Below are 57,671 nucleotides of genomic sequence, written 5' to 3'. Positions count from 1 at the left end.
CGGTGAGTGCGTCGAAGGCCGATCAGCAATTGGAGATCACCACCTTCCGCAGCGATACCTATGACCGGGTGTCGCGCAATCCCGAGGTCACCTTCGGTGATTCGCTCGAGGGAGATCTGGTGCGACGCGATTTCACGGTCAATGCGATGGCGGTGAAGATCGGGGCCGACGGGTCGCTGGAGTTCGTCGATCCGCTGGGCGGGATGGACGCGCTGCTCGCCGGAGTGCTGGATACGCCTGCGGCGCCCGAGGATTCGTTCAACGACGATCCGTTGCGCATGCTGCGGGCGGCGCGTTTCGTCGCGCAGCTCGGCTTCGAACTGGAGCCGAGGGTGCGGGTCGCGATCGTCGCGATGGCTGGTGAGTTGGCGCGGATCACCGCGGAGCGGGTGCGCACCGAGCTGGATAAGCTCATCGCCTCCGCACATCCGATCGATGGCATCAACGTCATGTGCGAGACGGGCCTGGCCCAGCTGGTGCTGCCCGAGGTGCCCGCGATGACGCTGGAGATCGACGAGCATCACCAGCACAAGGATGTCTACTGGCATTCGCTGACCGTGTTGCAGCAGGCCATCGACCTGGAAGAGGGCGACCCGGATCTGGTGCTGCGCTGGGCCGCGCTGCTGCACGACATCGGCAAGCCCGATACCAAGCGCAATGAACCGGGCGGCGGCGTCAGCTTCCATCACCATGAGGTGGTCGGCGCGAAGATGGTGCGCAAGCGGATGCGCGCGCTCAAGTACCCCAAGCAGTTCACCGAGGACGTGGCGCGACTGGTGTTCCTGCACTTGCGTTTTCACGGCTACGGCAAGGGACAGTGGACCGATTCGGCGGTGCGCCGCTACGTCACCGACGCCGATGACCTGCTTCCTCGGCTGCACAAACTGGTCCGCGCCGACTGCACCACCCGCAACAAGCGTCGCGCCGCAGCGCTGCGCGCCACCTATGACGAGCTGGAGACGCGGATCGCCAGACTGCAGGAGCAGGAGGATCTGGATCGGGTGCGTCCGGACCTGGACGGTAACGCGATCATGGAACTGCTCGGCATTCCCGCGGGTCCGGAGGTCGGTAAGGCGTGGCGGTTCCTGAAGGAGTTGCGCCTGGATCGCGGACCGCTGAGCCGGGACGAGGCCGAGGCCGCGCTGCTGGAATGGTGGAAAGCCCAGGTCTGAGCGGGAATTCGCCGGTCGATCAGAAGATGATCAGCGTGGTGCCCGCCACGATGGCCGAGCGGATCTGTGCCAGATCGAACGATCCGGTGATCCCCGGCAGCTCCACCCGGAACCGGACCAGATCGCCCTCGCGGGTGGCGCGCACGATGCGCGCGTCGTTCGGTAGCCGATCCAGCAGGATTGCCGGCGCGGTGACCAGCTTGCGCGGGATCCGGATGCCCAGCCAATTCGCCCGGTGAATATCGACGGTCAGCAGGTTGTCGCGCACCTGTGCCTCCACCAGCGCGCTGATCCGGCGTTTTCGATGCTTCGCCCGGATCAATCCGCTCACGTCGACGTCGAGTTTCCAATCGCGCTGCTGGTTATCGAGCCAGCCGACGAGCGCCTCGGTGGTGACGGTTCCGTTCAGGTCCAGCTGCTGCACCCGCGCCTTCGTCGGCACCCCGGGCACCAGCCGGACGCCGTGCGCGATCACGGTGACCTGTTCGATCGGGTAGTCGTCCCAGCGCAGCCGGGACAGTACGGTCTTGGTCTGAAAATGCGCGCCGCGCCTGCGCACCTTCAGCACCTGCAGCGTCGCGTGCATATCGTGGCCGAGCAGGGTGGCGCTGACCTCCTGGCCGCCGAACCGGCTGAGAATGCCCTCGCTGAGCACGGTCATCAGCACGTCCGGCATGAGCGCGGTCACGGTGCCGGCGCCGAAGTCGGCCAATGGATCCACCCAGGCGGTGGTGTAGGCGAGCCATTGCTCGAGCAATGATTGATCGAACAGGCGTTTACCCATGTCGACGGCCCGCATCGGTGACCATGACGTCGGATCGAAGTACGTGGCCATGATTGCTTCGAGCGTACTTGGCGTCGGCGCACCCGACCACGTTCGCGGCTGTGACGAAGTGGGCAATTGTGCGCATTCAGATAAGGGTTCTATACCTGCTGGTCGGCGGCCAAGGCACGCAGGCCGTCCGCGCAGGATGGGTAGCGGGGCTGCCAACCGAGTGTTCCGCCTTCGCCTTGGCGTTGGACACTCGCATATCGGCCTGTGTCATGCGGTAGGCGTACGACATGGGCCGCATCATCCAGGCGGGCAGCGTGAACGGCTTTGGTGTGCCGAAGGTTTCGGCGACCAGCCGGACATGTCCGCTGAAGCTGAGCGGGGCGTCGTCCACGATGTTGTATGCGGCACCGGGCTTTCCGCCTGCGACGGCCAGGGCCACCGCCGCACCCGCATCGGTCAGATTGATCCACGGCAGCACCCGTCCGTGCTCGTTCACCACCGGCAACTGCCGCTTGCGCAGCATCTCGACTACGGCCTCCGTGCCGCCCGCGCCGTAGAACAGCCCGTAGCGCAATGAGATGCCTTCGAGCCCATCGGCATTCAGCATCAGCTCTTCCTTGACCCGTATGCCTTCGAGGTGCGGTTCCACCGCCTTGTCGCCGGTCGGCGCGAAGACGTCGTCCTCGGCCAGCAATACGTTCTCGGTGCCGTTCATGGCCATGAGACAGCTGACCTCCCTCCGCCGTGACACACTCGAACATGAGCTACCTCGCTCTGGAAACGATGCCAGGGCGCCGCGTCGAATGCGATCAGTTCCCGTACCCGCCGCCGCCAGGCGTCTCGATGACCAGCACGTCCCCGGGTTCGAGATGCGCCGAATCCGCCCCGCTCAGGTCCTGCACCGTGCCATCGGCACGCTCGATCCGATTTCGGCCGAGGGCACCGGGCGCGCCGCCCGCCATGCCGTACGGCGGCACCCGGCGGTGACTCGACAGCGTCGAGACCGTCACCGCTTCGGTGAATCGCAGCCGACGCACCGCACCGTCACCACCGTGCCATCGACCGGCGCCTCCGCTCCCCGCGCGTACCGAGAACTCCTCGAGCAGTACCGGCAGCCGCCACTCCAGCACCTCCGGATCGGTGAGCCGGGAGTTGGTCATATGAGTCTGGACCACCGGAGCGCCGTCGAAACCGTCGCCTGCGCCCGATCCGGATCCGATCGTCTCGTAGTACTGGCTGCGATCATTGCCGAAGGTGATGTTATTCATCGTGCCCGACCCCTCGGCCTGCACCCCGAGCGCCGCGTACAGCGCGCCGGTAATCGCCTGGGAGGTTTCGACATTGCCCGCGACGACCGCGGCGGGCGGTTCGGGTGCGAGCATCGAACCGGGCGGCACGATGATCCGCAGTGGTCGCAGGCAGCCGTCGTTGAGCGGGATATCGTCGGCGACCAGCGTCCGGAACACATACAGGACGGCCGCGTTCGCAACGGCATAGGGCGCGTTGAAGTTACCGTCGAGCTGCGCGGAGGTACCACTGAAATCGATGGTGGCGCTGCGGTTTTCCCGATCCACCGTGACGCGAACGCGAATGGTCGCACCCAGATCGGTCGCATAGGAGTATTCGCCGTCGTCGAGCGCATCGATGACGCGCCGCACCGACTCCTCCGCATTGTCCTGCACATGCCGCATATACGCCTCGACGACATCGAGGCCGAAGTGCTCGATCATCTTCCGGACTTCTTCGACGCCCTTGGCATTGGCGGCGATCTGGGCGCGCAGATCGGCGAGATTGGTGGCCGGATTGCGGGACGGGTACGGCGCTTCGGTGAGCAAGCGCAGCGTCTCGTCCTCGCGAAACCGGCCGTCCTCGACGAGCAGCCAGTTGTCGAAGATGACACCTTCCTCCTCGATGCGACGGCTGTTCGCGGGCATCGAACCGGGCGCGATACCACCGATTTCGGCGTGGTGGCCGCGCGAGGCGACATAGAAGAGGATCTCGGTGCCCGCGGTGTCGAATACCGGCGTGATCACCGTGACATCGGGTAGATGGGTGCCGCCGTGGTACGGATCGTTGACGGCATAGGTGTCGCCGGGGCGCATGCCCCCGGCCTGCCTGCGCCGGATGACCTCCTTGACGCTGGTGCCCATCGATCCGAGATGGACCGGAATATGCGGCGCATTGGCGACGAGATTGCCGTCGGGATCGAAGAGTGCGCACGAGAAGTCGAGGCGCTCTTTGATATTGACCGACTGCGCGGTCGACTCCAGCCGCGCGCCCATCTGCTCGGCGATGGACATGAACAGATTGTTGAAGACCTCCAGCAGCACCGGATCCGCTTCGGTGCCCGCCTCTGGTCCGGCCACCGCCGCGACCCGTTCCATGAGCAGATGCCCGAGGTCGTTCACCACGGCCTGCCAGCCGTCGTCGACGACCGTGGTGGAGTTGGCCTCGGTAATGATCGCGGGCCCGAGCACCGCCTTCTTCGGCACCAATTCCGCACGCTGATAAAGGAATACCTCACGCCGAGCGCCACCGGTGTGCAGTTGTACCGACTCCGGCTCGCTGGTGGCTACGCGCGGCCCGGCCAGGTCGGCGAGATCGGGTGGTTCGGTGAGCCCGGTCGCCTCGACCGAAAGCGCCTCGATCACGATCGGGCGGTCCAGCACGAAGGAGTAGGTGCTGCGGTGACGTTCGACGAAATCCGTTGCCATTCCGGCCGGTTCGGTGAGTTCGACGGTGAGCGTGGTGTCGGTGCCGTCGTAGCGCAGCTGGGCGCGCCGCACGATACGCACCCGGTGCACGGGTACATCCTCACCGAGTAGTTCGGCGCGAGCGGTGGCCTCCAGATCATCGGCGATCGCACCGACACGGTCCATCGAATCCTCGTGCAGCGGCAACTCCACCGAACGCTCGCGCATCGCGGTGGTATCGGCGAGACCGATACCGAGGGCCGAGAGCACACCGGCCATCGGCGGCACCACAACGGTGCGAATGCCGAGAGAATCGGCCACCTTGCAGGCGAGTTGGCCGCCCGCACCGCCGAAGGTGGTCAGCGCGTAGCGGGTCACATCGTGGCCCTTCTGCACCGAGATCCGCTTGATGGCGGCGGCGATATTGGCGACCGCGATTTCGAGATAGCCCTCGGCGACCTGCTCCGGTGTGCGATCGTCTCCGGTGCTCTGCGCGATTTCGGCGGCCAGTTCCGCGAATCGGCTGCGCACCAGCGCATCATCGAGCGGTTCGTTGCCATCCGGCCCGAAAACCCTTGGAAAATACTCGGATTGGATCCGGCCGAGCATCACATTGGCATCGGTGACCGTCAGCGGTCCGCCGCCGCGATAACAGGCCGGTCCGGGTGCCGCACCCGCGGAATCGGGCCCGACGCGGTAGCGGCTGCCGTCGAAATGCAGGATCGAACCGCCACCCGCCGCCACGGTATGGATATCGAGCATCGGCGCGCGCAACCGGACACCGGCGATCTGCGTGATGAACACCCGCTCGTACTCGCCCGCGAAATGCGATACGTCCGTGGAGGTTCCACCCATATCGAAGCCGATGACACGGTCGAAACCGGCGAGTTCGGACATCCGCACCATGCCGACGATGCCGCCCGCCGGACCGGACAGAATGGCGTCCTTACCGCGGAACTGCCCGGCCTCGGTGAGTCCGCCATTGGACTGCATGAACATCAGCCGCACACCGGTGAGCTGGTCGGCGACCTGCTGGACGTAGCGGCGCAGCACCGGTGAGAGATAGGCATCCACTACCGTGGTGTCTCCGCGCGGCACCAGCTTCATCAGCGGGCTCACCTCGCTGGACAGCGAGATCTGCGGAAATCCGATCTCGCGGGCGACCCGGCCGATCACCTTTTCGTGTTCGGGATACAGATGCGAATGCATGCAGACGACGGCGACGGCGCGGATGCCGCTGTCGTACAACGGCTTCAGTTCGGCTGCCAGTGCGTCGAGATCCGGCGCAGTCAGCACCGTCCCATCCGCCGTGACGCGCTCGTCCACCTCGATCACCTGCTCGTGCAACAACTCCGGCAGCACGATCTCGCGCGCGAAGATCTGCGGCCGATTCTGATAGGCGATGCGCAGTGCGTCGCGGAAGCCGCGGGTGATGACCAGCACGGTCCGTTCGCCCTTGCGCTCGAGCAGGGCGTTGGTCGCGACCGTTGTGCCCATTCGGACGGCATCTATATCGGCGGTGCCGCCCGCGTCGCCGAGGATTTCGCGAATGCCCGCCACCGCGGAGTCGGCATAGCGCGCCGGATTCTCCGAGAGCAGCTTGTGCGTGACGAGTTCGCCGTCGGGGCGACGGGCCACCACATCGGTGAATGTGCCGCCCCGATCGATCCAGAACTGCCAGCCCGGTGTCTCGCTCGTCACCGGAGCCGTCCGTGCGAAGTACGTATGCGCTGGTCGATCACATGCGCACCATACCGAATCACCGTCGGCGCGGATCCGAGCGCGATCAGTGCGGCGGATCGAGTTTCGCGTGCATGAGATACACGTTGTAGGTATCCCACGCCGAGATGGTGAAGTACAGATCCTCGCCGGTCGACCACGGATGGATGAAGCCGCCGTAGGCCTTCGGGTAGTCGTCGGTGGAGACCAGCTGGACACCATCGGTCCAGGCGCCCTGCGGGCTTGCCGCGGTGCGCATCACGATCGCAGCGCGCGCCGAATCCAGATAGACCATCTGCCACTGTTCGGTGTCCTTGTCGAAGCGCACCGACAGCTCGCTTGCCATACCGAGAACCAAAGGCGTGGCCTGGTTTTCGGCCGCAGGGGCCCAAGTGCCGCCCACCCAGTACTGGTAGGCCGATTTGTTCAGCACCTCGGTCTTCGGCACCCTGGCCAGGCCGATCATGCCGACCCGCCCGTTGGGCGTGCCGAACATATAGACGTAATCGCCCTGCGGCACCATGGCCGCCACCTGGAACCGGCCGAGCCCGAAGAAGTTGTCCCATCGGGCATGCTGATCCTTGACCCAGGTGCGGCCGTTGTCGTCGGAGTACGCGAGTCCGCCGTAATTGGTCGACCACAGGCCGGGAATGCGGCTCCAGTGGTTCACCGACATATAACTCATGAACTGGCGCTGCCCGAGCGCGAACCCGGAGGTCGGGATGGTGGTCGTCTCCCAGTTCTTGATCTTGCGGCTGGGCAGCAGTTCGGTGGCGTGACAGCGGCTGTCCTGGACCATGGTGTCGATGCCGAGTCCGTCGGCGAGATCGTGGTCGGTGCTGTAGCCGAGCACATTGCTGCGCCAGTCGGGCCCGCCCACCCCGCCACTGGTCCAGCCGTCGCCGAAGGTGTCGCCGAAGGCCACGGCGACCTCGCCCGGTTTGGTCTCCCACATGATGCCGAGGTCGGTGCCGTCGACCTGCCAGCGCATATCGGTGCGGTTCGCCGAACCGTGCCCGGTCACCTGACCGACCAGATCCACCGATTCCACCAGCGGCGGGGCGATGGCGGCGGTCAGCGGTCCGGGTTCGGCCGGGTGCACGATCGGCGGCGGCGCAGGTTGAGGTTCGATTCCGTCGGGGCCGGGCACCGGGACCGGAATGGGTTCGATCTCTGGACGGAACTCGATGCGCGGCAGGCGGATCGAGCCGGAACCCGAACTCGAACCGGAGCTCGAGCCGGTGCCGGAACCGGAGCTGGACCCGGTGCCGGGCGCGTTTTCCGGTGCCGGATCGGTGGCGGGATCCGAGGGCTTCGGCGTATCCCGAACATCCGGGCACGGATTGCGGCACGGGTCGGCGGGCAGCGGTTCCGGATCGATGCGGGTGTTGTCCGGCGGCGGATCAGGAACGGGAACCGGCGTGATCTCGGGAACCGGGAACGGGATATCGATCTGCGGCGGCAAAGGCGGCAGCGGCGGAGGTGGCGGTGCGTTCGGATCCGGCGCCCGGTTCAACGGGTCGAATCCGATCTCGCCACAACTGTTCACCGGCGGCGGGGACCACGGATGCTGCGCGGCCTGCGCGACGGGCGTCGGTACGGTCAGCGCTCCGGCGAGCAGCGTGCCGAGGATTGCGGGCGCACAGCTCGGCCGAAATCCCATCCGTTGTTGACTCCCTGTCGATTCGGGTCGGTGGGAGATCAACTTACCCGACCGAATCGCGCGAAGGGTGGAACCGGATGGGGCGCAGTCGCGTCCAACCAGATATGAACGAGATCGAGTACGTGTTCGGAACCGGTGACGGCACGGTGCACGTCTGGACCAGCCAGACGGATCTGGATCTATCCGGATCGGGCATCGGCGATGCGGTGGGACTCGACTTCGATGGCGACGGCCTGGTCGACGACGTGCTCTGGGATTCGCACGGCACCGGCGTTGCCGATGTGGCCGGGCTGGATCTCGACGACGACGGCGTACTCGACCATTTCTTCACCGATCCGACCGGCAACGGCACCTGGAATCACCAGATCACCGGCAGCCCGGCCGATGCGGACAGCGAACACCTGGCCTGGATCGAGCGCACCGAGCCCGAGCCGGATCATCTCGCCGCCGATCAAGTCGGCGCGGCCTTGTCGAATCACGATGAGCCGACGCGGGATTCGCGCTGGTTCGATCCGCAAGCTCCGATCGAACCAGCCGCGCTTCGGGATCACCGGACCTGGTCGGGCGATGAATCCACTTATCCGACAATGCCGTTCAGCGAGTAACCGGCACCCGTCGACTGTTGACGGCAATGGCCACTATTCCGGCGCAGTAGATTCCGGCGCCGACCAGCACCACGCCGATGGAGCGCCCATCCGCCGGTATCACCGACGCGGTGAGCACAATCGCGAGCACGAACGCGATATTGAATACGGTGTCCTGCAATGCGAAAACCTGACCGCGCCTGGTGTCATCGATATCGATCTGCATGGTCGCGTCGCCGGTCAGTTTGATGGTCTGCCCCGCGAGCCCGAACAGGAATGCCGCGACCAGCAGCAATTGATGCGCTCGATGTGCCGCGGTCCCCGCCGTCGCGATCGCGGTCGGGGTGACCAGCGCCAACTGCACCACGGTCGCGGTCAACAGCCCGAGGACCACCGTGCGCGAGCGGCCGAGCCGCGGAATCAATACCGGTGCGACGACCGCCGCCACCAACATCCCGGCCGCAGTACAGCCGATGGCGAGCCCGAATCGGGTCAGTCCGGTATTCGCGCCGCCGCCGTCGGCGGGCGCCTGCCGCAGCACCAGCACCATGATCAGCGTATTGGTGCCGAACACGATCCGATGCGTGCCGATGCCGATCATCGCGGTGGTGACCTGAACCGCTCCCCAGACCGCGGCCGCACCGTGACGCAGACCGGTCGCGATCGCTCGCACCGCGCTGTCGCGCGTCGCGGTCCCCGGCTCCGGACCGAGCACCCCGGCCCCGAATCCGGCCGCGAATATCGCACCGCAGACCGACCACACGGCACTGATCGCCACCGCGACCGCCGAAGCGAAATCACCCGCGCCGATCAACCCGATGATCGCGACCGCCGCCGCGGCGCCGACACCGGCACATCCGGACGCGACCGTGGCCAGCACCGAATTCGCGGGCACCAGCCAGTGTTGATCGAGTACTCGGGGCAACGCAGCCGACACGCCCGAGAGCACGAACCTGCTGACCCCGACCACGGCAAGCGCGAGCAACAACAACGGTGTCTCACTGCTGCCCGCCACCAGCCCGACACTCACCGCTGCGATCAGCACCGCCCGCAGCGCATTGGCGACCAGCAGCACCGCTCGCCGATCCCAGCGGTCCAGCAGCGCACCGGCATACGGCCCGATCAGTGAGTACGGCAGCAGCAATACCGCGAACGCGGCCGCGATGGCGAGCGGATCGGTCTCCCGTTCCGGGTTGAAAAGAATGGCGCCGGACAGTGCCGCCTGGAACATGCCGTCACCGAACTGACCGGTAAAGCGGATCAGCGCCAAGCGCAGCACGCCGGGACTCTCGCGCAGCGCCGTCTGTAGCGAAACCGGCCGCGCGTCCGCGGGAGTGTTGCCGTCGGTGCGACCAGTAGACACGCCCAGAGGCTACCTGCCCCGCGGCTCTCGCTCGATCAGCGAATCCCGTCCGCGATCAGTGCACTGACCGCCTCGCGCATATCCGGCGCCATCGGCAGATCCGCCAATGTCGCGGCATCGATCCAGGCGAAGGCGTCGTGTTCGCCCGGGGCCAGCGCGACCTCGCCGGGCGCCACCTCGACGATGAAGCTGTACTTGCGCACTCGGGGCTTGGTCCTGGTGGCGTAGTCGAAGTCGCCGAGGAACTCGGTGATGGCGCGCACCCGCAGCCCCGTCTCCTCGAACAGTTCCCGTACCACGCATTCGGCCAGGGTCTCCCCGGATTCGACTCCGCCACCGGGCAGTTCGTACATGCCGCCGTGGTAATCGTCGGGTACGCGGCGCACTACCAGGAGTTTGCGATCGCGGAATACCGCGACACCGACGACGAAATCGCTGATCCCGTCGCGCTCTGCCGCATCGCGGAGTTGCCGCTCGATGCGTGCGAGCACCTCGGTTCGCATCCGTTCGTCACCTCCGATTCCGTTGTGGCACATGATGTTACGAATCCGCCGTGCGCGCGTACAGACCCCCGTCGGTTGCCGACCGGCGACTCGACTAACCGGTCGGTACTGCTCGCCTGCCGTTCACCCGCAGCCGCGAGTGACTCCCTTGCACGTCACTCACGAAGATCAGCTCGCGTAAAATGCCGAGTGCAGGACAATTTACTAGGAATTCGGAGTACCACGTCGTAAGTGCTCCTACCCTGAAAGGTGATCGGTGCACGGTCCCGAGAGGAGGACCACGATGTCCACACTCACGACACCACACATCGATGTCCATCGCGGCGGCGATCGCATGAAAACGCGCGTGTCTTGGCTGGATTCGAAGCACTCGTTCTCCTTCGGGGAGCACTACGATCCTGACAACACCCATCACGGGCTGCTGCTCGTCAATAACGAAGATATTGTTTCCCCTGGTCAGGGCTTCGAAACCCATCCGCACCGGGATATGGAGATCGTGACCTGGGTGCTCGGCGGCTCGCTGGTGCACCAGGATTCGCTCGGGCACAGCGGCGTCATCTATCCAGGTCTGGCGCAGCGGATGAGCGCGGGCACCGGAATTCTGCATTCGGAGAAGAACGACTCCTGGCGTCTGGACCACGGCACCGAACACGACCAGCCGGTCCATTTCGTGCAGATGTGGGTGGTGCCGGACGAACCGGGCTCGGAGCCCGGATATCAGCAGCTCGAGATCGACGACGAATTGGCCCGCGGCGGCCTGGTGACCGTGGCCTCCGGCCTGCCGCGCTATCGCGATCGGACCGCGATCGCCATCGGTAGCAGCCATTCGGCGATGCATGTGGCGCGATTGGCGGACAGCGGGGAAACCGAGCAGGCGATCGACCTACCCGATGCGCCGTACCTGCATCTGTTCGTCGCAAAGGGCGAAGTGGAGATGGAGGGCGTCGGTCCGTTGTACGCGGGTGACGCCGTGCGCCTGACCAGATCGGGTGGGCAGCTGGTGACCGCCCACAGGCCGGCGGAGATCCTGGTCTGGGAGATGCACGCGCGGCTCGGCTCGGAATAACCCCCTCGGCATCAACATCCCAGGGAGTGCGATCAGAAGGCGACTGCAGCGCAGGCGCACCGGCTGAGAGGAAGTCCCATGGCGCAATATCCGCCGCCCGGTCAATATCCGCCACCGGGTCAGTACCCACCGCCGCCGGGTCAGGGACAGCCGAACTATTGGCAGGAATCTCCCAAGCGCAAGGGCTTGGCGATCACCACACTGGTGCTCGGCATCCTCGGCTTCCTGAGCTGCTGGACGCTGATCGGCGGTTATCTGTTCGGCTTCTTCGCGCTGATCTTCGGCATCATCGCGCTGGTCAAGATTCGTTCCGGCAGCGCGGGCGGCACGGGCATGGCGGTCACCGGCTTGATCCTGGGTGTGCTCGCGCTGGTCGCCGCGGTCGTGCTCAGCATCGTCGGCTGGAGCTTCTTCGTCGACTCGGGTGGCAAGGACTATCTGGACTGTCTGCAGAAGGCGGGCAACGATCAGACCAAACAAAACGAGTGCCGGGACAAGTGGGAGCACAGCATCGAGCAGAGCTTCAGCGTGACGCTCACTCCGCGCCCGACCCCTTGACAACACCCTCGATGCCGTTGACGACCGACGCGCCGCTGTTCGCGCACGTCCGGGTGGCGGTGATGACATCGCCGAGTTCGGGGCGGTAGTCGCCCTCGGGCGGCGCGATCCAGATCCGGTAGCCGCTGAGCTCGTCGGTCGGTGAGGGCAGCACGATCCGGCTGCCGGGCAGCGCCACCGAAGCGCAGACCCGGAACAACTCCGGGAACAGCGTCATATCCAGGTACGAGTTATCGGTCGGACCGGTCAGGAAGGACCAACGGCTGGAGCGCGGATGCGCGATGATCGGTCCGGTCCGCCCGTAGTTGGCCAGGAGGTAGGCGTGCACCCGCTTGCCGAGTACCGCGGGCATGACGACGGCGCCGACCGCGCCGACTTCCAACAGAATTCGCCCGAGTCCCGGATCGACGACCCCGTAGAGACCGTTGTCCTTGCGATAGCGGCGACATCGCGCCAGGGCGTCCTGGGCCGCGACGAAATCCTGGGCTGCCAGGTAGCTACCCGATTCCATTCGCGACGTACTCATGACGAACCTCGCCTCGACTTTGAGTGGATCGACGTAAAACCGAAGGTTGCCGCTGAAATCGACACTAGACCCGCACAAGTTCCTTGACAATAGTCACACGCCGAGTAAATTTCCGGCGTACCATCTCGAGCCATGGCGCCCGTTTCCCCGACCGTTGCTCGCTGGGAGCTGGTGCTGCGCCTGCGCGAATTGCGGGAACAGCGCGGCTTCGATTCGGCCACCTTCGCCAAGCGGGTCGGGTTCACCCCGGCGAACTGGTCGCACGTCGAGAAGGGGCGACGCGTACTCACCACGAACACCATCGGCCCGGTGCTCGAACTGCTCGAGGTGGATGCCGAGGAACGCGGGGAGTTGCTGACGCTGCTGGAGGCGAGTAAGCAGCGCGGCTGGTGGGCCAAATCGTCGGCCCTGATCGGGCCGGAACTGCAGCGGCTGTACGGCATGGAGTTCGGCGCGCAGAGCATTCGCAGTTATGACAGTTTGGTTTTCCCGGGTCTGCTGCAGTCCGAGGACTACGCGCGGGCGCTCATCAGTGCCGATGTGATGATCCGGCCGGTTCAGGTCGAGCAATTGGTAGCCATTCGGATGCGGCGGCAGGAGCGGTTGCGCGGCAAGGGCCGGGTGGAACTGACCGCGGTCATCGGTGAGGGCACCCTGTTGCAGCAGACCGGTGGGCCGGAGGTGCTGCGCGGACAGTTGGAGTATCTGGCGAAGACGATCGAGCAACTCGACAATATCGAGGTGCGCGTCATCCCGTTCGCGGCGAAGGCGGGCGCGGTGCTCGGCGGGTCCAGTTTCCACCTGATCGACTTCGCCGGTGAACAGCTGCCGACCTTCGCGTGGGCCGAGAGCGCGGTCTTCGGTGGCGCGGTCGACGATCCGGAACAGGTGCGCGATTTGAGCTTCGCTTACGTTCGCGCACTGGAACAATCGTTGAATCGTGCAGCATCATTGGCCCTGATCAGCAGGTATGCACGAGTGTAAAATCCTGCCCATGGCCACCACCGCTACCCTCCGGTCGGTTTTCACTGACTGGTTCACGTCGAGTCGATCGAACAACGGCAATCAATGCGTCGAAGTCCGGTTCGATGGTGACGCGGTGCTCATCCGTGACAGCAAATACCGCCGCAACCCGGCCAACCGCCCCGCTGAAGAGCCCATCATCACCGTCACCGCGAGCCTCTGGACCTCGTTCATCAACCTTCTCAACAGCGGCCGATCGCATAACGAGCTGATCGCACGAACTTGCGCCGATGGCAGCGCTACCCTGCGCCACGGCGATATCACCCTCTCCTACACGCCCGAAGAGTGGGATGCGTTCATCGCCGGCGCACGCGACGGCGAATTCGATCGCATCATCCTGCCCGCCTGACCGCCTACCCCGGCCGTGACGCGGCCGGGGCCAACCTCGGCGACGGCGGCCTCCGCCCCATCTCTGCATACTGGACATCGTGACTTCCGATCTGAGCAGTCCCTCCGGTATCGACCTCTCCCACCTCGACCACGCCGTGCGCGTTCAGGACGATCTGTTCGCCCATGTCAACGGCGGGTGGCTGGATACCTATGAGATACCGGCGGATCGTGCGGTCGACGGCGCCTTCCGGACGCTGTACGACCAGGCGGAGCTGGATGTGCAGACGATCATCCGGCAGGCCGCCGACTCGGCGCCGCCGCACGGCAGTGATGCGCGCAAGATCGGCGATCTGTACTCGAGCTTCATGGACACCGATACGGTGGCCTCGCTCGGGCTGGCGCCCATCGCAGGGGAACTCACCGAGATCCACGAGGTCGCCGATCGCAGCGCCTTCGCCGCGCTACTGGGTCGCCTGCAGCGCACCGGCGTCGGGGGCGCGCTCGGTTTCTATGTCGACACCGACGACAAGAACTCCAACCGGTATCTGGTGCACGCCACCCAGTCCGGGATCGGGCTGCCCGACGAGTCCTACTACCGGCAGGACGAATTCGCCGAGATCCGGGACCGATATGTCGAGCACATCGGCCGGATGTTCGCGCTGGCCGCCGCCGAACCGCAGATCGCCGCGCTGCTGCCCGCCGACCCGGCGACGGTCGGACAGCGGATCTTCGAATTGGAGCGCAAGCTCGCGGCCGGGCACTGGGATGTGGTGCGCCGCCGCGACGCCGAGTTGAGCTACAACCTCACCACCTACGACGCGCTGGTCGCCGAGCATCCGGAATTCGATTGGCACGCCTGGACTGCCGCGCTCGCCGAGGGTATTGCGAAGTCGGGTCCCGAACTGTTCGCCGAAGTGGTTGTACGCCAGCCGGATTACGTGCGCACCTTCGCGCAGACCTGGGCGGCCGAACCGCTCGCGGACTGGCAGGCGTGGGCGATCTGGCGGCTGTTGCGTTCGCGGGCCGCCTATCTCACCGATGCGATCGTCGAGGAGAACTTCGACTTCTACGGTCGCACCCTGACCGGCGCGCAGGAGAACCGGGAACGCTGGAAGCGCGGTGTTTCGCTGGTGCAGGATCTGCTCGGTGAGGCGGTCGGCAAACTGTATGTCGGCGAACACTTTCCGCCGGAGGCCAAGGCACGGATGGTCGAGCTGGTCGCCAATCTGCAGGAGGCCTACCGCCGTAATATCGCCGAGCTGGACTGGATGGGGCCGGATACCAGGGCGGCCGCGCTGGCCAAGCTGGAGAAGTTCACGCCCAAGATCGGCTATCCGGACAAGTGGCGCGACTACTCCGCCATCGTCATCGTCCCGTCCGATCTGGTCGGCAACTACCGACGCGGCTATGCCGCCGAACACGATCGCGATCTGAACAAGCTCGGCGGTCCCGTCGATCGCGGCGAATGGTTCATGACCCCGCAGACGGTGAATGCCTACTACAACCCGGGCATGAACGAAATCGTCTTCCCCGCGGCCATTCTGCAACCGCCGTTCTTCGATATGCACGCCGACGACGCCGCCAACTACGGCGGCATCGGCGCGGTGATCGGTCACGAGATCGGCCACGGTTTCGACGATCAGGGCGCCAAGTACGACGGCGACGGCAATATGATCGACTGGTGGACCGATGCCGATCGCACCGAATTCGGTAAGCGCACAAAGGCTTTGATCGACCAGTACAACGTGCTCTCACCCAAGGCGCTGGCCGACGACCACACCGTCAACGGCGAATTCACCATCGGCGAGAACATCGGTGACCTGGGCGGGCTGTCCATTGCCCTGGTCGCCTACCGTATCTCGCTCGAAGGCGAGGAGCCGCCGGTCATCGACGATCTGAGCGGTCTGCAGCGCGTCTTCTACGGTTGGGCACAGGTGTGGCGGACCAAGGCCCGCAATGAGGAGGCCATCCGCCGCCTCGCCACCGACCCGCACTCGCCGCCGGAATTCCGTTGCAATGCGGTGGTTCGCAATATCGACAGCTTCCACGAGGCTTTCGATGTGCAGCCTGGCGACGAGCTGTATCTGGAACCCGCGCAGCGCGTCAAGATCTGGTGAGCACGCGGCTGGGCCGAGGACGCCGCGCGCTCAGCGCAGGCGTTCCTCGGTTTCGCCGTCGAAGAAGAAGATCTCGTCGAGTTTCGGGCGCAGGCGCAGGCGATCACCGAGTGCCACTTGGAAGCGGCGGTCCACCCGCGCCACCACCTTGCCGGAGCGGCTGTTCCATTCATCGGTGACGCCGTGGCTGTAGATGAAGGATTCGGCGCCGAGTTCCTCGAGCAGTTCGGCGGCCACGGCGAGGCTGTTATCGGTTTCGGTGGTGGTTTCCCAGGATTCCGGACGGATGCCGACAATGACCCGCTTGCCGGTTGCGGTACGGGGCAAGGGAATTCGCAGGTCGCCAAGGACGGCGGCACCGTCGCGAACCGGGGCGTCGAGCAGATTCATGCCGGGTGAGCCGATGAACCCCGCGACGAAAGTATTGACCGGATCGTCGTAGAGCTCACGGGGTTTGGCGATCTGCTGGAGCCTCCCTTCGCGCAGCACCGCGACCCGATCGCCCATGGTCATGGCCTCGACCTGGTCGTGGGTGACGTAGACGGTGGTGGTGCCGAGACGCTTCTGCAGCGCGGCGATCTGGGAGCGGGTGCTCACCCGCAGTTTCGCATCCAGGTTGGACAGCGGTTCGTCCATGCAGAAGACCTGGGGTCGGCGCACGATGGCGCGCCCCATCGCAACGCGCTGGCGTTGCCCGCCGGAAAGTTTCGCCGGTTTGCGGTCGAGCAGATGCTCGAGTTCGAGCATCTTGGCCGCCTCCTGCACTCGAACCGCGGTGTCCGCCTTGTTCATTCCGGCATTGCGCAGGGCGAAGCCCATATTCTGCGCGACCGTCATATTCGGATAGAGCGCGTAGCTCTGGAATACCATCGCCACATCGCGGGCACGCGGCGGGAGTCCGGTGACGTCCTTACCGCCGATCAGGATGCGACCCGTCGCTACGGATTCCAATCCGGCAAGCATCCGCAGACTGGTCGATTTGCCACAACCCGATGGGCCGACGAGGACGATGAATTCCCCGTCGGCGATATCGAGCTCCAGGTTGTCGACGGCGGGCGCCTGCGCACCGGGATACAGATGCGTCACCCCGTCGAAGTGCACTGTTGCCACGGCGTCGATCTCCCTCTTGGTCGGTACTACTTGGGCAGCTTCGGCGTGATCTGCCGGTCGATAATGGTCTGCAGCTGACTGGCCACATTCGCGAAAGCCGTTGCCGGATCGGCATTCTGCAGACCGATCTGCTCCAGCCCGGTGCCGATGATCTGGTCACCGCCCGGCACGAAAACCCGCGCGTAATCCTGCGATTTGGTGACCGCGAGCTGCTCGATGGCGACCTTCGCATTCGGATTCTTCGCCAGGAAGTCGACCTCGCTCGGATCGGTCACCGCGGACTTGCGCACCGGCATGTAACCGGTGCCCTGCGAGAAGTACGCGGTATTCGCGGCATTGGTGATGAACTCGATGAACTTCAGCGCGTTCACCTTCCGCTGATCCGAGATCCGCGACGGTATCGCCAGCCCGGCACCGCCGGTGGTGACGCCGGGGCCGTTGGGATGCGGCAGGAATGCGGTGCCGAATTGCAGTTTGCCCTCGGCATTCTTCTGGATGCCCCGCAGATCGCCGGTGGAGGCGATGGTGGAGGCGATGACGCCGGTGCCGAAGTCGACGGCGATCTGCGGTTTGATGCCCGCGTACTTCTTGGTGTGGATCATATCGCGCAGGAATTGGCCCGCCGCAATGGTTTTGGGGTCGGTGAACTTCAGCGTCCACTGGTCGGAGTAGGCGCCGCCGAAGGTCCAGTTCGGGCCCTGGAACGTCCAGGCCAGGTAGTTCTTGGCGTCACCCCAGCCGTGCGCGAGCTTGCCGTCGCCGACCACCGACTGGATCTTCGGACCCCACTCGTCGAATTCCGGCCAGCTCTGCGGGCCGCGGTCGGGCAGACCGGCCTTCGCCCAGACGTCCTTGTTGTAGTAGAACAGCGGTGTCGAGCGCGCATACGGCAGCGCGTAATGCTTACCGTTGAAGACATAGTCGGCGGCCAGCGAATCGACGTAGTCGTCGAGCTTGACCCCGGCGTCGGCGAAGTGCGAATCGAGCGGTTCGATGGTGCCGTTGAGCGCGTAGTTGAACCACCAGACATCCGACAGCACAACGACATCGGGCAGTTCCCCGCCGGACAGCGCCGCATTGAACTTCTGCGACACCTCCTCGTAGTTCTTACCTGCGTCGACCAGGTTGACCTTCAGGTCCGGATACTTCGCGTGGAACCGGTTGATCAGCTCGGCCTCGAGTTCCTTCGAGGTGCCAGGGTGATTCGACCAGAAGGTGATGGTGTTGGCGTCACCGGACTGCTTGCCGCCACCGCCGCTGCCCGCGCATGCGGTCAGCGCGGTACCCGCCGCAAGCGCACCGGCCAGGCCGATGAATCCGCGCCGCGACAGTGCCGGGAATTGTGATTTGGACACTGGTTTCTCCAATCAGGGTTTGCATCGCTAGCGATTCCTTGAGGGGTGGTGGTCGGGCGGCGGGTGGGCTCAACCCTTGACCGCACCGGAGGTGAGGCCCTTGATCATGTGGCGCTGTAGCAGCAGGAAGACGATGAGGATCGGCAGCATGGTCAGCAGCGTCCCCGCCATCACCGGTCCCCAGTTGGTGACGCTCGGATTCTCGGTGTTCTGCAGCAGGGTCAGGCCGACCGGCAGTGTGGCGACCCTGGTGTCGTCGGCCATCAGGAACGGCCAGAGGTATTCGTTCCACTCGTTGACCAGCGTGACCACCGCGAAGGCCACCATTGTCGGTCCGGACATCGGCAGCACCACCCGGGTGAGCAGGCGCCACCAGTTGGCGCCGTCCATCCGGGCCGCCTCGATGACCTCCGAGGGCAGTGAGAGGAAGTGATTGCGCATCAGGAAGGTGCCGAAGGCCACCCCGCAGAGCGGAATGATGATGCCCTGGAAGGTATTTCGCCAACCCAACTGGGCGATCAGCGCGTAGTTGGAGATCACCGTGATCTGGTTGGGCACCATCAGCGCCGCGATGATCACCAGGAACACCAGGGTCTTGCCCGGAAACCGCAGGAACACCAGGCCGTACGCGCTGAACACACCGAGCACGAATTTCACCAGCGCGATGATCCCGGTGATGATCAGCGAATTGCGCAGGAAGGTCCAGAACGGCAACGTCGTGGTGGCGTCCTCGTAGTTCGCCGGATGCCAACTGTGCGGCCAGTACACCGCGGGCTGGGTGTAGATATCCGGACGCGCCTTGAACGAGGTGATGAAGATCCAGAACAGTGGAACGCCGACGATGATCAGCACACATACCATCGCGGCGTATCCGAGCACCGTCACCGCCCGCTGTCTGCGGCGATACGAAAGAGTCTCTACGCTGTTTCCATGGCGGCCTGCGCGGGTCGCTACGTGGTTACGCATGCTGCCTCCTCCGCGCCTGTCGCTCCGGCCGCGCGTGTTTCACTGCTCGCCCCGATCCATGATGCGCACCTGGACCAGCGTGACTACCAGCAGCACGAGGAACATGATGGTGGCGACCGTCGCGCCGTAGCCGGCCCGGAAGTTGCGGAAGGACTCTTCGTAGACCTGGTAGACCATGGTCGTGGTGCCGGTGCCGAGCGGCCCGCCGCGCGTCATCACATTGATGATGTCGAAGACCTGCAGCGAGTTCAGCAGCACCGTGATGGACAGGAAGAAGGTGGTCGGGCGCAGTTGTGGCAGCAGCACCTTGGTGAACGTGGTCCAGCGGCTCGCGCCGTCCATCTCGGCCGCCTCCATGAGATCGGCGCGGGTGCCCTGCAGCGCGGCCAGGTAGATGACGAAGGTGTAGCCGAGGTTCTTCCAGATATAGGTGACCGTCACCATGAACAGCGCCCAGTGCGGGTCCTGGTAGAAGTCCGGCACCTTGTCGACGCCGACGCGATGCAGTACATCCTGGACCAGACCGAAGCTGGGATCGAAGATGAACTGGAAGGCCACGCCGATGGCCGCGCCGGAGATGACGAACGGCGCGAAGATGGCCGAGCGAACCACATTGCGGCCGAACAGCTTACGGTCCAGCAATAGGGCCAGCGCCAGGCCGAGCACCATGCTGCCGACCACCGCGGCCAGGGTGAACACCACCGTATTGGTGACGATCTGCCAGGAGTCGTCGCGGCCCCACCACTCCCGGTAGTTCGCGAACCCGATGTAGGTCACGAAGTTGTCGGAGATATTGAAGTCGGTGAACGAGAGCCGGATATTGTCGGCCAGCGGGCGGTAGACGAACAGCGTCAGCAGCACCAGATTCGGCCCGAGCAACACCAGGAACAGCGCATAGTCCTGCCACGGCCGATTGCGCAGGCCACGCCCGCGCGGTTGCGGCAGTACTCGCTCCGGCCTGGTTCGCACGGCCGAAGCTTTACGGTGCGTAGCAAACGATCGGTTAACGCCGAACGCCGATACGCTGAACTTCTTGCTGGGTGTACCCGACGAGCTACCCATGTTCTCCCGCAATCAGTTCGGAGCGTTGCGCCACTCGGGAGATTAACTGGCAACTGGTCCGTCGTCCGGGAATTCCCGAACACCATCAGTTGAACAAAACGAACTCGGCCCAGGCGATCGTGCCTGGGCCGAGCTCGGACGTCGGGTTCAGCTACTTCACTCGTTCCAGTCGCCGTAGCCGTCGCGAGCGTTCAGGGTCCCGCCCTTGGTGTTCTGAACGATGACCGGGTCGCCCTTCTTGGCGTTCTCGAAGAACCACTTGGCGTTCTCGGTGCTGACGTTCAGGCAGCCGTGGCTGGCATTCGAAACACCTTGCTGCGCAACCGACCACGGGGCCGCGTGCACGAAGATGCCGCTGTTGGAGATCCGGGTGGCGTACTCGACCTCGACCTTGTAGCCCTCGGGATCGGTGGTCGGCACACCGTAGGTGGACGAATCCATGGTCATCTTGCGCAGCTGCTCGCCGACGAAGTAGGTGCCGTTCGGGGTCTCGTGCTTGGTCTTACCCATCGAGGTCGGCATCGTCATGATCTCCTCGCCGTTGCGAGTGATCGTGATGGTGTGGGTGTCGTCGTCGGCGGTGGTGATGAAGGCGTCACCGATGCGGTATGCGGTGCGGGTGCCGCCCGCCTCGACGGTCACATCGGTATTGGCCGGCCAGAACTCGTTCGGCCGCCAGCGCACCTGCTTGTCGCCGAACCAGTAGAAGTGGCCCGGCGCCGGATTCGAGGAGGTGATCCTGATGGCCTGCTCGGCGGTGGCGTGGTCGGTCACCGGATCCTTGAAGTTGATGATGACCGGCTGCGCGACGCCGACGGTCTCGCCGTCACCGGGGCTGATACTCGGCGGCGCGAAGTTCGCCGTGGCACCCGGATCGGTAGCGGTCGAGGTAGAGGAGCCGGTGCCGACACCCGGCAATGCCGGATCGGCCTGAGCCGGCGCGACGGCGGTGATGCCGACCGCGGCGATCGCCGCCGACAATAGGATGCCCTGCCGGAGTCGGCGGGCTAGCGCTCCCCGACGAGGAGCAGTCGACGTCCCGGTGTGCAAAGCGGCATGCATAAGTTTCTCGTCCAATCCATCTCTCGCCTACGCCGTGGCGCAGCGAGATCTCTCATCGGTGTGGAGCTCGCAGGGCGGTTTCACGAAGAACTTCGTGGATTCCGTGCGAACGCCCACGGAAAAACGGCGCGGGGCACACGAAGCACCCCACGGGTATATGACGCACCCGACCCTGGCGTCCTTCCTACCGTCCATGGCCATCCGTGGCCAGTGGCGTTTCGTATTGATTCGTGCTGATCACATGGTGTGGCGAGCGCCACATATGCCGTTGGGGGTCATGATCATTCGTGAAATCGGCCGGTCAGATCGGGTGAGCCTCGATGGCTCACGGCGGCCGTCAAGTCGTTCGAGCCGCAAATGAGCCAAACTCCTTCGTGAGATAAATCACGAAACGACATCGAATGGGATCGACCGATGCGGACCCGTCGCGATGTTGTGCGGTACCGACAGCGGCACTCGCCCGCGCGCATACCGCGGTGGCAATCGCAGCCGCCGTCGACCGAGAATGGTCGCGAGCACGAGCCGCAGTTCGTAGTCGGCCAGCGATGCCCCGACACACCGTCGATGCCCGCCGCCGAAGGGTGCGAACTCGTACGGCCGGTACTTGCGCTCGATGAACCGCTCCGGCCGGAAGAGCTGAGGATCCGTCCACACCGCGGGATCGGAATGCAGCAGCGGCAGCGCGATGCCCATGGTGTCGCCCGCCGCGAGCTCGACACCGCGCAATGCGAACGGCGCGGTCAGCCTGCGCAGCACGATCGGCACCGCGGGATGCAGCCGCAGTGTCTCCTGGCACACCGCGTCCAGGAACGGCAGCCCGGCCAGCTCGAGCGGGGAGGCGTCGGGGCCGGCCGCGTCCAGTTCGGCGCGCAGGCGCTGCAACGCCTCGGGTTCTCGGTGCAGATGGAACAGCGCCCACACCAGACCGGTCGCGGTGGTCTCGTGTCCGGCGACGAGCAGGGTGCGCAGTTGGTCGCACAGATCGTCATCGGTGATCGAGGTGCCGTCGTCGTAGCTGGTGGCGAGCAGTAGACCGAGAATGTCGGCGCCGCCCGTGCCGACGGCCCGGCGCCGCGCGATATCGGTCAGGATCAGCTCGTCGAGCCGCTCGCGCGCGGCGACGAACCGATCCCACGGCGCCCGGCCGAACAGCCCGCGGCGCAGTGCGGGCACCAGCATCAGCGGTCCGGAGTAGGCGGTGAGGAATTCCGCGATCGCGGCGGTGTATTCGGCGCGGCGCTCGCGGCTGTCCACCCCGAATACCGCCTCCAGAATCACCCGCAAAGTGATCGCCCTGGCTGCCGCCCGCGAGTCGATGCGCGTGCCCGGTGTCCAGGCCGGGCGAGATTCGCCTGTGCTGCCGGATATTTCGGCGATGGTGGACTCGCGGATGAGTTCGCCGTAGGCGCGGATCCGCGCACCGTGGAACGCGGGTGCGAGCAATGCCCGATCGCGCCGATGTCGTTCGCCCGCGGCCAGGATGAGCGATGCGGAGCCGACCAGCGGTTCGATCGGATTCGGTAGCGGCGGTTCGAGCAGATCGGTCGGCGCGCGGAAGAATTCGCGGGCACCGTCGGCCGTGCCGGTGAACAGCGCCGCGCCGAAACCGGGAAACCGCACGTAGAACGGATCGCCCTCGCGTTCGCGCCGCCAACGGAAGTACCGCTCGAAATCGATGCCCGCCGCCAGTGCGTGCGCAACCACCATTCTCGGTGCTCGCGGCGTCGAAGACGCGGCGTCCAGCGCCGTTTCCCCGGATGCGTCCGCGTGCTCCATATCTATAGCTACGAACTCACGCCGGTCCCGGTTCGACCGCCCCCTTCGGGCGCCCCCTGCGCACCGTGTGCTCGGCGAGGGCGGCCAAGCGCGCGAGCCGGGCGTCCCCGAGCGCGGTCACCGCATTGCCGAGCCGGTTGGTGACGAAAGCGATAGACATGCCCAGTTCCGGATCGGCATAGGCGCCCGAACCGCCGAGTCCGTAGTGGCCGAAGGCTTTTCGCGGCTGCTGCTTGGACATCACGACCGGACGGTGATAGCCGAGGGTGAATTTCAGCGGCACCCCGAGCACATAGTCGCGGCTGTCGGCCCGCTGCGTCTCATTGATGATCGCGATCGTCTCCGGTCGCAGAAACTGCACCGCGTCGATGGCGTGACCACCGCGTTCGGGATCCAACGCCTCGACCCGCCCCTTATTCGCGAGGGCCCCGTACATTCTGGCCAGTGCGCGCGCCGAGAAGACACCGTTCCAGCCCGGCATCACCGCATCGTGCACGCGCGGATCGCGGACGAGTTCGTCGAAGCTCTCCGGCATCCCCGCCTCGGCGAGTCCGCGCACCGGCCGCACCCAGGACAGCACCGATGACGCGGTGTTCCAACGGATTCCGGGTGGATTCAGATGCGGAAAGATCTTGGCGATCCGATAGCGCTCGGATTCCGGTACCCGGAACCAGAATTCGTCATAGCCGAGTGGCTCCGCGATCTCGCGCCGCACCACATCGGTGAACGGATCACCGGTCACGCGCTGCACGATCTCGGCCACCAGCCAGCCGAAGGTGATCGCGTGATAGCCCGATGTGCGGATGCGCCGCGGGTCGGCTGGGCTCTCGGCCAGCGCGGTCACCACGGCGTCGTAGTCGAGGATGCCCTCCCGGCCGGGGACCAGGCCGCGCACCCGGTGCAGTCCGGCGCGGTGTGAGAGCACATCGCGCACCGTTATGTCGTCCTTGCCGTGTGCGCCGAACTCCGGCCAGTAGGTGGTGACCGGGGCTTCGTATTCGATCTGCCCGCGCTCGGCCAGCCGGTGCACCACGGTCGCGGCGACGCCCTTGCCGGTGGAAAAGGTGAGCGCGACATTCTCGCCGTTCCAACGTCGATCCTTGGCCGCCCAGCCCGCCCAGATATCGACGACGGGTCGACCGTCGAGATAGATCGCGAGCGCACCGCCGCCGCGCGTCGGCTGGGCGAACATGCCGAAGAAATGATCCGCGAGGCGGACGAATCTCGGATCGACGAGCATCTCCAGTGGCGCGGCTGGCCATCGGTCCGGTGTGGGGAAGGCTGAAACCATGGGTCACACCTCCTGCTGGCTGGCTGGGGCCGAATTCTCAGCCTAACTCGGATCGTGGCGTTTGCCAGCGACCGAAAGGCGTGGTCAGACAGGTCGCACCGGTTGCCGAATTCCACGCGAAGGCCGCCGTGCCCAGGCACACCACCGCGCTGTCGGCGGTCGCGACCTGTGCGCGCGAGCCGTCGAAGGCGATCGATACCGCGAACAGCGGGGTCGGCGGGCTCGGTTGGTCGGTCTCGGAATCCGTTGCCGGAGCGACGATCGAGGTCAGCGCGACGGCATCGGCGCCGAAGCCGAGCGCGATCGGAATTCCACCGACTCCGTCGCTGGCGCCGACACCGCCCGCCGCGCCGATGCCGAGCGCGGCGGCACCCAGGCCGGCTCGGGCATAGCCGACTCCGTCGTATCCGGCCGCCCGTGCCCGGCCGAGGGATTCGGCCGTGGCCCGGCATGCGGTGCTTCCGTCGATCACGGTGACATCCGTGCCGCCGTCGGAAGCGCAGTGCACATCGGTTGCCGAGGCCATTGCGGGGAGGATCAGCGCGGCGCCGAACGTTGCGGCGGTGCAAGTGATCGCGCTGATCAGCTTCACGGACGAACTCCTCTCACACCGGAAACCCCACCATACTCAGATCGGTTGCTGTGACACCGATTCCGCTGGTCCGCCGCGGTGCCACAGTGATCGAACCAACATTGGGGCCGGCACTGCGCTTCTCCGATGCGGTTGCTGCCGACTCGACGCACCTGCGCTCGGTGGTGTATGCATGGCGTGGTATTTCACGCTTTGCTAGATCACTTCGGATTCCGACGGGGGTATGAGTTCGGAGCGTTACAGCCGGGAGGACTGTAAGTGTCTCGTCAACCGATCTCGGGTCGCCTCGCGACGGCGGCCATCGCCGCGGTCTCCGTCGTCGCCGCGCTCTCGCTAGCGGGCTGCGGCAATAAAATCAGCGGCAATGCCCAGCCCGCCATAAACGGGACCATCGATGCGGTCTCGTCCACCAACACGCCGAAAACCTCAGGGGCCAGGCCCACCACCAGCGCCCGCCCGTCCTCCGGTAAGCCGACGGCGACCACATCGGCGACCAAGGGCGGCAGCACCGATTTCCAGGCCAATGTCGGTGACTGCGTGACGCTCGGCGGCACCACCGATAACGCCACCATCGCCAAGGCCTCCTGTGGCAGCCGGGCCTCGAACTACAAGGTCATCGGCAAGGCGGCGACCAGTTCGCAGTGTGTAGCCGACCGCGACTCCGCCTACTTCGAAACTCTGAACGGCCTGCAGCAGGGCGCGATCTGCCTGGATATCGACTGGGTGGTCGGTGGCTGCATGGATATCAGCGGCGAGGATCCCAAGCGCATCGACTGCACCGAACGCGTCAGCCAGGGCGTGAAGGTGACCAATATCCAGCAGGGCGCCGACGATGCCAGCGTCTGCGGCAGCAGCAGCGGCTTCGAGTACCCGACGCGGCGCTTCGTGGTCTGCGTCCAAAATCTCTGACGCCCACGAAGACAGGCCGGTAGCGGCTACGTTTGGTCCGTGAGTGCTGAGTTACCCCGGCTGGGTTCGGCTACCGGCCGCTGGATCCTGCTGGCCACTATCCTCGGTTCGTCGGTGGCCTCACTGGATGCCACCGTCGTCAATATCGCGCTGCCGCGCATCGGCGAATCCCTCGACACCGATGTCGCGGGCCTGCAGTGGACGCTCAACGGCTACACGCTGACCCTGGCCTCGTTCATCCTGCTCGGCGGCTCGCTCGGCGATCGTCTCGGCCGCCGCAAGGTGTTCGTCTGGGGTGTCATCGGTTTCGCGCTGGCCTCGGTGCTCTGTGGTGCCGCGGTGAATATCGAGATGCTCGTCGTCGCCCGTATCCTGCAGGGCGTTGCGGGTGCGATGCTCACCCCCGGCAGCCTGGCGCTGATCTCCTCATCCATCGATCAACGCGATCAGGGTGCGGCGATCGGCCTGTGGTCCGGCTTCGGTGGCGTCGCGGGTGCACTCGGTCCGTTCCTCGGCGGCTGGCTGATCGAGTTGGCCGGCTGGCAGTCCATCTTCTTCATCAATGTGCCGCTCGCGGTGGTCGTCGTACTCGTCACGCTGCGGCATGTGCCGGAGAGCCACGACCCGAATGCCTCGGCGCGACAGGATGTTCCGGGTGCGGTGGTGGTCGCGGTGGCACTCGGCGCGTTGACCTTCGGTCTGATCGATGCGATGCCGCTGCTGGTGGTCGCCGGTCTGCTGCTGCTCACGGTCTTCGTGGTGATCGAAATGCGCAGCGATCATCCGCTGGTGCCGCCTTCGCTGTTCGCTGGGACATTTTCGCCGGGCGCGGGGCCCTCCGTGGTTACGCAGGCTGCCTCCTCCGGGCCCGTCGCTTCCGGCGGTCGGGTCTTCACCGCCGCGAATCTGGTCACCCTCGCGGTCTACGCCGCGCTCGGCGGTGTCTTCTTCCTTCTGGTCATGCAGCTGCAACTGGTGGCGAAATACACGCCACTGATGTCGGGGGTGGCGACCGTTCCGGTCACATTGATCATGCTGGTGCTTTCCGCGCCCGCGGGTCGTTGGGCGCAGGTGCACGGTGCGCGTATTCCGATGACGGTCGGTCCGCTGCTCGCCGCGATCGGCCTGGTATTTCTGCTGCGCATCGGACCCGACACCACCTACCTGACCGATGTACTCCCTGGCGTGCTGGTCTTCGGTTTCGGCCTGTCGATATTGGTCGCGCCACTCACCGGTGCGGTACTCGGCGCGGTGCCCGCCAGTGAGGCGGGTATCGCCTCCGGGGTGAACAATGCCGTGGCCCGTACCGCCCAGCTGCTCGCGGTCGCCGCGCTGCCCGGGCTCGCAGGCATCTCCGGATCGCTCGGCGACCCAGTGGAATTCGACCGCGGCTTCGGCGTCGCGATGTGGATCTGCGTCGGCCTGCTGGTGGCCGGTGCGCTGATCGCGGCGGTACTACTGCGCGCCCCGCGCCGCGCCGCGACACTGGACAACGTCGACTGCATGCCGCAGTGCGGGGTGGCGGGTCCGGCGCTGGCGCCGCTGCACAAAACAGAATGAGCGGGTCATTCGACCCGCTCATTCGGCATTCGACTGATCCTGGCTAGATCGGGTTGAAGCCCGCCCCGACGCTGCCACGGGCATTGATATCGCCCATGATCGAGCTCATATTGGTGCCGACCTCGGGTCCGAAGCAGGCGATGGCGAGATACGCGTTCACCATCCCGACCAGCGTGGTGCCGACGACGACCGGTGCCCCGGAATCGCCCTCCACCACACACATCTGCGACCAGGTCTCCATGTTCGTGCCGAACAGGTCACCGTAGGCGATGCCGCAGGTATTGCCGGTGGTGCGGCCCTCCTTGCAGACGATCATCGGGAACTGGGCCGGGCCGCCGATGTTGGTGATGGTGACATTGCCGATCCGGTTCACCGGGGTGATCTTGGCCGGATCGAATTGGATGATGGCGTAGTCGAGATCGTGGTTGGAGTAGACGAACCGGCCGATCACGCCTGCGCCGCGGTCGAGTTCGGCGTACACCTGAGCGCCCGGGTCGCCGCAGTGTCCCGCGGTCAGGCCGACCAACCGGCCCCCGCCGTCGTAACCGACCGTCGTGACAGTGCATTCGAACTGATTATCGATAATGATTCCCGACCCACCGCCGATGACGGGTGGCCCCGCGGCCTCCGCGGTCCCGGCCCCCGTCGCGACCAGTGCCGCACCAAGAGCTACGGCGAAGGCAGCGTTGGCCACCTTGGCGAGTTTGCTGAACATGTCCCTCCAGACGTCGGAAGTCCGCACGATATCAATCTGTCGCACCCATCGTGTCAGTATTCGGCTCCGGGCGCGTCCTCTATCCGTAGCGATCACTTGCGGGTCGCTCGAAACGGTCTGCTGCCCGATGACGAACGCGTCGGCGAGAACCGCACTTTTCGACATTTTGGATGCAGCGTCTCATTTTCTCGCGATAGCGAAAGTCTATTACTGCAATCATCACAAAGTGACCGATTGTGTTTCGGTTGTATGTTGATCGGTACCGTAGAAGCCATTCGAATCGCGCGCATATTTTGCATGAATATTATCCGCGAAAATAGTCTAACAGGCCATATGCGGTGCTGATCGGAGCCGGTGGAACAGTACGTGCTCTAGAAGTATCACCGTTAACTTTGGGACCTGTCCCAAAGGTCGAGCCACTGCTCATTGCGTTTTCCCTACAGTGACTCCAATCTATGACTGCGATCACACGGCGGTGGGTGTGTTCTGGGCTACTCCGTAGTAAGGTGCCTCAAGCAAACAAGTCGTCGGGGTTTGGTTACCGGCGTCGAGAGGGGTTAGCCAGTGCAGTCGACCAAGAGTCCACCAGCGCAGTCACGGATGAGTGACGCGGTCGATTGGACGAAGGCCTACTGGGAAGACCATCCGAAACGCTCCTTGGAGACCTTCGGCAGACAGATCACGATGGGGTTCGCGGCGGTCGCGGAGTTGTTCATCGCGATATTCCGCCGCCGCTTTCCTTATCGTGAGTTCATCCGCCAATGCGCGTTCATGTCCAGTGTCGCCGCGGCACCGACGCTGCTGGTCGCCATCCCGATCGGCGTGATCGTTTCCATCCAGGTCGGCGCGGTCGCCAGTCAGGTCGGTGCGACCTCGTTCATCGGCGCGGCGAACGGTCTCGGCATCATCCAGCAGGGTGCGCCGCTGGTCACCTCGCTGATGATCGCGGGTGCGGTCGGTTCGGCGATCACCGCCGATCTCGGTTCCCGCACCATCCGCGAAGAGATCGACGCGATGCGGGTGATGGGGGTGGATCCGCTGCGTCGTCTGGTCGCGCCCCGGCTCGGTGCGGCGATGCTGGTCAGCGTATTGCTGTGCGGCTTTGTCGTATTCGTCGGATTTTTGACTGGCTACATTTTCAATATTTTCGCGCAGAACGGCACTCCGGGTTCCTATATCGGCACCTTCTCCTCGTTCGCCGTCACCATCGATCTGCTTGTCGCACTGGTGAAATCGTTGATCTTCGGGTTGCTCGCTGCGATCATCGCCTGTGATACCGGGCTCAATACCCGGGGCGGTCCGGGCGGAGTCGCCAACTCGGTGAACTCCGCGGTGGTCAGTTCCGCCATCATGTTGTTCGGCGTGAACTTGATCATCACCCAGATCTACAACGTTCTCCTCCCCCCACAGGTGGTCTGAGCCGGTGTCAACAACCTATGTACCGCCGCTGCTGCGGCCACTTCGGCACATAAAGAAGTCCGCGCAGGTCCCGGTGGATATGGTTGCCCGTCTGGGGCACCAGGTGTTCTTCTTCCTGCGGTCGGTGGGCTCGATCCCGTTGGCGCTGCGGCACTATCCGAAGGAAGTCTGGCGGCTGCTTTCGGATGTCACCTGGGGCAACGGCAGCCTGGTCGTCGGTGGCGGCACCATCGGCGTCATCCTCATCCTCAGCGCGTTCGGCGGGATGACGGTCGGCATCCAGGGCTATACCTCGCTGAATCTGCTCGGCCTGAGCCCGATCACCGGCGCCATCTCCGCATTCGCGACCACCAGGGAGTTGGGGCCGCTGCTCGCGGCACTCGCCTTCGCCGCCCAGGCCGGCTGTCGATTCACCGCTCAGCTCGGCGCGATGCGGATCTCCGAGGAGATCGACGCGCTCGAGTCGATCGCGATCCGGCCGCTGCCGTATCTGGTGAGCACCAGGATGTTCGCGGCGATGATCGCCATCGTTCCGCTCTACTGCCTGGGCCTGGCCATGGCCTACATTTCCTGCTCGCTCACGGTGCAGCTGATCGGCAACACCTCCAGCGGTACCTACGCGCACTACTTCTATCAGTTCCTGATACCGACAGACGTGCTCTACTCACTGGCCAAGGCGATGGTGTTCGTCGCGATCACCACGTTCATCCAGTGCTACTACGGCTTTTTCGCCTCGGGTGGTCCGGAGGGCGTGGGTGTCGCGGCCGGTCGGGCCATCAAGATGTGCATCATCATCGTGGTTTTCGCGGACCTGTTCATGACATTGGCGATCTGGGGCGTCAATCCCGGCATCCGGATCTCGGGGTAGGACGAGATGATCATCGATCCCAGTGGGCGTGGCCCCACCATGCGACAACTGTTGGTCGCCGGCGTATGCGGACTCGTCGTCTTCGCGCTGATCCTCGGCTTCCTGATGGCGAGATACCAAGGCTATTTCGTGCCGAAGGTGCATGTGGTCGCCGATGTGGGCGACACCGGTGACGGACTGCCCAGCGAGGCCGACGTGAAGTTCCGCGGCGTGCTGGTCGGTGTGGTCGAGCATGTCGATGTCGTCGACAAGGGTGCGCGGCAGAAGGTGAAGATCGACCTCAAACCGGAGTTCGCCGGCGACATCCCGGCGAACGTGACCGCCCGGGTGGTGCCGAGCAACCTGTTCGCCGTCACCTCGGTGGAATTGGTCTTCAACGGTCCTGCGGACACGTACCTGCGCGAGGGCTCGATCATCAAGCAGGACGAGAGCCAGGGCACCATCGCGCTGCAGGACACCCTCACCAAGGTCCGGACCGTCCTCACCAAAATCGACCCGGTCCAGTTCGGCCGGGTGCTCGGTACGCTCTCTCAGGCGCTGGACGGCAGCGGCCGGATGCCGGGATCCACCATCGAGCGGCTGGACAAGTGGCTGACTTCGGTGGACGAGTCCATCCCCGATCTCGGGGTGCTGCTCGATGATTTCTCGGCCTCGGCTCATGCGCTCAATGAGTCCGCGCCCGAATTGCTCGATGTCCTCGGCAGTTCGGTGAAGACCGCGCAGACCATCGCCGATCACCGGTCCCAGCTGGTCGCCCTGATCAGCGGTACGGCGGGCACAGTGGATACGGTCAACGGCCTGTTCGCCCGCAACGGTGATATCGGTAAGCAGGTCACGGCGGGGACCAGCGATATGTTCGGCGCGCTTGCCTCGGATGCGAATTCGATTCCGGACACCATCGCCTCGCTGAACAACTCGCTGCGCAAGTTGAATACGACCTTCCACTGGGGTCCGCAGCGGCAGATGGTCTGGAATGCCGGTGCGACACTCACCCCGTACCGGCCCTACGAACAGGCCGACTGCCCGCGCTACGGAAATCTGGCCGGACCGAGCTGTGCCACCGCACCGGCAGTCTCCGATCCTGGCTATCTGCCTGACTCGATGAAGCCGCGTTCGCTGGAAACCGCGCAGGGCTTGGCGAAACTGCCACTGCCCGCGGGCTTCCCGGAGATCCCTGGTCTCACCTCGCCGGGTGATCCGCTCGCGACGACCTCGGCCGAGCCGAAGCCGGCCAGCCCGTTCGCGGGTACGCCGCTGGAGGGACTGTTCCCGAATCTCGCGCCGCCGGCGCCGGGTGCGCAGCCCTCCGCCGACCAGCCCGCGGCTCCGGCCGTGCCAGTCCAACCGGCGAGTGCGCCCGCAAGCGCCGGTCCGATTTCGTACGAAGGAGATGCCGCGATCGTGGCGCTGCTCGGTCGTCGGCCGACGGCGGCCGAATATCTGCTGCTGGGTTCGGCAATGCGCGGGGGCACCCTGCAGGTTCGAGGTGCGGTCGAATGAGCATCCGTAAACCGCTGATCGGCTTCGGCCTCTTCGCGATCGTCTCGATCCTGGTCACCGTCGTCGTCTGGAATACGCTCGCGCGGGTCGTGGAGGGTGATACCAATACCTACACCGCGACCTTCAGCGATGTGCTCGGCCTGCGCGAGGGCGATGACGTCCGGATGGCGGGTGTGCGGGTCGGCAAGGTCGAAAAGATCGAACTCACCCGGGATTCCAAGACCAAGAAGTCCGTCGCCGATGTGACCTTCATCGTGCAGCGCAACCAGACGGTGTACGACGACACCAAGGCGCTGGTGCGTTACCAGAACCTGATCGGCCAGCGTTATGTCGCGCTGGCCCCGGGCAAGGCGGCGAGCCCCGCGGCGTTGAAGAACAAGGCCACCATTCCGCTCGAGCGCACCGAACCGTCCTTCGATGTGTCCGGACTGCTCAACGGATTCCAGCCGCTGTTCCAGGTGTTGCAGCCCGAGCAGGTGAACCGGCTCTCGGAGACCTTCATCCAGGCATTGCAGGGTGACCGAGTTTCGTTGAGCGCGTTCATCACTCAGGCCGCCACCCTGGCCACGGATTTCCAGCGCCGAGACGCGATTCTCAGCGATGTGATCACCAACCTCAGCGGCGTGATGTCGGGGTTGGCCAAGCGAGGTGATGAATTGGAGACCCTGGTTACCCAGACCCGGGCACTGATCGGCGGCCTGTACGACCAGGGCCAGTCGCTGCAATCGTCCACGGTGCAGATCGCGGACGCGACCAGCGGACTGGTGGACATGATGGGCAAGATCCAGCCGAAGCTGGCCACCGCACAGGATTCGACGAGCGCGGCGCTGACAATGCTGATCGCCAATGGCGCCAAACTCGACCAAGCCGCGATCGACCTGCCCGCGGCGCTGTCCGCCCTCGGCAAGTTCACCCAGGACGGCGCCTACGCGAATGCGTACTTCTGCAAGCTGGACGTCTCGCTATACGGCATCCTGCTCCCCCGCGGTCTGCTCCCACAGATCGGTGGCAACGGACAGTCGGCGGTGTGCCGCCCATGATGACCAAGATCAAGGACAGCTTCAACGGCAACCGCTACTTCTGGCTGGGTGTCATCGGTGGCGTCCTCATCATCGTGCTGCTGCTCGGCTCGAGCGCTTACAAGCTGATCGGCGTCGGTGAGAAGACGGTCAAGGCCGAGTTCGTGCAGACCGCCGGGGTCAAGGTCGGCGACAAGGTCAATGTGGCCGGTGTCCCGAGCGGACATGTGGCCGGTGCGAAGCTGGAGAACGGGCATATCCTGCTCACTCTCAGCGTGAACGACGATGTGAAGCTCGGACCGGATGCCAGGGCCTCGATCAAGATGGCCACGTTGCTCGGCGCGCGCTACGTCGATCTCGATCCGGGCGACGGGTCGGGATTGAAGAACGGCCGAATCCCGTTGTCCAACACTTCGGTTCCGTACAACCTGGCCGATGTGGTCGAGTACGGCACGCCGAAGTTCGAGGCGCTCGACACCAAGCAGCTGGCCACTTCGCTCGATCTGATCAACAAGCAGTTGGGCGATTCGCCCGCGCTGACGGCGCAGGCGCTGGACAGCGTCGGCGCGCTGGCGAAGGTGATGGATTCGCGCAAGGCGGAGGTCGACAGCCTGCTGAAGGATCTCGACCGGGTCACCAGGATTCTCGGCGACAACCGCAACAGCGTGCTGTTGGTAATCACCCAGGGCGAGGCCATCGCCAACCGGGTGATGGAACGGCAGAGCCTGCTGCGCCAGCTGCTCGACAATGTCTCGACGCTGAGCCGCCAGCTGCAGGAGATCGGTGCGGCCAATAACAACCAGCTCGGCCCGACCATCGAGCAGCTGAACACCATGGCGGAGGGCCTGCAGAAGAACAAGGACAACCTCGACCGGATGTTGCAGATCATGCCGGTGTCGGTGCGCACTTTCAACAACGCGTTCGGCAACGGTCCGTATGGTGAGGTCGGCCTCCCCTGGCTCTTCCCCGACAATTGGTTGTGCTTCGCCCACATGATCGAGGGGTGCAAGGGATGAGACTGATGCGAATCAACCTGCGCCGGGCGGCCAAACCACTGATGATCAGCGCCGCAGCCTTGGCTATCGGTAGTTGCTCGCTGGTGCCGAGTTCGGTGGACAGCGCGCTGGGCAACACGATGACGATCACCGCGGACTTCGAGAACATCGCGGGTGTCTTCGAGGGCAATCCGGTCACGGTGCTCGGCCTGCAAGTCGGCAAGATCGACAAGATCATTCCCAAGGGCACGCTGGTCGAGGTGCACATGACGATCGACAAGGATGTCAAGATCCCGAAGGACGCGATGGCAGCGGTCGTTTCGCCGTCCATCGTGACCGACCGGCACATCGAACTCACCCCTGTCTATACCCAGGGTGAGGCCATGTCCAACGGTGCGCATCTGCCGAAGGCGAAGACCAAGACGCCGGTCGAGCTGGACACAATGCTCAAGACCATCGATCAGTTCGCCGCCGCGCTGGAGCCGAAACCGGGTGGTCCCGAGGGCATCGGCCCGCTGTCGGGTCGGGTGCTCTATCCGATGTTGAACGGCAACGGCGAGAAGATGCGTGACACCCTGAACGCGCTCTCCGGCGCGTTGAAGGTCGGCGTCGACAACAAGGACGCGGTTGCCAGCATCATTGTCAAATTGAACGAGCTGACCACGATGTTGGCCGAAAACGACCAGTCCGTACGCGATTTCAGCAATCGCATGACGCAGATGACCGGACTGCTCGCCGATCAGGCCCCCGGCCTGCAGGCCACGCTGCAGCAGCTCAACGACTTCCTGGCCAATACGAGCTCGGTCTTCGTGCAGTACCAGGATCAGCTGGGCAGTTCGCTGGCGGGTCTGACCAAGGTGACCGATCAGTTGCGTGCCAACGCCCGCGGCCTCACCGAGGTCGTCGACATCGCGCCGCTGCTCATGCAGAACCTGGACCGGTCGATGAACCGGGAATTGGGTTACGTCCGGCTGCACGGCAACCTGCCGACCTTCCTCAACGGCGAACTGCTGAGCGTGTTCTGTGAACGGATTCAAATGCGCTCGGATGGTTGCCGGACCGGCAAACTGGAGGACCTCGGTCCGGACCTTGGTGTTACGGCGGCACTGCTGGGGATGACCAAATGAGCGACCGGTTCACATCGAAAGCCCGCCGCGCACTGATCGCGCTGGCCGCGGCATCGGGGGTCGCCATCACCTCCGGTTGTGGTCTCACGGTGGAGAGCCTGCCGCTGCCCAAACCGGGCGCGAGCGGTGAAACCTACACCCTGCATGCGAAATTCGAGAACGCGCTGAACCTGCCGGATCAGGCGAAGGTGAAGATCGGTGGCTCCGATGTCGGTGTGGTCTCCAATATCAAGACCAAGAACTTCGAGGCCATTGTCGATCTGAAGATCAGCAAGGACATCGAACTGCCGGTCGGCAGTACCGCGGAACTACGCCAGGCCACCCCGCTCGGTGACGTGTTCGTCGCGGTGTCCAAGCCCAAGCCCGAACCGGCTCCGGGGTCTCCGATGCTGCACGACGGCGAGACCCTCGGCCGAGATAAGACCTCGGCGGGCGCCACCGTCGAGGAGTTGTTGATCTCGGTTTCCATGTTGTTCAATGGCGGTGGCGTGGCCGCGCTGACCAAGCTGACCTCGGAGATGGATTCCATCGTTGGTGGTCGCGGCGATCAGATAGCGCATCTGATCAATGAAATGACCGGCGTGGTAGGCAGTTTGAACGACAACAGCGCCCGGGTGGACAGCGTGCTCGCCCAGTTCAGCTCGCTCGCCAATACCATCGAGGGCAGGCACGCGGAATTGGGTCAGGTCGCCGATACGTTGCCGCAGATGATCGGCGCCGTCGCGGAGAACAACCGGGCCATCGGTGATCTGCTGCAGAAGATTTCGGTGACCAGCGCGGCGCTCGGCGACTATGCCAACACCTCCAGCGACCAACTGAGCGATCTACTCGACAATGTGCACAAGCTGATGAACGCCCTGTCGCAGACCGAGCAGAACTTCGGTCCCGCATTGGATGCGCTGCGCGAAATACGTGGCCCGATCGACGCGTCCTTCCGCGGTAACAGCCTCGCTGTCTACGCCACCGTCACCAATATCCACAACTTCAGCTTGTTGTCGGATCCGGCGCAGGGCAAGTTCTTCGACGGCCGCGATCTGAGCGACTTCGCGGGCAGCCTGATCACCGTTCTGCAGGCGATTCAAGGACGACTGCAGGGGGGTCACCGATGAGTTGGCTCGGCAAATTGATGCAGCGCAAGATGCTGCTGTCCACTATCGGCCTGGTGCTGGTGTTCGTCGTCGGAGCCAGCTATCTGCTGGTGACCGTCATGCGGGTGAATCCACTGAAGTCGACCTATGCCGTCACGGTGAACCTGGACCGCTCCGGTGGTCTGCAGCCGGGCAACGATGTGACCCTGCGGGGTTATCGCATCGGCAAGGTGACCTCGATCGAGTTGGTCGATCGAGGTCAATCCATCGCCGCGAAGGCCGAAATCGACAGCAAGTACAAGATTCCGGCCGACACCAAGATATCGGTGGGCGCGCTCTCCGGTGCCGGTGAGCAGTACATCGACTTCCGGCCGAATTCCGAGCAGGCGCCGTTCCTGAAGGACGGTGCGGTCATCGAATTCGATGCGGAGAAGATCAAGACCCCGACCCCGATCTGGTCGGTGCTCGACAACTCCAGAGCGCTGATCGATCAGGTCGATCCGGATAAGTTCAGCGTCATCCTTGCCAACCTGGACACCGCGCTCAGTGGCGGCCCGGATCAGTTGCGCGGCATGGTGAACGGCATCAGCCTGGCCATGGCCGGTTTCGACAATCTGCTGCCACAGACCCAGAATCTGATCACCAACCTGCGCACCATCGCGAACACCACCTCGATGGCACAGCCCGATCTCGCGACGCTGACCCGCAATTCGGGCCAGCTGTTCGACCAGTTCAACAATGCCAACGGTGAACTGCAGGCGGTGCTGGAGAAGGCGCCGGGACAGCTGAGGAGTCTCGGTGCGGTGCTGGACAAGACCGCCGATCCGATCACCAGTCTCGCGGCCAACTTCGCGGCGATGACGCGGGCCGCGCAGCTGCGGATTCCGGCGCTGCAGGCGCTGTTCCCCTCACTGAACATCGGGTTGTCCGCGGCTGGAGTGCCGGCGCACGACAACGAGTTCCACGCTGTCGCGGATATCTGGGTTCGGCCGATCTGCCAGTACAAGCACACGCCGATTCGCAATGAGGTGGTCCAGGACGGCTCGCTGCCCAAATGGAACTACTGCGAGAATCCGCCGCCCGGACTGCAGGTGCGCGGTTCGGCGAATGCCCCGCGCCCGAATGTGCCGGACAATGGCGCGCAGATGCCGCCGGGCGCGGATCCGAATGAAATGACCCCGCCGCCGCTGCGGTGAACCGAACACTGCGGCGAGTTGACACAGCGAGCGGTACGTATTCGACGGTGAGTTACCCCGGCCCGGGCGTGCGATACCGGGCCGGGAATACTCCCCGCAGAGTGCGAACGGTTCGTCCGATGCGGACCGACAAGGCAATATCGGTGCGCTCGGGTGCGCCGGGAAAGTGCAGGATTGTATCGATGTCCACTGATGATGTCGGCGCCGAGAACGAGAACTCGGATGCGCCGAAAGAGGACGCCAAGGCCGACGTGCCCGCCGAGGACAAGACCGTCGAGATCGGGAAGTCGGGTGATGCGGTAGCAGCGGCGCCGACCCCGGCTGCCCCGAAGTCCGAGCCGAAGCAGGCGGCGGACACACTGGCCAAGGGCACGGCGCAGCCGGTCACTCAGAATGGTGGCAAGGATCGGGGCGCGCTGGTGCCCATCGTCGCCGCATTTATCGCCGGTGTGCTGCTCGTCGCAGCGGTGACCGCCGTTATCGTCTTCTATCGGCAGGCGAGCAATCGCGGCGATGAGTTGGACGCGCACGAGGCGGCCACCGCGGCGGCGTGCGAATACGGCAAGCTGATCTCCACCTACGATCCGCAGACCATCGACGAGTACCTGAAGAAGGTGGATGCCGCGTCGACCGGTGACTGGAAGGATCAGTTCGCCAAACTCGGCCAGGACCTCAAGGGTGTCGTCATCGACGCCAAGGCCACCTCGTCCACCTACGACATGCAGTGTGGCTTCCAGTCCGGCGATACCGAGCACGCGAATGTGCTGGTGGTGATCGGTCAGACCACCACCAATGTGAATATCGCCGCCGCGAACAAGCCGCCGAGCAAGGTGGAACTCGTGGTGGTGGCCGGTCTGAAGAAGGTCGGCGACAAGTGGCTCGTCGACAAGTTCGATCTGCCCATCCTGAAGCAGATGGGCAACTGATCGGATCAACTACTGACGAAAAACGCCTCCGGGCGGGTGGGAATGGCACCACCCGCCCGGAGGTCTTTCCGGCGGTCTTGCGCCCGGTCGCGCCCGGCGGACTCAGAACAGGGTCAATGCCTGAGGTGCTGGCGCGACCGGCTTCCCCGCTGACCGCGGCCGGGCGGATTTTGTGGTCTTGTCGGTGGAGTCCTCGAGCACCGGCTGCAGTTCGGGGAGTTCCGCGGTCGGGACCTCACCCGCCGCCGCGGAGGCCGCGGCCTGTCTGGCCGCCTCGCCCGCGAGGGTATCGGCCATTTCGTTGAAGTAATTGCCGACGTGTCCACGCACCCAACGGAACCGGACCGGTCCCGGCCGGGAGGCGATGGCCCGGTCGATCTGTTTGATGAGTTCCACGTTCTTCACCGCGCCGCCGCTGGCGGTGCGCCAGCCGTTGGTCCGCCAGCCGAAGATCCACTCCGAGGCGCATTTGATCGCGTATAGCGAATCGCTCTCGATGAACAGAGGTTCCTCGCCGGGATGGGCGAGTACCGCCTCCAAAAGCGCGCGCAACTCCGCGACCTGATTGGTTCCGGTGGCGGCTCCCCCGTTGCGTGAACCGCCCTGATGATTGACCCAAGCCCAGCCGATGGCGCCGCCGGGATTGCGGAGGCAGGATCCGTCGGTGCTCACGATGATCATGGATGGCACCCTACGCAATCCGACCGACAAGATCGGTACCGTGGAATTCCTCTATCTCCCTTCGCAACTGGGATTCGGTGCGGCGCAGTGCCGAGCGCACGGCGGAATCCACCAGGCGCAGGCACAGTCGACCGAACAGCCCACTCGGTGGAGCGTACTCCGCTTGCGAGGTCAGCACCGAGCGTCCATAGCCGAGCGGGTCGAAGCGCAGCGTCAAAGTGCCTGATAACTGGCCGCGCAATGTGTAGCCGATCACCACATTGCGCCGGTATTCGGTGATCTCGCATTCGATGGTCGGCCGCCACAGTCCCAGCCTGATCCGCGTCGTGAATACCGCACCGAGACCCCGGTCGAGCTCGTCTTTCGGCTCGAACGCGGCGACCGCGAACATCCAATCCGGGACGAACTGATGGTTGTCCGTATAGGTGAAGGCCACCTCGACCGGGGCTCCGACGTCGCTCGCGTACTTGATGTGGCCCATAGGGCCCCTCCCTGTTGGCTGCCGCTAAAAGTACTACAGCTCTCCTCTTTATTCGAGCGGTTGCCGGGAATTTGGTTGGCGGGCTTACCACATTGATGACCGGGTGGTCGCTTGGTTTGCTGGAACGCGCGACCCAGCTAACTCGGCGGGGTCACAGTTGGTCGACGATATATTCGGCGATCGGCATGGCGGAGGTCGCCGCCGGTGACGGTGCGTTGAGCACGTGAATCGAGCGGGGTGTGCGCTCGATCAGGAAGTCGTGTACCAGGGTGCCGTCGCGCAGTACCGCCTGCGCGCGGATGCCCGCCTCGCGTGGTCGCAGATCCGCGATCGTGAGTTCCGGGCAGTACCTTCGGCATTCGGCCAGATAGCCGCGTTTGAACATGGAGTTGCGCAGTTCGCGCAGTCCGGTGCGCACATGCGCGCGGGCCACCCGATGGAAGCCGGGAAAACCGAGCACGGCACGGGCGTCGCGGGCGTCGAAGCTGCCCTTGCGGTAGCCCTCCCTGGCCAGGCCGAGCACCGCATTGGGGCCGACGGTCAGGGTGCCATCGATCATCGGGCTCAGATGTACCCCGAGGAAGGGCAGATTCGGATCGGGAATCGGATAGATCAGTGTGCGCACCAGTCCGGATCGGCTGGGCGGCAGTTGGTAGTACTCGCCGCGGAACGGCACGATGCGGAAATCGGTTTGCAGACCGGCGAGTTCGGCCATCCGGTCGGCCTGCAGACCCGCACAGACCACCAGGGTGCGCGCCGTCCAGGAACCCGCGGGACCCGCCGCGGTGACCGCATCGGCGGTTTCGGTGAGTGCGGTGACCTCGGCATTCAGCACGATTTCGCCACCCGCGGCCCGGACCTCCTCGGCGAGTGCGTCGGTGACGCGGGTGAAGTCGATGATGCCGGTCGCGGGCACGAACAATGCGCCGACACCGCTCACATGCGGTTCGCGGCGAGTCAGTTCGGCAGTGTCGATGAGTTCGACATCGACCCCGTTGGCGACCGAGCGTTCGTGCAGCGCGAGCATCCGCCGGTATTCGGCGGCATCGGTGGCCACCAGCAGTTTTCCGCATACCTCGAACGGAATGCCCTGTGCCGCGGCGAATTCCTTCGTCCACGCGGCGCCCTTTCGGCACAGCCGCGCCTTCAGGCTGTCCGGCGGGTAGTAGATGCCGGAATGGATGACGCCGCTGTTGTGTCCCGTCTGATGGGTCGCGAGTGCGTCGGCCTTGTCGACGAGCACCAGGCTCGCACCCGGATGACGTCGCAGAATCCGATGCGCCGTCGCGACTCCGACGATCCCGCCCCCGATGACACAGAAGTCGTACATGGGACGCAGCGTAGGCGGATTAGACCGCGATGGTGTGGTTCACCGTCGTCACGGCCGGATTCGGGGTCGCGTCGACCGTTCCCGACGTGGCCGAATCTTCTACGGTCGCACCAGGTTCGGTGCTCGGCGTGGGATTGCGATCGAGCCGCAGGCCGTGTTCACCCAGGGTCGGATCCGAGAAGGTGAATATCACTTCGCCGTTGTGCGTATCGACCTCGGTGCGCAACCGGGTGACGCCATCCGGATCGGCATGGATGCCGAGCCGGTCCCGAACCGGTTCGGTGAGCAGGAAATCCGTCAGCGCCGTCAGCGCATTGGTATCCACCGTGAAGGCAACGGAATTCGCGCGGCTCGGTGCCACCTGCGCGCCGAGATACGCGGTGCCGAGGCGCAGTTTGCCGCTGATTCCGGCGGAGGCAGGCGAATCCGTATGGACCTGAGAGGTTTTCACAATGCCGTCGCTGGATTCCGCGGGGAAGCGGCCGAATAGTGCGGGCAGGCCGCGAGTTCCACCGGTCAATATGGCATCGGAGAGCACGGGTCCGTAGTCGGTGTCGACATCCGGAATCCGAACCGCAGGTGGTGCGGCCACGTCGTTGGTGGCGTGCTGGGTGTCGGCCATCTGATGGACGATGTATGCCCCCGCGGTAACGGTGAGACTGAGGCTGGCGGCGCCCGCGAGCACGATGGCGGCATGCCGAGCGATCTGGGCAGGCTTATGTGCCACGATGCGTTCCTTTCCGTCCGCCCCTGATCCCCTCACCGCGCGGCCCGCATCGTTGAAAGCCGTACGCTTGTCCAGGTTACAGGGCCGCAGGTGGCACCGCATGGGGGAGATCAGCAGCACAAAGCCGGGTGACGCCCGCGATACCGAACTCGGGCCGAATGGCGTCGGCAATGTTTCTACGAGCTGACGAGCGGGTAAATACACTTAGCTGGCGAGCGTCATTCTCGACTGCCACATCGAGACACCCGGCCAACGGCGTCCGGCCGACACGAACGGCGCACCCAAGTGTGGCGCTCGCCCGCACCTAAGAATTCCGGCCGGACCCGGTGGTTCGGATGCGGCGGGTCAGGTGAACTGGCCCGCCGACCGCCCGTCACCCGTCGGTCCCGCGAAAGCCTGTGCGATGGTGAGCCATTCGGCGGCGTCCGCACCCACCGCGGCAAGCGCGAGATCGTCACGGTGCCGTCGCTGCGTCACCAGCAGGCAGAAGTCGAGTGCCCGACCGGTCACTTTCTGTGCGGCATCCTCGGGTCCCCAGGACCACACGCTGTCGTCCGGTGCGGTGAGTTCGACGCGGAATTCCTCGGTCGGCACCGTCTTACCGCGCACGGTGTAGGCGAAGTTCCTGGTTCGCACGCCGATATGGGCGACCGTGCGCAGCCGGGCGGTGGGTGTCCTGGTCAAACCGAGTGCGTCGGCGATGTCCTGGCCGTGTGCGAAGGTCTCCATCATGCGTGCGCTGACCATGGATGCCGGGCTCATCGGCGGTCCGAACCATGGCAGTTTGGCGCCGGACGGCAGCGCGCGCAGGGCCTCGATCAGACCGGCACGGCCGCGGCGCCATCGGTCGAGCAGTTCGGCGGTGGGTGCGGTGGCGGCCTCCTCAGCGGCCTCGTCGACGAAGGTGAACGCCTTCGGGCCCGCCTCCTCGACCAGCTTCGCGAAACCGTCCGGGTCGGTGGCGGCCAGTGCGGCGACCTCGTCGGTCCAGGCCAGATGGCCGATCTGATGGGCGATACTCCAGCCGGGCGCCGGAGTCGGCGCGGACCAGTCCGCCAGCGGGGCGACGATTCTTTCCAGTTCCGCGCAGTCGTCGGCGAAATCGTGCAGGAGCGCGTCTAGGTCGGCCATCAGATCCCTGTCCCGTCCAGGCGCACTGCTTCGTACACCGTCGCGGTCCAGCATCGCAGTGGGCCGAAAAAAATGCAAGCATGCGTGCTTGTATTTGACGTGGGCTCGCCGCTGACCGGATCCGGGCCGGTTACCAGCCGAAAATCGTCAGGTGGGCGGCGCCGACCACGAGGCCGAGCAGCGCACCGTGTAGATACAGCAGCCAGGCATCCTGTTCGACCGAGGCGTAGAACATCTCCATGAACTCCCCCGGAGTGAGGTCTTGGAGCTTGCGGGCCGCGAATTCGTCGATCTTCTTGGCCTGCTCGAGGGTGAACGCCTCGTCCTCCACCAGGCTGGGAGCCAGCCCGACCGCCGCGCCCGCGGCGCCGACCTTGAGATTGTCGAACTGGCGGCGGCCGAAGGCGACGCGCACGATCGAGGTGGTTGGACCGAGTTGGCGATGGATCTCATCGGAGACCAGCCGCTCGATCAGCTGCCTGGTCTTATCGCCGTTCGGACCGTCGAGCAGTTCCTTGGACAGATTCGGCAGCGTCAGCACCTGGTAGGCGAGGATATGCGCGAGATCGGTCGCCGCCTGCGGCTGCCGCTTGGCCAGCAGCGCCTGCTTCCACAAATACTTGTAGCGCGGCTGGGGATCACCTGGTTCGAAGACCATTTTGACCGCGATGACATTCACGATCACGCCGATCGCCGCCGCGGCCAGTAGCACGATCACCCAACCCGGCACCCAGCCGATCACCGGAATGGTGTGGTGCACATGCATATACAGCGCGAGCAGCAGGCCGAACGGCGCACCGAGCAGGCCGATGCGCACCATGAACCGCAATTCGGGGGCGGCGATGGTGGTCGTCAGATCCTTGAGGATGTACGGATTTTCCTGCAGATACCGGATGACGAAGGTTTTGATATCGATGAGCTGGTCGACATTGTCGCCGAGCGATTCGAAGGCGCGCCTGGTCAATCCGGGCAACTCCCGGTCCACCCGCTGATAGATGACCTGTTTCATCGCCTTCGGCACCCCGCGCCACAGGTCCGGATTCTCCCGGTACATCACCTCGTCGACGAGCGGTTTCACCTGTTTGCTCGCGAGTATCGCGATGTAATCGGCAATACTCTCCAGATCCAGTTCGTGGATGAAATCCCGCGGACTGCCGATGCGCATCAGCGCCTTGTCGACGCAAATGCTCGCCATCTTCTCCGCGCGCGCCGGTATGAATCCCTGGAATCCGAGCCGACGGCCGTCACCGGAGAATGTCGGCAGTACCTGGACCCGGCGCGGAAAATACGGATACAACACCTGGAGGCCGGGAATCCGGATTCCGCGAAAAATGACCGGCCAGAACAGCATCAGCACGCCGGTCCAGTTGGTGAGCCAACCGGCGAGCGCACTGAAGATCGGAAAGGTGATCAGATCGACGGAGAACTTGGACAGGCCGGTCAGCTCTTCCCAATCGATGAACACTCCGGAGGTGAGTGTTGTCATCGTTGGATCCCCCTAAAGCCGCCCAGGTGGTGAGATATCTAGCTGCCAACATTCTCACTGGCTCCGACGGGGTGTCAATGCGGGACTGAGCCCGAGGTCTTGCACCGCATCCAGCAGCATCAGTGCCCCACAACGGCGAGCACCGCCCCCGCCTGCTTCCAGTCCTGTCCGAACCCCCACGTGCTCCTCTCGGATGCAGCGGCTCAGCGAACACCGGCACGATCCGCCCAACAAGAGGGCGGTCCCGCTGTTGTCAGCGCCACAACACCTATGCCGTTACCGACGGAGGTATCAGCCCGGGTGTGCAGGGAAATCGCGGTCGCCGATCGCGATTCGACCTCGATAGATATCGAGCTTGCGGTCGATGAGCGCGAGATTCTCTTGGATCTCGGCGAGTTTGGCGACCACCTCGCCGCGATGCGCCTCCATCAGCGCGATGCGTTCCGGTTCGTTGCCGCTTCCGGCGGCCACGAGTTCGGCATAGCGACGGATGGTCTGGATGGGCATTCCGGTGGCGCGCAGCCTGGTGCATACGTAGATCCAGTCCAGGTCGAGCTGGTGGTAGCGCCGCCGCCCGCTGGCGGTGCGGTCGACGGGGGTCAGGACCAGGCCGGCGCGCTCGTAGTAGCGCAGGGTGTGCACGCTGATCCCGGTAAGACGTGCGGTCTCACCAATACTCAGCCCGTCCGGATCGTCGCAGCGAACAGGTCCGGATACCGGCCGCGCATCGACTTCGAACACGCTCTGAATTCTAGTGCCGCATCGAACGCTGATCGCTCTGAGCGAACGTGGGCAGCGGTGTGGAACAAACACGGAAGACCCGGGGTTGACTGGACATCGCTCAACTTTTGGAAGGGTCGAACACGTGACTACACCACAGAACCTGCCGGTGCTGTTCCTGACCGATCCGATCGTGCTGCCGGGCATGGTCGTGCCCATCGAACTGGACGAATCGGCGCAGGCCGCCATCGACGCCGCGCGCGCCGCGAATACCGACGCGGTGCTGCTCGCGCCCCGATTGACCGAGGGCTATGCCTCCTACGGCGTCGTCGCCACCATCGAACAGGTCGGCCGGATGCGCGGTGGCGCGCCCGCCGCGGTGCTGAAGGCCGAACGGCGCGCCAAGATCGGTCACGGGGTCACCGGGCCGGGCGCCGCGCTGTGGGTCGAGGCCGAACCGGTCGAGACGCCCGCCGCCGACGGTCGCACCAAAGAGCTTGCGGCCGAATACAAGAAGCTGGTCGTTTCGGTGCTGCAGCGCCGCGAGGCCTGGCAGATCATCGACGCGGTCAATCAGCTGACCGATCCGTCGGCGATCGCCGACACCGCGGGCTACGCGCCGTACCTGACCGCCGACGAGAAGCGTGAGCTGCTCGAAACCCCCGATACCGCACAGCGTTTGACCAAGCTGATCGAGTGGACGAAGGCGCATATCGCCGAGGCCGAGGTCACCGAGAAGATCAGCGAAGATGTCCGCGAGGGCATGGAGAAGAGTCAGCGCGAATTCCTGCTGCGCCAGCAGCTCAATGCCATTCGCAAGGAACTCGGCGAGGACGAGCCCGACGGCGCCGACGACTACCGCACCCGGGTCGAGCAGGCCGATCTGCCCGATGACGTGCGCGCCGAGGCATTGCGCGAGGTCGGTCGACTGGAGCGGGCCAGCGATCAGAGCCCGGAATCCGGCTGGATCCGGACCTGGCTGGACACCGTCCTCGACCTGCCATGGACCGTGAAAACCACTGACAGCACCGATGTTTCGGCCGCCCGCGCGGTGCTGGACGCCGATCACCACGGCCTGGACGAGGTCAAGGATCGCATGGTCGAGTACCTGGCCGTGCGCTCCCGCCGGGCCGCGCGCGGACTCGAGGTCGTCGGCGGACGTGGTTCCGGCGCCGTGCTCGCACTGGTCGGTCCGCCCGGTGTCGGCAAGACCTCGCTCGGTGAGTCGGTGGCACGGGCCATGGGCCGCAAGTTCGTTCGCGTCGCCCTCGGTGGTGTGCGCGACGAGGCGGAGATCCGTGGTCACCGGCGCACCTACGTCGGTGCGCTGCCGGGCCGGATCGTGCGTGCCATCAAGGAGGCGGGATCGATGAATCCCGTTGTGCTGCTGGACGAAATCGACAAGGTCGGCTCGGACTTCCGCGGTGATCCGGCCGCGGCACTGCTCGAGGTGCTGGATCCGGCCCAGAACCACACATTCCGCGACCACTACCTGGATCTGGATCTGGACCTGTCCGACGTGCTGTTCATCGCGACCGCGAATGTCCTGGAGACCATTCCCGGCCCGCTGCTGGACCGCATGGAAATGATCAGCGTCGACGGTTACACCGAGGACGACAAGGTGGCCATCGCCCGCGACTTCCTGGTGCCACGGCAGCTGGAACGCAATGCGCTTACCGTCGAGGAGGTTTCGATCACCGACGAGGCATTGCGCGAGGTGGCGGCCAACTACACCCGGGAAGCCGGTGTGCGGCAGATGGAGCGGTTGATCGCGAAGGCATTGCGCAAGGCCGCGACCCGGCTGTCCGAGGACGGAACCGGTTCGGCCGACAATGTGGTGTCGCTGGGTTACGACGCCGAGCTGGGTTACGACGCGCTGGAGTCGTTGACCATCGATCTGGAGAACCTGAAGGACTACCTGGGTCGCCCGCGCTTCACCCCGGATTCGGTGGAACGCACCGCGGTCCCCGGTGTGGCAACGGGTTTGGCGGTCACCGGTCTCGGCGGCGATGTCCTCTACATCGAGGCCAATGGCGCCGAGGGCGAGCGCGCGCTCACCCTGACCGGTCAGCTGGGTGATGTCATGAAGGAGTCGGCGCAGATCGCCCTCACCTACGTGCGCTCGCACCTGGCGGAGATCGGCATCGAACCGTCGGTGCTGGACCGCAATATCCACATCCACTTCCCCGCGGGTGCGGTGCCGAAGGACGGGCCGTCGGCGGGTGTCACCATGGTCACCGCCTTGGTGTCGCTTGCGCTCGGCCGACAGGTGCGCGCGGATGTCGGCATGACCGGTGAGGTCACGCTGAACGGCCGGGTGTTGCCGATCGGCGGGGTGAAGCAGAAGCTGATGGCCGCGCAACGTGCGGGTCTGAAGACGGTGTTCATCCCGGCTCGCAACGAGCCGGACCTGGACGATGTGCCCGCGGAGGTGTTGGCCGCCCTGGATGTGCGCCCGGTCGCCGATGTTGCCGACATCCTGGCCTACGCCATCGAGCCGGTCGCCGAACCGGCCGTGGACGCCCGCGCTTTCGCGGCGAGCGCCTGATATTCGCCTCGAACGGGCCGTACCTGCGGGTACGGCCCGTTTCGTATGCATGCTCGCCGTGACCGCGACGCAAGGGCGGTGCAAGCCCGTGCGCACACGATCGAGGCATGACTCCTACACAGCGGATTCCCGTTCTCGTTGTCGGCGGCGGCCTGGTCGGACTATCGGCCGCGCTGTTCCTCGAATATCACGATGTCCCTTATGTTCTCGTCGAGAAACGAACCAAGGCATCGGCGTTGCCGAAGGCTCGCGGCCTGCACACCAGGACCACCGAGCTGTTCCGTCAGGTCGGCGTCGAGGGGCGGGTCCGCCAGGCCTCCGAGACCGCATTGCGGGCGGGCAGCTTCGGCGGTGCGAGCCGGGGCACCAGCCTGATCACGGCTGAGCCGCTCGACCTGAGTCACTTGCGGTCGGCAATGGCGGCGGCCGATCCCAGTCCGTCGCAGTTCTGCTTCCTGCCCCAGGTGCTGCTCGAGCCGGTGCTTGCCGAGCAGGCCCGCGAACGCGGTGGTGATCTCCGATTCGGAGTCGAGCTCATCGATTTCGAGGCCGATGACGCGGGTGTCACCGCAACCCTGCGTGACGAGTCGGGTCACAGCTCGGTTATCCGGGCCGACTACCTCATCGCGGCCGACGGTGCGGCCAGCCCGATCCGCCGGGCATTGGGTATCGCAGGGTGGGAGCTGCCGCCGACGCGCCACTACATCAATGTCTTTGCGCGGACGGATCTTACGGGTGTGCTGGGCGGTCGCACCTTCAGCCAATGCGAGATCAGCAATGACACCGTCCGCGGACTCGTGTTGTCCAAGAACAACACCGACGAATGGTCCTTCCAGCTCGAATACGACCCCACCCGTGAGACGGTCGCGGACTATCCGGACGAGCGCTGCATCGAACTGGTCCGCGCCGCGATCGGCGTGCCCGATATCGAGGTCGAGGTGCTGGCGCGAAGTGCGTGGGACACCGGAAGTTTCGTGGCCGACGAGTATCGGCGCGGCCGGATCTTCCTCGCCGGTGACGCCGCCCACCGGCACGCGCCGTGGGGTGGTTTCGGCGGCAATACCGGTGTCGCCGACGCACATAATCTGATCTGGAAGTTGGCCGCCGTGCTGTCGGGTACCGGCGGGCCCGCACTGCTCGATTCCTATCAGGCCGAACGGTGGTCACGTGCGATCATCGCCGCTGAACAGGCCAATCTGGGAGACGACTTCGAAACCCGCTACGGCATCGAAACCCCTGACAACGCGGAGATTTTGGCGCGCCGGTTGGATTTCGGGGCGGTCATGTCGCGGTTCCGGTACGCGTCGAGTGCGGTATCACGCAAACCCGCGGATTGCGTCGAATGGGTCGAGCCGCATGTCGATCGGCTGACCGGACAGGTCGGAACGCGACTGCCGCACCTGTGGCTCGACGCCGAGCACACCACCTCGACCTTGGATCTCTGTGGACCCGGTTACGCGATACTGATCGCCGGAAAGTCGGCTGCCTGGCGCGATGCCGCGGCCGATGCGCAGCGCGAGACCGGTATCGAGATAGCGGTGCACGGCTTGGGCGCGGAATGGGCTGCCCGCACCGATCTGCCGGTGGGCGGTGCGCTGCTGGTGCGTCCGGACGGACACGTGGCCGCGCGCTCCGATGCGGGTATGTATCCGCGGTCGCTGGTCACGACATTGCGGTCGCTCATGGGCTGGTCGGCGGATGCACAGCTGCGGAGTTCACGCTCGACCGAGCGCGCATTACCCTCGGCGACTGCGCACAGCACCGGTTCCGGGCGCTCGGCATAGATTTCGCACGCGACGACGGCCTTGCGCGTCAACCCGGTGACGGTGGCCGCGCCGCGAGCCGGGTACCGGCGGCGGACCGCAGGTAGGTGAGGGAGCCGTTGCCAGTGGCCCGTCCAGATAGGTTGCCGCGCTATCCGGTTTGGCCGACTCGCCGAGCGTAGTCGAAACGCGGCACAACACGGCCCGGGGTACCGCCATATGACTTCGCTCGACGGATCTCGATACCTCGGAAGCCAGCTGGATGCGGCACTGGCGCCTGCCAGGTGGAGCGCGGAACGGTCAAACGGTCGGGCGGGGACGGCGCAGCAGCCATGCCAGGAAAGATCGCCGCGGCGGGCGCGGATACTTCGCCACCACGGCCCCGGAGCCGATCTCCCCGTCGACTCGGAGCAGCGGCGATCCGGGCAGACTGCCCTCGGTCACCTTGTTCTTGACGATGCCGCTGCTGGCCTGCACCCGATCGAGGTCGACCCGCCAGCCGTGCGGCACGATCAACTGGACCGTGCCGGAACCAACGGCGACATGCACCACGACCTCGCGATGCGGGCACAGTGCCTGCGTGAAGTCGATTTTGATGCCGCCGGAGCTGCATTCGGCCGTGATCTCGGCCGGGACGATCCACGCGCCGTCCTTCACCCGGGCCCCACTGCCGGTGCGTAGTTCGATGGGTTCGCGCGCGGCGGCGATCACCGGCAGATCGGCGGTGATGGCGACGAGCTCCTGCGCCGTCTGCGCCGAATAGACCGCGACCAGCCGCTTATCCAGCTCGAGCAGATCGAGTTGCCCCTCGTCGACAGCGAGCTGCAGCTGCTTGGCCGCGACCTCGCGATCGATATCGGCGACCCGAACCGCGGGCAGGTTGTCCGGTGCGTCGGTCATGCGGCATCTCCCCTTGCTCGTCCTGACGGAGATCGTACGGACGGCTCGTTTCCGAGTCGACCACGGACGTTCGTAGCCAATTTCCGCTGCTTGTCATGGTCATGCGGTAAGACCTATGTATGCCCAGGTGGCTGCTGCACGTCGATCTCGACCAGTTCCAGGCGGCGGTGGAATTCCGCCGCCATCCGGAGCTGCGCGGCCTGCCGGTCATCGTCGGCGGCAATGGCGATCCGGACGAACCGCGCAAGGTGGTGACCTGCGCGTCGTATCCGGCCAGAGCATTCGGGGTGCGCGCCGGGATGGCATTGCGCTCGGCCAAGCGCAAATGTCCGGACGGGATCTTCCTGCCGCTGGATATGGCCACCTATGAGGAGGCATCCGAGGAAGTCATGGCGCTGCTGCGGACCTTTCCCGGCCGCGTCGAGGTATGGGGCTGGGACGAGGCCTTCCTCGCCGCCGATACCGACGATCCGGAGCAGCTCGCCCACGAAATCCGCAGCGCCATCGCACAATTGGAACTGACCTGCGCCATCGGCATCGGCGACAACAAGCTCACGGCCAAGCTGGCGACCGGCTTCGCCAAATCCGCGGGCAAGTCCTCGGCCGCGCCCGCCGATACCGTCGGCGCGGCGGCGGGGATCTTCCGGCTCACCGCCGCGAACTGGGTAGAGGTGATGGCACACCGTCCGACGAATGCGCTGTGGGGCATCGGAAATCGGATCGCCGCACGGATGGCCGAACTCGGCATCGAAACCGTCGCCGACCTGATGGCCGCCGATCGCCAGCGCCTCGCCGCCGAATTCGGTCCGAATACCGGCCCGTATCTCTGGGTGCTCGGCCACGGCAAGGGCGATACCGACGTCACCACCGAACCGCGAATTCCGGTGGGCCGCAGTAAATCCGAGACCTTCCCGCACGACCTCACCGATCCCGGGGAGATCCGCGCACAGGTAGTGCGACTGGCCACCGAGGTCGGCGAGGAGATGGCGGCGGCGGGCCGCATCCCGCTGCGCGTCTCGGTCACCGTCCGCAGCAATACCTTCTATACCCGTAGCAAGCAGGAGAAACTTCCCGAGCCGACCACCGATATCGCGGCGATCGTGGAAACCGCCCTGCGCATCATCGACAGATTCGCATTGGATCGCCCGGTCAGGCTGCTCGGCGTGCGCCTCGAACTCGTACCGCAATAGCCGACGAGCATACGAGGATCCACCCTGGCACCGGCCGACCCTCGTATGCTCGTCGGCATGGAGTTCTGGGCGATGGTGGCACAAGAATCGGACAGCGGGATCGTGCTCACGCGGCAGCAGGTCAACGAGGACTTCCTCGGGCCGGGCGAGGTCACGATCAAGGTGCACTACTCGAGCGCGAACTACAAGGACGGGCTGGCGATCACCGCGGGTGGCGGCGTGGTCCGGAATTATCCGATCATCCCTGGCATCGATATCACCGGTGAGGTCGTCACCTCCGAGGTCGACGATTTCGCGCCCGGCGATCAGGTGGTGGCGCACGGCTATGACATCGGCGTCTCGCATCACGGCGGCTTCGCCGAGTACGCCAGGGTGCCCGCCGACTGGGTGGTCAAGCTCGACGGTCTCAGCACCCGCGACGCGGCCGCGCTCGGCACCGCGGGTTTCACCGCCGCACTCAGCGTGCAGGGCCTGCTCGATCACGAACTCACCCCGGACACCGGCGCGGTGCTGGTCACCGGTGCGACGGGCGGTGTCGGCAGCGTGGCCATCGATATCCTGTCGGGCCTCGGTTTCGAGGTGATCGCGTCAACCGGAAAGACCGATGCGGGTGATCGGCTGGCCGAACTCGGCGCGAACGAGGTGATCGGCCGCCTGCCGGAGGATCCGGATGCGAAACTGCGTCCATTGTCGAAGGCCACCTGGGCCGGTGCGGTGGACAGCGTCGGCGGCAAGTCCCTCGCCTATATTCTCAGCGCGATCGGTTATGGCGGTGCGGTGGCGGTCAGCGGTCTGACCGGCGGACCGGATCTGCCGACCACCGTCATGCCCTTCATCCTGCGCGGCGTATCGCTGCTCGGCATCGACTCCGCGTACGTCCCGATCGACAAGCGCCGCGCGATGTGGGCACGACTCGCCAATGAGCTGCGGCCCCAGCACCTTTCGACCATCGAGAACTTCGCTCCTATCACCGAGGCCGAGCGGGTCCTGCACGCCATTCAGCACGGCAACCATTCCGGCCGCACCGTATTCGGCGTCGCAGGCGAATTCTGACAGTACGCACCGAAGCCCGGTTCGAGCCGGGCTTCGGTGTGCTCAGGCTGCGACTTCGACCGGCTCGTCCGCGAACTGCGTGCGGTACAGCTCCGCGTAGCGTCCATCGGCGGCGAGCAGTTGGGTGTGCGTGCCGCGCTCCACGATTCGGCCGTCCTCGAGCACCAGGATCTGGTCGGCGGCCCGAATGGTGGAGAGGCGATGTGCGATGACCAGTGCGGTTCGACCGTCCAGCGCTTCGGAAAGCGCCTCTTGGACAGCGGCTTCCGAGGTCGAGTCCAGTGAGGCGGTCGCCTCGTCCAGGATCACCACGCGTGGTTGTTTGAGCAGCAGCCGGGCAATGGTCAGTCGCTGGCGTTCACCGCCGGAGAGGCGATAGCCGCGTTCACCGACGACGGTATCCAGACCGTCCTGCAGTGACGTCACCAGTTCACGCAGCCGAGCCCGCTGCAACGCATCCCACAGCTCGGCCTCGGTGGCCTCGGGTCGGGCCAGCAGCAGGTTGGCGCGGATGGTGTCGTGGAACAGGTGGCCGTCCTGGGTGACCAGGCCGACGGTGTCCCGGATCGAGGTCGTGGTCAGCTCGCGCACATCGGTGCCGTTCAGCCGCACCGCACCGCCGTCCACGTCGTAGAGCCGGGAAACAAGTTGGGCCACAGTGGATTTCCCGGCGCCGGAGGAACCGACCAGCGCGACGAGCTGCCCGGGCTCGGCTCGCAGCGAAACATTGTGCAGCACGTCCACCCCGCCGCGGGTATCCAGCGTCGCGACATCCTCGAGCGAGGCGAGCGACACTTTGTCGGCCGACGGATAGCCGAACGTGACATTGTCCAGTTCCACCGCGACCGGCCCCGCGGGCACCGCGACGGCATCCGGCGCGTCCTCGATCAGCGGTTTCAGATCCAGCACCTCGAAGACCCGCTCGAAGCTCACCAGCGCGGACATGATCTCCATCCGAGCACTGGCCAGCGCGGTGAGCGGTGTGTAGAGGCGGGTCAGCAGCAGCGAAAGCGACACCACCGCACCGGCATCCAGCTGGCCGCGCAGCGCGTACCACCCGCCGAGTCCGTAGACCAGAGCCAGTGCCAGCGCCGAAACCAGGGTCAGCGAGGTGACGAAAACCGTCTGCAGCATCGCCGTGCGCACCCCGATATCGCGCACTCGACGCGCGTGGAGTGCGAATTCGTCCGACTCCTGCTGCGGCCGTCCGAACAGCTTCACCAGCGTCGCGCCGGGTGCGGAGAACCGTTCGGTCATCTGGGTGCTCATCGCCGCATTGAGGCCCGCGGCTTCGCGCTGCAATCCGGCCAGCCGATTGCCCATCCGCCGGGCCGGAACCACGAATACCGGCAGCAGCACCAGCGCGAGCAGCGTGATCTGCCAGGAGATGCGGACCATGACGGCGAGGGTGAGCGCAAGGGTGACCAGATTCGTGACGACACCGGAGAGCGTGTCGCTGAACGCGCGCTGCGCGCCGATCACATCGCTGTTCAAACGGCTGACCAGCGCACCGGTGCGGGTCCGGGTGAAGAACGCGACCGGCATCTTCTGCACATGATCGAACACGGCCGTGCGCAGATCCAGGATCAGACCCTCACCGATCCGCGAGGACAGCCAGCGAATGATCACCCCGAGTGCGGCATCGACCACCGCGATCCCGCCGATCAGGACGGCGAGAGTGACCACGACGCGCGGCGCCGCGGCGCCGACGATGTCGTTGACCACCCGACCCGCCAGCACCGGCGTCGCCACCGCAAGCAGTGCGGACACCACGCTGAACAACAGGAACGCACCGATCCGGCGGCGGTGCGGTCGCGCGAACCGCAGAATGCGCTGCGCGGTCGCGAGCCGGAACGGCCGCTGCTCCTGCGGCGCGTTCGCCCGCCGATACATCTGGCTCCAGGCCACCGATTCGATACTCACCGTGCTGCTCCCTTTCGCTCCCCGCCCATCGAACACCTGGCCACCGACACTAAGACCTCAACAAAGGTTGAGTGCAAGCCCATTCCGCAACGATTCCGCGCACAGCGAAACCACCGCACCTGGTCCTTCCACCCGCCACAGGGTGCGGATCCGGCAAGGGTGTCCGGATCAGGACACGAGTGCTGAATCGAAGCAGAGTACGGATCCGGACAAAGGGTCCGGATGTGGCGCACATGGTCGGGGATGTGCGTGCATAGGCTGGTGGGGTGAGCGAGGACCAGATGTCCCATGCGTTGCGTCGCAGGATCGCGGGTGAGGTCGACGCGTCCTTGCGTCGGCGCGCCGAGTACTCCTCCGATGCATCGAATTACCGGGTGCTTCCGGCCGCGGTCGTCTTTCCCCGCGAGGCCGAGGATGTGGCGCGCACGCTCGAATTCGCCAGGGGTAATGGGCTGTCGGTTACCGCGCGGGGTGCGGGGACGTCGGTGGCGGGCAATGCCATCGGCCCCGGGATAGTGGTCGACTTCAGCCGATATATGAATCGCATCGGTGAGCTCGACCCGGACCGGCGCATCGCCCGCGTCCAACCCGGCGTTGTCCTCGCCGAACTACAGCGAGAGGCCGCGGTTCACGGGCTGCGGTTCGGGCCTGATCCGTCGACGCAGAATCGGTGCACGCTGGGCGGGATGATCGGCAACAATGCGTGCGGACCGCATGCGGTGGCGTGGGGGCGCACCTCGGATAATGTGCGTGAGCTGCGCATTCTCGATGGGACGGTAGCCGAGCGGACGCTGGCGGCCGACCCGTCCGTAATTCCCGGCCTGCCCGAATTCACCAGGGCCGGTCTCGCGGTGATCCGCACCGAACTCGGCCGATTCGATCGGCAGGCCTCTGGCTACGGTCTGGAACATCTACTGCCGGAACGTGGTTCGGCGGTCGCGAAGTCATTCGTCGGCACCGAGGGGACCTGTGGGTTGCTGCTCGAAGCGACGGTAGATCTGGTCCCGTTGCCGCGGGCAACCGTCCTCACCGTGCTCGGCTATCCCGATATCGCCACGGCCGCAGACGATGTCGCCGCGGTCATGTCCTGCACACCGATCGCGGTGGAAGGTATCGACGCGCGACTGGTCGATATCGTGCGCGTGCACCGCGGGGCCACCAGCGGCGTGCCGGAACTGCCGCGCGGTAGCGGCTGGCTGTTCGTCGAGTCCGTCGGTGATACTCCCGCCGAGGCATATGCCGCGGCCGAGCAGCTCTGCCGAACCGTCGGTGCGCTGGACTCCAGGATTGTCACCGATCCCGGTGCCGCCGCGGCACTTTGGCGCATTCGAGCCGAAGGCGCTGGACTGGCCGGTCGTACTCCGGCGGGTGATCCGGCCTGGCCGGGCTGGGAGGATGCGGCCGTCCCGCCCGAGCACCTCGGTGCGTATCTGCGCGATTTCGCCACGCTGACAAAGGACCACGGCGTGGACGGACTGCTCTACGGTCACGTCGGCGACGGCTGCATCCACGTCCGTCTCGATCTGCCGATTGCCGATGCGCCGCAACGCTTTCGGAACTTCATACAGGATGCGACCGAGCTGGTGGTCCGCTACGGCGGCTCGCTGTCCGGCGAGCACGGCGATGGCCGGGCCCGCTCGGAATTGCTCTCGATCATGTACTCCCAGGACGCGCTCGACGCATTCGCCGGGTACAAGGCGCTCTTCGATCCAGATGATGTGTTGAACCCGGGCGTTCTGGTTGCGCCGCGCCCCATCGATGCCGACCTGCGGCTGGTCGGAGTGCGACCGATCGGAGCGGGCGGTTTTGCATTTCCGCACGACAACGGCGATATCGCCATGGCCGTGCATCGGTGCGTCGGTATCGGCAAATGCCGCGCCGACACCCGCGCGACCGGTGGCTTCATGTGTCCGTCGTATCTGGCCACCGCCGACGAGAAGGACAGCACCCGCGGCCGGGCGCGGGTGCTGCAGGATGTGGTGCGCGGTGCACTCCCCTGGTCGTCCGAGGCGGTCGCCGAATCGCTCGATCTGTGCCTGTCCTGCAAGGCATGTCGCTCCGACTGCCCGGCCGGGGTCGATGTGGCGACCTACAAATCCGAGGCGCTCTACCGCCGCTACCGGCACCGCCCGCGTCCCATCGATCATTACTCTCTGGGATGGCTGCCGCGCTGGCTCCGTGTCGCGGGTCGCATGCCGCGAGCGGCGAACGCGCTGGCCGAAATCGGGTGGTTGCGCCGAATCATCCTGCGTGCGGGTGGAATTGATCCGCGACGCGCGGTACCGCGCCTCGCCGACCGCGGTTTCCGCAGGAGCTGGCACGACCGGGGGGATTCTGACGGGGCACCCGAAGTGCTGCTGTGGACCGACACCTTCACCGATGCCTTCGACCCCGAAATAGCCCAGGCCGCAGTACAACTGATCGAATCCCTCGGCTACCGCGTCCGGATACCGGGACGGCGCGTGTGCTGCGGACTCACCTGGATCAGCACCGGACAACTCGACGGTGCTCGGGCTCGGCTGCGCGCGACACTGACCGAACTGGATGAGCATGTGCGCGGCGGCGGCATCGTCGTCGGCCTCGAGCCGTCCTGTACGGCGGTCCTGCGCTCGGACCTGCCTGAACTGCTACCGGACGACCCGCGCGCGGCCGCTACCGCCGCCGCCGTGCACACACTCGCCGAATTCCTTGCCGAACAGCCGAACTGGCGGCCACCACTACGACCGGGACGGTCGGTGGTCGTCCAACCGCATTGTCATCACCATGCCGTAATCGGCTTCGACAGAGATCGCCAATTATTAGCTAGCATGCAGATTAATGTGACAGAGATCACCGGCTGCTGCGGTCTGGCCGGAAACTTCGGAATGCAATCCGACCATTACGACATTTCGGTCGCGGTCGCCGAGAATGGCTTGCTCCCGGCGCTACGGAATGCCGATGGAGGTTCGATCTTCATAGCCGACGGGTTCTCGTGCCGAACCCAGGCTATGCAGCTGAGCGGCCGCCGAGGCCTGCACCTCGCGCAATTCCTGCTCGGTGAATGAGTGTCAGCTGCCGAACGGCAGCGTGCCGGACGGAATCTGGTAGCCCGAGCTGCCCGCGGAAACCGC

General features: G+C 65.2%; 48 protein-coding genes (1 of these 48 cut by a window edge). 23 read left to right on the top strand and 25 right to left on the bottom strand.

Annotation, left to right across the window (positions count from 1 at the left end):
* Nucleotides 1–1,172, top strand: the 3' portion of a protein-coding gene (locus ACQPZ2_RS43930; RefSeq protein ID WP_433523702.1) for a CCA tRNA nucleotidyltransferase. It extends 259 nt beyond the left edge of the window; 1,172 of the gene's 1,431 nt are visible here — the last part of the coding sequence; its start codon lies off the left edge, out of view; the stop codon is at nt 1,170–1,172.
* A 19-nt stretch (nt 1,173–1,191) separates the two neighbouring features.
* Here the strand turns inward: ACQPZ2_RS43930 and ACQPZ2_RS43925 are convergent, their stop codons facing one another.
* From ACQPZ2_RS43925 to ACQPZ2_RS43910, 4 genes are all read right to left on the bottom strand, one after another.
* Nucleotides 1,192–2,007, bottom strand: coding sequence for a hypothetical protein (locus tag ACQPZ2_RS43925; RefSeq protein WP_433523701.1), 816 nt, complete (start codon nt 2,005–2,007; stop codon nt 1,192–1,194).
* Between the two features lie 76 nt (nt 2,008–2,083).
* On the bottom strand, nt 2,084–2,668 hold the full coding sequence (locus tag ACQPZ2_RS43920; protein ID WP_433523700.1) for a hypothetical protein: 585 nt from the start codon (nt 2,666–2,668) through the stop codon (nt 2,084–2,086).
* 88 nt (nt 2,669–2,756) lie between these two features.
* The gene (locus tag ACQPZ2_RS43915) at nt 2,757–6,341 is read right to left on the bottom strand and encodes a hydantoinase B/oxoprolinase family protein (RefSeq protein ID WP_433523699.1); all 3,585 of its coding nucleotides are present in this window, start codon (nt 6,339–6,341) and stop codon (nt 2,757–2,759) included.
* A gap of 85 nt (nt 6,342–6,426) precedes the next feature.
* Nucleotides 6,427–8,022 carry a DUF4185 domain-containing protein gene (locus tag ACQPZ2_RS43910; RefSeq protein ID WP_433523698.1) on the bottom strand — a complete coding sequence of 532 codons (1,596 nt, stop codon included), beginning with the start codon at nt 8,020–8,022 and terminating at the stop codon, nt 6,427–6,429.
* Between the two features lie 104 nt (nt 8,023–8,126).
* Here ACQPZ2_RS43910 and ACQPZ2_RS43905 point away from each other — a divergent pair, with 104 nt between their 5' ends.
* The gene (locus ACQPZ2_RS43905) at nt 8,127–8,627 is read left to right on the top strand and encodes a hypothetical protein (protein WP_433523697.1); all 501 of its coding nucleotides are present in this window, start codon (nt 8,127–8,129) and stop codon (nt 8,625–8,627) included.
* Here ACQPZ2_RS43905 and ACQPZ2_RS43900 read toward each other — a convergent pair.
* On the bottom strand, nt 8,617–9,969 hold the full coding sequence (locus ACQPZ2_RS43900; protein ID WP_433523696.1) for an MFS transporter: 1,353 nt from the start codon (nt 9,967–9,969) through the stop codon (nt 8,617–8,619). The genes ACQPZ2_RS43905 and ACQPZ2_RS43900 overlap by 11 nt on opposite strands.
* Nucleotides 9,970–10,004: 35 nt before the next feature.
* On the bottom strand, nt 10,005–10,472 hold the full coding sequence (locus tag ACQPZ2_RS43895) for an NUDIX domain-containing protein (RefSeq protein ID WP_433523695.1): 468 nt from the start codon (nt 10,470–10,472) through the stop codon (nt 10,005–10,007).
* A gap of 283 nt (nt 10,473–10,755) precedes the next feature.
* Between ACQPZ2_RS43895 and ACQPZ2_RS43890 the strand changes: the two genes are divergently transcribed.
* Together ACQPZ2_RS43890 and ACQPZ2_RS43885 are read left to right on the top strand one after the other, a co-directional pair.
* Nucleotides 10,756–11,538, top strand: coding sequence for a pirin family protein (locus ACQPZ2_RS43890; protein WP_433523694.1), 783 nt, complete (start codon nt 10,756–10,758; stop codon nt 11,536–11,538).
* 78 nt (nt 11,539–11,616) lie between these two features.
* The gene (locus ACQPZ2_RS43885) at nt 11,617–12,096 is read left to right on the top strand and encodes a DUF4190 domain-containing protein (protein ID WP_433523693.1); all 480 of its coding nucleotides are present in this window, start codon (nt 11,617–11,619) and stop codon (nt 12,094–12,096) included.
* Here the strand turns inward: ACQPZ2_RS43885 and ACQPZ2_RS43880 are convergent.
* Nucleotides 12,074–12,622 (bottom strand): hypothetical protein, encoded by a 549-nt coding sequence (locus ACQPZ2_RS43880; protein WP_433523692.1) that lies wholly within the window; start codon nt 12,620–12,622, stop codon nt 12,074–12,076. The two genes, ACQPZ2_RS43885 and ACQPZ2_RS43880, sit on opposite strands and share 23 nt — an antisense overlap.
* A gap of 132 nt (nt 12,623–12,754) precedes the next feature.
* On the opposite strand from ACQPZ2_RS43880, the gene ACQPZ2_RS43875 reads away from it, so the two are divergent.
* The 3 genes from ACQPZ2_RS43875 (at nt 12,755) to ACQPZ2_RS43865 (ending at nt 16,092) form a co-directional block, all read left to right on the top strand.
* Entirely contained in the window at nt 12,755–13,606 is an 852-nt protein-coding gene (locus tag ACQPZ2_RS43875; RefSeq protein WP_063042458.1) for a Scr1 family TA system antitoxin-like transcriptional regulator, read from the top strand.
* Between the two features lie 10 nt (nt 13,607–13,616).
* Entirely contained in the window at nt 13,617–13,994 is a 378-nt protein-coding gene (locus ACQPZ2_RS43870) for a DUF397 domain-containing protein (RefSeq protein WP_433523691.1), read from the top strand.
* 70 nt (nt 13,995–14,064) lie between these two features.
* Complete coding sequence (locus ACQPZ2_RS43865; RefSeq protein WP_433527697.1) at nt 14,065–16,092, top strand: M13 family metallopeptidase; 2,028 nt, start codon at nt 14,065–14,067, stop codon at nt 16,090–16,092.
* A gap of 30 nt (nt 16,093–16,122) precedes the next feature.
* On the opposite strand, the gene ACQPZ2_RS43860 is transcribed toward ACQPZ2_RS43865, so the two are convergent.
* The 8 genes from ACQPZ2_RS43860 to ACQPZ2_RS43825 form a co-directional block, all read right to left on the bottom strand.
* A complete protein-coding gene (locus ACQPZ2_RS43860) occupies nt 16,123–17,202 on the bottom strand; it encodes an ABC transporter ATP-binding protein (protein WP_433523690.1) in 1,080 nt (359 codons plus the stop codon).
* A gap of 26 nt (nt 17,203–17,228) precedes the next feature.
* Entirely contained in the window at nt 17,229–18,557 is a 1,329-nt protein-coding gene (locus ACQPZ2_RS43855; protein ID WP_433523689.1) for an ABC transporter substrate-binding protein, read from the bottom strand.
* Between the two features lie 69 nt (nt 18,558–18,626).
* Nucleotides 18,627–19,523 carry a carbohydrate ABC transporter permease gene (locus ACQPZ2_RS43850; RefSeq protein ID WP_433523688.1) on the bottom strand — a complete coding sequence of 299 codons (897 nt, stop codon included), beginning with the start codon at nt 19,521–19,523 and terminating at the stop codon, nt 18,627–18,629.
* Nucleotides 19,524–19,562: 39 nt separating this feature from the next.
* Nucleotides 19,563–20,492 (bottom strand): carbohydrate ABC transporter permease, encoded by a 930-nt coding sequence (locus ACQPZ2_RS43845; protein ID WP_433523687.1) that lies wholly within the window; start codon nt 20,490–20,492, stop codon nt 19,563–19,565.
* Between the two features lie 249 nt (nt 20,493–20,741).
* Complete coding sequence (locus ACQPZ2_RS43840) at nt 20,742–21,647, bottom strand: L,D-transpeptidase (RefSeq protein WP_433523686.1); 906 nt, start codon at nt 21,645–21,647, stop codon at nt 20,742–20,744.
* Between the two features lie 384 nt (nt 21,648–22,031).
* A complete protein-coding gene (locus ACQPZ2_RS43835; protein ID WP_433523685.1) occupies nt 22,032–23,423 on the bottom strand; it encodes a cytochrome P450 in 1,392 nt (463 codons plus the stop codon).
* Nucleotides 23,424–23,439: 16 nt separating this feature from the next.
* On the bottom strand, nt 23,440–24,714 hold the full coding sequence (locus ACQPZ2_RS43830) for a serine hydrolase domain-containing protein (protein WP_433523684.1): 1,275 nt from the start codon (nt 24,712–24,714) through the stop codon (nt 23,440–23,442).
* A 37-nt stretch (nt 24,715–24,751) separates the two neighbouring features.
* Nucleotides 24,752–25,306, bottom strand: coding sequence for a DUF6764 family protein (locus tag ACQPZ2_RS43825; RefSeq protein WP_433523683.1), 555 nt, complete (start codon nt 25,304–25,306; stop codon nt 24,752–24,754).
* A gap of 273 nt (nt 25,307–25,579) precedes the next feature.
* Here ACQPZ2_RS43825 and lppU point away from each other — a divergent pair, with 273 nt between their 5' ends.
* Both lppU and ACQPZ2_RS43815 read left to right on the top strand, forming a co-directional pair.
* Nucleotides 25,580–26,215 carry an LppU family putative lipoprotein gene (gene lppU / locus ACQPZ2_RS43820; protein ID WP_433527696.1) on the top strand — a complete coding sequence of 212 codons (636 nt, stop codon included), beginning with the start codon at nt 25,580–25,582 and terminating at the stop codon, nt 26,213–26,215.
* A 39-nt stretch (nt 26,216–26,254) separates the two neighbouring features.
* Nucleotides 26,255–27,775, top strand: a complete 1,521-nt coding sequence (locus tag ACQPZ2_RS43815; protein WP_433523682.1) for an MFS transporter — start codon at nt 26,255–26,257, stop codon at nt 27,773–27,775.
* Between the two features lie 43 nt (nt 27,776–27,818).
* On the opposite strand, the gene ACQPZ2_RS43810 is transcribed toward ACQPZ2_RS43815, so the two are convergent.
* Nucleotides 27,819–28,490 carry a S1 family peptidase gene (locus tag ACQPZ2_RS43810; RefSeq protein WP_433523681.1) on the bottom strand — a complete coding sequence of 224 codons (672 nt, stop codon included), beginning with the start codon at nt 28,488–28,490 and terminating at the stop codon, nt 27,819–27,821.
* Between the two features lie 600 nt (nt 28,491–29,090).
* Between ACQPZ2_RS43810 and ACQPZ2_RS43805 the strand changes: the two genes are divergently transcribed.
* The 9 genes from ACQPZ2_RS43805 (at nt 29,091) to ACQPZ2_RS43765 (ending at nt 38,628) form a co-directional block, all read left to right on the top strand.
* Nucleotides 29,091–29,909, top strand: a complete 819-nt coding sequence (locus ACQPZ2_RS43805; RefSeq protein ID WP_174566228.1) for an MlaE family ABC transporter permease — start codon at nt 29,091–29,093, stop codon at nt 29,907–29,909.
* 4 nt (nt 29,910–29,913) lie between these two features.
* Nucleotides 29,914–30,777 (top strand): ABC transporter permease, encoded by an 864-nt coding sequence (locus ACQPZ2_RS43800; RefSeq protein ID WP_433523680.1) that lies wholly within the window; start codon nt 29,914–29,916, stop codon nt 30,775–30,777.
* Nucleotides 30,778–30,783: 6 nt separating this feature from the next.
* Nucleotides 30,784–32,277, top strand: a complete 1,494-nt coding sequence (locus tag ACQPZ2_RS43795) for an MCE family protein (RefSeq protein WP_433523679.1) — start codon at nt 30,784–30,786, stop codon at nt 32,275–32,277.
* Nucleotides 32,274–33,317 carry an MCE family protein gene (locus ACQPZ2_RS43790; protein WP_433523678.1) on the top strand — a complete coding sequence of 348 codons (1,044 nt, stop codon included), beginning with the start codon at nt 32,274–32,276 and terminating at the stop codon, nt 33,315–33,317. The genes ACQPZ2_RS43795 and ACQPZ2_RS43790 overlap by 4 nt, the downstream gene beginning before the upstream one ends.
* Entirely contained in the window at nt 33,317–34,312 is a 996-nt protein-coding gene (locus tag ACQPZ2_RS43785; RefSeq protein ID WP_063042480.1) for an MCE family protein, read from the top strand. Before ACQPZ2_RS43790 ends, ACQPZ2_RS43785 begins: the two co-directional genes overlap by 1 nt.
* On the top strand, nt 34,309–35,418 hold the full coding sequence (locus tag ACQPZ2_RS43780; RefSeq protein ID WP_433523677.1) for an MlaD family protein: 1,110 nt from the start codon (nt 34,309–34,311) through the stop codon (nt 35,416–35,418). The genes ACQPZ2_RS43785 and ACQPZ2_RS43780 overlap by 4 nt, the downstream gene beginning before the upstream one ends.
* The gene (locus ACQPZ2_RS43775) at nt 35,415–36,527 is read left to right on the top strand and encodes an MCE family protein (protein ID WP_433523676.1); all 1,113 of its coding nucleotides are present in this window, start codon (nt 35,415–35,417) and stop codon (nt 36,525–36,527) included. Before ACQPZ2_RS43780 ends, ACQPZ2_RS43775 begins: the two co-directional genes overlap by 4 nt.
* Nucleotides 36,524–37,702 (top strand): MlaD family protein, encoded by a 1,179-nt coding sequence (locus tag ACQPZ2_RS43770; RefSeq protein WP_433523675.1) that lies wholly within the window; start codon nt 36,524–36,526, stop codon nt 37,700–37,702. The genes ACQPZ2_RS43775 and ACQPZ2_RS43770 overlap by 4 nt, the downstream gene beginning before the upstream one ends.
* A 182-nt stretch (nt 37,703–37,884) precedes the next feature.
* Complete coding sequence (locus ACQPZ2_RS43765; RefSeq protein ID WP_433523674.1) at nt 37,885–38,628, top strand: hypothetical protein; 744 nt, start codon at nt 37,885–37,887, stop codon at nt 38,626–38,628.
* 102 nt (nt 38,629–38,730) lie between these two features.
* Here ACQPZ2_RS43765 and ACQPZ2_RS43760 read toward each other — a convergent pair whose 3' ends face one another.
* The 7 genes from ACQPZ2_RS43760 to ACQPZ2_RS43730 all read right to left on the bottom strand — a co-directional run bounded on the left by ACQPZ2_RS43760 (nt 38,731) and on the right by ACQPZ2_RS43730 (nt 45,205).
* A complete protein-coding gene (locus tag ACQPZ2_RS43760; RefSeq protein WP_433523673.1) occupies nt 38,731–39,309 on the bottom strand; it encodes a ribonuclease H family protein in 579 nt (192 codons plus the stop codon).
* Nucleotides 39,310–39,319: 10 nt separating this feature from the next.
* The gene (locus ACQPZ2_RS43755; RefSeq protein WP_433523672.1) at nt 39,320–39,790 is read right to left on the bottom strand and encodes an SRPBCC family protein; all 471 of its coding nucleotides are present in this window, start codon (nt 39,788–39,790) and stop codon (nt 39,320–39,322) included.
* Between the two features lie 151 nt (nt 39,791–39,941).
* A complete protein-coding gene (gene lhgO, locus ACQPZ2_RS43750; protein WP_433523671.1) occupies nt 39,942–41,120 on the bottom strand; it encodes an L-2-hydroxyglutarate oxidase in 1,179 nt (392 codons plus the stop codon).
* Between the two features lie 19 nt (nt 41,121–41,139).
* On the bottom strand, nt 41,140–41,847 hold the full coding sequence (locus ACQPZ2_RS43745) for a hypothetical protein (RefSeq protein ID WP_433523670.1): 708 nt from the start codon (nt 41,845–41,847) through the stop codon (nt 41,140–41,142).
* A 345-nt stretch (nt 41,848–42,192) separates the two neighbouring features.
* A complete protein-coding gene (locus ACQPZ2_RS43740; protein WP_433523669.1) occupies nt 42,193–42,978 on the bottom strand; it encodes a TIGR03084 family metal-binding protein in 786 nt (261 codons plus the stop codon).
* A gap of 130 nt (nt 42,979–43,108) precedes the next feature.
* Nucleotides 43,109–44,464 carry a hypothetical protein gene (locus tag ACQPZ2_RS43735; RefSeq protein ID WP_433523668.1) on the bottom strand — a complete coding sequence of 452 codons (1,356 nt, stop codon included), beginning with the start codon at nt 44,462–44,464 and terminating at the stop codon, nt 43,109–43,111.
* Between the two features lie 291 nt (nt 44,465–44,755).
* A complete protein-coding gene (locus ACQPZ2_RS43730) occupies nt 44,756–45,205 on the bottom strand; it encodes a MerR family transcriptional regulator (protein WP_433523667.1) in 450 nt (149 codons plus the stop codon).
* A 184-nt stretch (nt 45,206–45,389) separates the two neighbouring features.
* Between ACQPZ2_RS43730 and lon the strand changes: the two genes are divergently transcribed.
* Entirely contained in the window at nt 45,390–47,732 is a 2,343-nt protein-coding gene (gene lon, locus ACQPZ2_RS43725; protein ID WP_433527695.1) for an endopeptidase La, read from the top strand.
* A 107-nt stretch (nt 47,733–47,839) separates the two neighbouring features.
* Nucleotides 47,840–49,516: an FAD-dependent monooxygenase gene (locus tag ACQPZ2_RS43720; protein WP_433523666.1), complete on the top strand. Its 1,677-nt coding sequence runs from the start codon at nt 47,840–47,842 to the stop codon at nt 49,514–49,516.
* A gap of 279 nt (nt 49,517–49,795) precedes the next feature.
* Here the strand turns inward: ACQPZ2_RS43720 and ACQPZ2_RS43715 are convergent, their stop codons facing one another.
* Nucleotides 49,796–50,395, bottom strand: coding sequence for a DUF1707 SHOCT-like domain-containing protein (locus ACQPZ2_RS43715; RefSeq protein ID WP_063042501.1), 600 nt, complete (start codon nt 50,393–50,395; stop codon nt 49,796–49,798).
* Nucleotides 50,396–50,514: 119 nt separating this feature from the next.
* On the opposite strand from ACQPZ2_RS43715, the gene ACQPZ2_RS43710 reads away from it, so the two are divergent.
* Nucleotides 50,515–51,585 carry a DNA polymerase IV gene (locus ACQPZ2_RS43710; RefSeq protein WP_433523665.1) on the top strand — a complete coding sequence of 357 codons (1,071 nt, stop codon included), beginning with the start codon at nt 50,515–50,517 and terminating at the stop codon, nt 51,583–51,585.
* Nucleotides 51,586–51,642: 57 nt separating this feature from the next.
* Complete coding sequence (locus ACQPZ2_RS43705; protein ID WP_433523664.1) at nt 51,643–52,638, top strand: oxidoreductase; 996 nt, start codon at nt 51,643–51,645, stop codon at nt 52,636–52,638.
* Between the two features lie 42 nt (nt 52,639–52,680).
* Here the strand turns inward: ACQPZ2_RS43705 and ACQPZ2_RS43700 are convergent, their stop codons facing one another.
* Complete coding sequence (locus ACQPZ2_RS43700; protein ID WP_433523663.1) at nt 52,681–54,561, bottom strand: ABC transporter ATP-binding protein; 1,881 nt, start codon at nt 54,559–54,561, stop codon at nt 52,681–52,683.
* A 281-nt stretch (nt 54,562–54,842) separates the two neighbouring features.
* On the opposite strand from ACQPZ2_RS43700, the gene ACQPZ2_RS43695 reads away from it, so the two are divergent.
* Nucleotides 54,843–57,605 carry an FAD-binding and (Fe-S)-binding domain-containing protein gene (locus tag ACQPZ2_RS43695; RefSeq protein ID WP_433527694.1) on the top strand — a complete coding sequence of 921 codons (2,763 nt, stop codon included), beginning with the start codon at nt 54,843–54,845 and terminating at the stop codon, nt 57,603–57,605.
* Nucleotides 57,606–57,671 lie beyond the last annotated feature (66 nt).

This window comes from Nocardia pseudovaccinii (genome assembly GCF_050942345.1).
GTDB lineage: Bacteria > Actinomycetota > Actinomycetes > Mycobacteriales > Mycobacteriaceae > Nocardia > Nocardia pseudovaccinii.
This window is presented reverse-complemented; position numbering and strand designations above follow the sequence as displayed.

Bases quoted from the DNA above. Each gene is read 5' to 3' on its own strand.
- ACQPZ2_RS43925 (WP_433523701.1), bottom strand. From the start codon at position 2,007: ATGGCCACGTACTTCGATCCGACGTCATGGTCACCGATGCGGGCCGTC.
- ACQPZ2_RS43920 (WP_433523700.1), bottom strand. From the start codon at position 2,668: ATGGCCATGAACGGCACCGAGAACGTATTGCTGGCCGAGGACGACGTC.
- ACQPZ2_RS43910 (WP_433523698.1), bottom strand. From the start codon at position 8,022: ATGGGATTTCGGCCGAGCTGTGCGCCCGCAATCCTCGGCACGCTGCTC.
- ACQPZ2_RS43905 (WP_433523697.1), top strand. From the start codon at position 8,127: ATGAACGAGATCGAGTACGTGTTCGGAACCGGTGACGGCACGGTGCAC.
- ACQPZ2_RS43895 (WP_433523695.1), bottom strand. From the start codon at position 10,472: ATGCGAACCGAGGTGCTCGCACGCATCGAGCGGCAACTCCGCGATGCG.
- ACQPZ2_RS43890 (WP_433523694.1), top strand. From the start codon at position 10,756: ATGTCCACACTCACGACACCACACATCGATGTCCATCGCGGCGGCGAT.
- ACQPZ2_RS43885 (WP_433523693.1), top strand. From the start codon at position 11,617: ATGGCGCAATATCCGCCGCCCGGTCAATATCCGCCACCGGGTCAGTAC.
- ACQPZ2_RS43880 (WP_433523692.1), bottom strand. From the start codon at position 12,622: ATGAGTACGTCGCGAATGGAATCGGGTAGCTACCTGGCAGCCCAGGAT.
- ACQPZ2_RS43875 (WP_063042458.1), top strand. From the start codon at position 12,755: ATGGCGCCCGTTTCCCCGACCGTTGCTCGCTGGGAGCTGGTGCTGCGC.
- ACQPZ2_RS43870 (WP_433523691.1), top strand. From the start codon at position 13,617: ATGGCCACCACCGCTACCCTCCGGTCGGTTTTCACTGACTGGTTCACG.
- ACQPZ2_RS43850 (WP_433523688.1), bottom strand. From the start codon at position 19,523: ATGCGTAACCACGTAGCGACCCGCGCAGGCCGCCATGGAAACAGCGTA.
- ACQPZ2_RS43840 (WP_433523686.1), bottom strand. From the start codon at position 21,647: ATGCATGCCGCTTTGCACACCGGGACGTCGACTGCTCCTCGTCGGGGA.
- ACQPZ2_RS43835 (WP_433523685.1), bottom strand. From the start codon at position 23,423: ATGGAGCACGCGGACGCATCCGGGGAAACGGCGCTGGACGCCGCGTCT.
- ACQPZ2_RS43830 (WP_433523684.1), bottom strand. From the start codon at position 24,714: ATGGTTTCAGCCTTCCCCACACCGGACCGATGGCCAGCCGCGCCACTG.
- ACQPZ2_RS43810 (WP_433523681.1), bottom strand. From the start codon at position 28,490: ATGTTCAGCAAACTCGCCAAGGTGGCCAACGCTGCCTTCGCCGTAGCT.
- ACQPZ2_RS43805 (WP_174566228.1), top strand. From the start codon at position 29,091: ATGAGTGACGCGGTCGATTGGACGAAGGCCTACTGGGAAGACCATCCG.
- ACQPZ2_RS43795 (WP_433523679.1), top strand. From the start codon at position 30,784: ATGATCATCGATCCCAGTGGGCGTGGCCCCACCATGCGACAACTGTTG.
- ACQPZ2_RS43790 (WP_433523678.1), top strand. From the start codon at position 32,274: ATGAGCATCCGTAAACCGCTGATCGGCTTCGGCCTCTTCGCGATCGTC.
- ACQPZ2_RS43785 (WP_063042480.1), top strand. From the start codon at position 33,317: ATGACCAAGATCAAGGACAGCTTCAACGGCAACCGCTACTTCTGGCTG.
- ACQPZ2_RS43780 (WP_433523677.1), top strand. From the start codon at position 34,309: ATGAGACTGATGCGAATCAACCTGCGCCGGGCGGCCAAACCACTGATG.
- ACQPZ2_RS43775 (WP_433523676.1), top strand. From the start codon at position 35,415: ATGAGCGACCGGTTCACATCGAAAGCCCGCCGCGCACTGATCGCGCTG.
- ACQPZ2_RS43770 (WP_433523675.1), top strand. From the start codon at position 36,524: ATGAGTTGGCTCGGCAAATTGATGCAGCGCAAGATGCTGCTGTCCACT.
- ACQPZ2_RS43765 (WP_433523674.1), top strand. From the start codon at position 37,885: ATGTCCACTGATGATGTCGGCGCCGAGAACGAGAACTCGGATGCGCCG.
- ACQPZ2_RS43760 (WP_433523673.1), bottom strand. From the start codon at position 39,309: ATGATCATCGTGAGCACCGACGGATCCTGCCTCCGCAATCCCGGCGGC.
- ACQPZ2_RS43755 (WP_433523672.1), bottom strand. From the start codon at position 39,790: ATGGGCCACATCAAGTACGCGAGCGACGTCGGAGCCCCGGTCGAGGTG.
- lhgO (WP_433523671.1), bottom strand. From the start codon at position 41,120: ATGTACGACTTCTGTGTCATCGGGGGCGGGATCGTCGGAGTCGCGACG.
- ACQPZ2_RS43740 (WP_433523669.1), bottom strand. From the start codon at position 42,978: ATGGCCGACCTAGACGCGCTCCTGCACGATTTCGCCGACGACTGCGCG.
- ACQPZ2_RS43735 (WP_433523668.1), bottom strand. From the start codon at position 44,464: ATGACAACACTCACCTCCGGAGTGTTCATCGATTGGGAAGAGCTGACC.
- lon (WP_433527695.1), top strand. From the start codon at position 45,390: ATGGTCGTGCCCATCGAACTGGACGAATCGGCGCAGGCCGCCATCGAC.
- ACQPZ2_RS43720 (WP_433523666.1), top strand. From the start codon at position 47,840: ATGACTCCTACACAGCGGATTCCCGTTCTCGTTGTCGGCGGCGGCCTG.
- ACQPZ2_RS43715 (WP_063042501.1), bottom strand. From the start codon at position 50,395: ATGACCGACGCACCGGACAACCTGCCCGCGGTTCGGGTCGCCGATATC.
- ACQPZ2_RS43710 (WP_433523665.1), top strand. From the start codon at position 50,515: ATGCCCAGGTGGCTGCTGCACGTCGATCTCGACCAGTTCCAGGCGGCG.
- ACQPZ2_RS43705 (WP_433523664.1), top strand. From the start codon at position 51,643: ATGGAGTTCTGGGCGATGGTGGCACAAGAATCGGACAGCGGGATCGTG.
- ACQPZ2_RS43695 (WP_433527694.1), top strand. From the start codon at position 54,843: ATGTCCCATGCGTTGCGTCGCAGGATCGCGGGTGAGGTCGACGCGTCC.